Below are 56,318 nucleotides of genomic sequence, written 5' to 3' on the forward strand. Positions count from 1 at the left end.
CGACCCGCGCCTGGTCCGAACGCATCGCCGCCTGCGACGGGTTCGTCATCGTGACCCCCGAGTACAACGGCGGATACCCCGGCGTCGTGAAGAACGCCCTGGACCACCTGTTCGCCGAATGGAACAACAAGGCGGTCGGATTCGTCTCGTACGGCGTCAACGGCGGCGCCCGCGCCGTGGTGCAACTGCGCGCCGTATGCAGCACCCTCGGCCTCGCGGATGTCGGCTACCAGGTGGGCATCTCGGTCCTCACCGACTTCGAGAACCACACCACTTTCGCCCCGACCGCCGCCCACACCGCCGCCCTCGGCAAAACCCTCGACCAGCTCATCGCCTGGACCACAGCCCTCGCCCCCCTGCGGTCCACCGAATCCACCCTCGTCACCTCCTAGGAGCGAATCATGAACGCGTCCAACAATGTTCAATCCGACCGCACCACCTCCGAAGAGGCCGCGATCCGCGCCCGAATCGACAGCGTGCTGAAGGCCCTGCACACCCGCGACCTCGAATCCATCCGCCATGCCTACACCCCCGACGTCATCTCCTTCGACGTCGAACCCCCACTCCAGCACGTCGGCATAGAAGCCAAACTCGCGAACTGGTCCAAGGTCTTCCAGTTCTTCGATTCCGTGACCTACGAACTCCGCGACCTGACCCTCACCATCGGAACCGACGTAGCCTACGGCCACGCCTTCGCCCGCCTCTCCGGCACAACCAATTCCGGCGACCGGATCCCCGGCATGTGGGTCCGAGTAACCTACGGCCTCCGCAAACTCGACAACACCTGGCTCATCGCCCACGACCAGGTCTCCGTCCCCTACGACGTCACCACCGGCACCAGCGCCATCGACCTCCAGCCCGAGTAGATCAGCCCTCGCTACTTGTCCCGGCCACCGCCTCCCGGTGCGATGATGGCCGGGATGCGAAGCGCGGCTCGACTTCTGGAGGCCGTGCTCGGCGGGGAGGGAAGAGTGTCGGTGGAGGGGACGCGGTTCGGCCGGTACCACTTGCAACAGTTGCTCGGCGAGGGCGGCATGGGGCAGGTATACCGGGCGCACGACAGCCAGACCGGTCGGATCGTCGCGGTGAAGCTGCTGCACCCGCATATGGCGGCCGATCCGGTATACCGGGAGCGATTCCAGCGCGAGGCGCGCGCCGCAGCCGGGCTGGTGCACCCGAACGTGGTGCCGATCTTCGATTTCGGCGAGGTCGAGGACCGATTGTTCATCTGCATGCAGTTCGTCACCGGTGTCGGAGTGGATTCGGTGCTGGCCGAATCCGGCCCGATGCCGGTGGAGCGGGCGGTCTCGGTGGTGGCGCAGGCGGGCGCCGCACTGGACGACGCGCACGCCGAGGGGCTCGTGCACCGGGACGTGAAGCCCTCGAACCTCCTGGTCACGGCCCGCGATTTCGTGTACCTCATCGATTTCGGCATCGCGCGGGCCGTCGGCGAGACCGCACTGACCACGACCGGCGCGACGATCGGCACCTTCGCCTACATGGCCCCGGAACGATTCAGCACCGGTGTCGCCGACGCCCGTTCCGACGTCTACGCCCTGGCCTGCGTGCTGTACCAGTGTCTGACAGGTCGTACTCCGTACCCGGCAACCGCGTTGGAGCAGCAGATCGCCGCCCACCTGACCCAGCCGCCACCGAAACCGAGCCAGGCGCGCCCGCAGATCGGGACGGTTCTCGACGACGTCGTAGCGACCGGCATGGCGAAGAACCCGGAGGAGCGGTACCGAACCGCGGGTGAGCTTGCCGCGGCGTGCATCTCGGCTGTCACGGGCGCACCCCCGCCAGCGGTCACCGAAATCAATCCGGGCTCTCCCTCAGACCCGCCGCGGCGGAGGATTCCCGTCAAGCGGGTACTCACGGCGTTCGCTCTCGTGGGCCTGACCGCGGTCGGCGTCGCGGCCGGCGTGGCGTTCATGAAGAACCAATCCGAAGGCAATGCGGCTCTTCCGACCGCCACCACAACGCCGATCCCGACGACGACAATGGCTCCCTCGTCTGCCCCGCCCACGACAACCACCACGTCGACACAAGCGGTGCTTCTGCCCGGACCCGGAACCCATTGCGGCACAGTGAACGTGGTGAGCGGCAAGCCGATCGACACCATGATCGACGCCGGCAGCATCTCCTGCGCAAGCGTGAAATCGGTGATAGCCCAGTACTACTTGGACATCAAGAGCGGCAAAGCCGAGGGCAGCGGTGCCGCGGTCCGCGGCATCTACGACGTCAGCGGCCGCTGGGACTGCATTTCCGAAACCTACGCAAAAGGCGGACACGCCCACTGCACCCTCGGCTCGATCCAGATCTCCACCACCGGTTGACCATGTTCCCCGGCAAGTCGCCTGGCCTTTTCCCGTGCGATCGCCTTGGCTGGAACCGATGAGTTTCGAGCGTGGAGGAGGTCTACTCAGCTATGAGGAAACTGATCTATGGCATCAGCGTGTCCCTGGACGGCTACATCAACGACCGCGACGGCAATATCGACTGGACCGACCCGGACGAGGAACTCCACCAGTTCCACAACGACCGATACCGCGATATCGACATCGCCCTGCACGGCCGCCGCCTCTACGAACTGATGGCGGACTTCTGGCCCCACGTCCCCGAGGACGAAGGGCCGATCATGCGCGAGTTCGGCGAGCTCTGGACCTCCAAACCCAAGTACGTGTTCTCCCGAACCCTCACCGAGGTCGAGTGGAACAGCACTCTGATCAGTGAGAACGCGGTAGAAGTGGTCCGCAAGCTCAAGTCCGAAGGCGACGGCGTCATGGAGGTCGGCGGCGCGAACCTGGCCGCCTCCCTCATCCCGCACGACCTCATCGACGAATACCAACTGTTCGTCGCACCGATAATCCTCGGCGGCGGCACCCCCATGTTCCCGCCGCTCGACAAACGCATCCCCCTCCGCTTGGTCGAGACCCGAAACTTCAACACCGTCCTGATGCAGCGCTACGTAGTCGGTGACCAGTAGGGAGTGCGATGCCGATCGATATCCGGGAGTTCATGCGCCGAAACCCGTACCCGGGGAGGGTGATCGGTTTCCGGTCCGCTGGTCGGGGGCGCCTGGAGGGGCTGGTCGTGCTGACCGGCCGCAGCCGGGCGTCCAAGGCTCGGGTGCTCGATTCCACCCGGGACGGCAATATCGCGCTGCGGGCACGCTCCACCGAGGACGGCCCGCACGACGAGTTGCGGCATTACCCGGCGGTGATCGCCGACCACCACGGGATCGTCATCGCCAACGGCGACCATTCGGTCCCGCTGCACGGCGCACTCGCCGCAGCCCAGTTCGACTCCCGAATCGCCGCAACCCGATACGAGCCGGACCCGCCGATCAACACGCCCCGGATATCGGTCGCACTCGAACTCCACACCCAGCGGATCATCGCGTCGATCAACGCGGCCGCCACCGGCGACCGTGACGCGCCGCCGGTGCATGTTCGCTTCGACGCCCAGGCGGGGGACGTGAACGACTGGATCATGTTCTCCACCTACCGGTCCGACGGCGTCACCATCGAGCCGAACCATCAGTTCACCCCGGTCGCGTTCACCACGGCCGATCCGCTCGCCGAGGCGTGGGACGCCGTCGACCCGCGCTATCGGGTCGCGGCGGCGGGGATCACCTTCGACAACGGTGCCGCGGTCGCGCGAGAGGTCAGCGGCCGCGTCGGCTGAGGACGCCGGAGAGCCAGCCGACGGCGAAGGTCACCAGGAGGACCAGCCACATGGGGGAGCGAATGGTGAGCAGCAGGAATTCGATGTCGACGCGGTGGCGGTTCTCGGCGATGAATATCAGGGCCAGGATGGCCAGGGCGATGGCGAACCATTGCTTCAGCGAAATGCGGGAAAGCATTGATGGTTTGGAGTTTTCGGCCATGACCAGGGCTCCTGGCGGGGTTGTCGCGCCTTGGGCTCGCCCTCGCGCGAGTGGTCGGTAGGGGACAGCGGTGTGCAGTGGCGATCCTGCCGCCGGCAGGATTCAGGCAACTTTCAGCTATCGATTTGTCGATTCAGGGTAACTGCTCACGTCCGATTTACGCATGTATTTTCCGGATCGATACGACGACTGATGCCCCCGACCTGCGGAGAGTTCTTCCCGGGGCTTTGTCGACGATCGCCCGCGGTGGAGTATCCACGCGGTCCGGATTGTGACATCTATCCCGTTGTGCCGAACGGCATTTCATGGCGTGCACCCGTCGAGTCGGCCTGGCCGATGCTGTGACCTGGGATATCGCGGAACGAATCCGCATCCGAGCTCATCCGTTCGTCTTTCTCGATTGCGCGAAGTGGCATTTTATGTCCTGTCCGGCACACCAATAGCGTCGAATTCATGCAGTGGAATCTTCAATCGGCCGAAGAACTCGCGGCTGCCTTGCGCGCCGGTGCGGTGACCTCGGTGGAACTGACCGACGACGCGATCGCCCGGATCGAGCGCGATGACAAGGCGATCAACGCGATCTGTGTACCCGACTTCGATAATGCGCGGGCCGCCGCGCGCCACGCCGACGAGGCGCGCGCCCGCGGCGAGGACCGGCCGTTGCTCGGCATCCCGGTCACGGTCAAGGAGTCCTACGACATGGCCGGGCTGCCCACGACCTGGGGCATTCCGCAGCACGCGAACTACGTGCCGACCGAGGACGCGGTCCAGGTGTCGCGGTTGAAGGCCGCCGGCGCGGTGGTGCTCGGCAAGACGAATGTGCCGGTGATGCTGCGAGATATCCAGACCTTCAACGACATCTACGGCACCACCAACAATCCGTGGGATCACAGCCGCACGTCGGGCGGGTCGTCCGGCGGTTCGGCGGCGGCCCTGGCGTCCGGGTTCGGCGCGCTGTCCATCGGCTCCGACCTCGCCGGTTCGCTGCGCACCCCCGCGCATTTCTGCGGCATCTACGCGCACAAGCCGTCGCTGGGGCTGGCGCCGACCCGCGGCATGGTCCCGCCGCCCACACCGGCCCTGCCGGTCGACCTCGACCTCGCTGTGGTCGGTCCGATGGCCCGCACCGCCCGCGACCTCACGCTCCTGCTCGACGTGATGGCCGGACCGGACCCGCTGACCCACGGCGTCGCCTACGACCTCGCCCTGCCGCCCGCAGGCCACCAGCGGCTGGCCGACTTCCGTGTCCTGATCATCGAGGACCATCCGCTCATCCCGACCGGATCGGCGGTACGGGCGGGCGTCAACCGGGTCGCCGACGCCCTCGCCGACGCGGGCGCCCGCGTCGAACGGCACAGCCCGCTGCTGCCCGACCCGGCCGAAGCGGCGACGGTCTACCTGCAGTTGATGCTGTCGAACGCCGCCACGAGTCTCCCCGCTGACGTGTACGAACAGCTGCGGACCCGCGCCGCCGCCCTGGGCGCGGACGACAAGAGCCTGGATGCCGCGCGGGTGCGCGGCATGGTGCTCAGCCACCGCGACTGGGTCGAGACGAACAACCGCCGCGAACTCCACCGCCAGGGCTGGCGGCGGCTCTTCACCGAGTTCGATGCCGTGGTGTGCCCGATCACGCCCACTCCCGCGTTCCCGCACGACCACAACGGCAGCCTGGAGAACCGCCATATAGACATCGACGGCGTCGAGTACCCGTACTTCGACCAGCTCGTCTGGGCCGGTATGGCCACCATGCCGGGCCTGCCCGCCACCGCCATTCCGACGGGCCGGTCCCCCGAGGGTCTGCCGGTCGGAGTGCAGCTCATCGGCCCGATGTTCGAGGACCGCACCCCGCTGCGGCTGGCCGAACTGCTCGAGGAGAAGATCGGCGGCTTCCAGGCGCCGTGCTGAGCGCCGAATCAAACCACGGCCGGAACACCGGCTGACGTCGAACGCGTTGTCGCCGAGCACGATTGTGAGGACCCCGGTCACCTCGAGGCGAGGGGCCGGGTGGAACGGGAGTCTGTGCGTTCCACCCGGCCGTCGAACCACGATGTCTGCCCGATATTGGTCGAGTGGGCATCGTGTCCGGAGCTGTGCGGTAACCAGCTCCGGCAGGCGAGGTGAAATGGTCGCGACGGAGTAACCGAACCCGAGCGGTTCCGCGCTTCCCAATCAGCCCCACCTTCGCCGAACCATAGTCATCGCCGAGATCCGAGCAGGTTGATTCCCTGATCGCTGACACGAATCGAGAGCCCGTCGGCACGAAAAGTCATAGATAGCTACAAAGAAGCTGTGCCGGGCGTGGGGAGCATCCGCCAATCCGCCGCAACGTGGTTGTCGGTACCCGCCCCACGCCGTCACCGTATGGACCGCATGGGAGATCGGCGCACCGGCCAGAATCGCCCAGCGCACAACCACTCCTGACCAGGCCGTGACGGACGCTGCTGGAGTGACCCTGGCTAAGGACGCGCTCGCGGAAGGCGAGCACCTCGGAGTTTCGGATTACCACATCGAACTCGGTGAACCGCATCATATCGATGTCACGGACACGGCCGCGTATGTCGTCGTCCCGGTGACCCTCGGTTTCAACGTTCGGGGCGCGCCGGTCCTGCAAACCGGCGCGGTCTTCACCGTGGCACCGCACAAGGTCGACGCCGAGTGGTTGTTGACGGCCTGGGCGTGGGCTAAAGGCCAAGTGCAACAACCTCACTGACACCGCCTGGCAGGGATGCCCGGTTGGCTGGTCCGTCGTTGTCGGTGCGCATCCTTATCGTTGGGCGTATGACCGACATCGGCCCTCTAGCCGCTTCCACCCGGGCCACCTTCGGCTCGCCCGGTGTGCACGCGGTTGTTCGGCGGGGGCGCACCGTGCACGCAGTCAGCCTCGGCCAATGGGTCGAGGGGGAGGAAGTGCCGGAACTGTTGTGCCACACCGGGATCTCCGGCTGGGACCCCACCGCGTTGGAGCCGACTCGCGCGGACGTCACGTGCGCGCGGTGTCTGCGCCGCCTCGGCGGGATCGCGCCGTCACGGCAGATCCCGCTGTTCGGTGAGGAGTCCTGGGGCGGGTAGATCACCGCTCACGAGATGGGTCGCGGGTGCAGCGATGAATTTCGGGAGGGCGCGGCGTCGAATCCTGTGGGTAGACCTAGAGACAGGAGATCGGGATGACGAGGCCGTTTCGGTTCGGGGTGGTGGCGCCGCTCAGGAGTGATGTCAAGGCTTGGCGGGAGCAGGCGAGGCGGGTCGCGGCGAATGGGTATTCGACGCTGCTGATGCCGGACTTTCCGCAGATGCAGCCGGCGCCCGCGCCGATGTTGGCGACGGTGGCGGCGGAGACCGAGTTGCGGGTGGGGACTTGGGTTTACGCGTCGCCGTTGCGGCCCGCGTGGTTGACGGCGTGGGAGGCGCATTCGCTGACGCTGGTCACCGAGGGGCGGTTCGAGATGGGGATCGGCGTCGGGCGGCCGGGGATCGCGGAGGAGTTGGCGGGGAAGGGGGTCGAGGGGGTGCCGTCGCCGGGGCAGCGGTTGGGGGAGATGCGGGACGCGGTCCGGATGCTGCGGGAATTGGATGGGCCCGACCTGCGTACGCCGGTGGCCATGGCCGTGTTCGGGCCGAAGGCTCGGGCATTGGCCGCGGAGATGGCGGATACCGTCACGTTCGCGTTGGGTACTCAGTCTCGAGGGGAGGCCCAGAAGCTGGCAGAGGAGTTCCGCACCGCTGACGGGCCCGAGCTGGCGCTGGCCGTGCCGGTGGTCGGGGATACGGTCGCGCCGCATATGGCGCCGCCCACCACCGACACCGCCGCGTGGCATGCGGCCGACGCGATGGCCGCGCTGCCGGATGACCCGGCCGCAGCGATCGAGGAGATCCAGCGGCGGCGCGAGGAGATCGGGTTCTCCTACTTCGTGTTCGGCGCCCACGTCGCGGACAAGTTCGCTCCGGTCGTGGCCGCGCTCGCGGGGCGTTAGACGGGGCGCGGCCGATCCCCGGCGGGCCAGATGTTCCAACCGGGGCCGCGGCCGCGCACCATCCGCTGGACGGCGGATTCATAGTGCCGTTTGGCATTGCAGTCGTCCGCGCACGCCCGGTGGCGGTCGAGCCCGGCCTTGGCCTCGACGAGGGTCGCCGGAGGGAGGTGGGGTGCGCGGTGGCGGTCACCGGTCACGCGGGACACGATTCGACTCCGTTCGGGTGGCCGGGAACTGAATGACTTTGGCGGACTGCCGCCGCTCGGACGCGACCCGGATGATCTGACTCGCCGCCATCTTCCGCTCGCACAGCGCCGTGAGGCAGTCACGATGCAGGACAATCGATTCCATGGCTTCCGCGGAGTTCATCGTCGGCTCGTCGTCGCCGACGTCGCAGTCCTCCAATCGGTCGTAGGAGTCCACGGCGAATTCACCTCCCGCCGCGCGCGCATTCCTTTCCGCCCCCGGCGGTGACGGCCGCGGGGTCTATTTCCATACCGACCGGAATTTCTCAAATCCTCGACGAGGCAGACGATGAGGACCGTCGCGCCGGTCACGGTCAGCAGCATCAAAGCCCAAGCGTCCCAAGGCATAGCGACTCCCAGAAGGTCTCGAATGAATTCTCTTGCGACGGCGCTCTTCTCGTGCTCGAGAGGTGCTGACTTCAAGTAGACACCTGGATTTACGGGATTGGAACGCACACAATAGATGTGCCACGAAGAATGGTGGAAGCTCATTTTGTGCAGGCCCAAATAGTGCTAACCCGAATAGCGAGGCTAACGAAATGAACGGAGCTACAGTCTCCCGCAGAGCATTCGGAAAGTTCCTTCGTCAGATCCGGGAACGGGCTGGCAAGACCGCCCTGGCGGCAGGCTTGGAGATCGAGGTATCGCGCCAGACGTTGCTACGGATGGAGGACGGGCTTGCCACCAAGATCGCCACGTCCCAGTTCAAGGACCTCCTGACGTTCTACGGCGCATCGGAGGAGATTCGGGAACAGGCGTTGTCTCTGTGGGAAGAGGTCCGCGAGCAGGCGAAAGCCGCGCAGCTGCAAGGAAATTCGAAAGGGTTCTGGCGACCGTACGCGGACCAGTACAACGCCCACTTCCCGCACTACCTGAGGCTGGAGACATCGGCGCGGCGGATCACGACGCATCAGATGATCCTGGTGCCAGGACTGTTGCAGACGGCGGACTACCGCAAGGGCGTGATTCGCATCGACAACCCTGATCTCTCGGCGGTCGACCTGGAACGTCGAATCGAACTGACTGCCCAACGTCAGGCGAGGATCGATGAGGATGGATTCCGCTTCGAAGCCTTACTGTCAGAAGCGGTTCTCTGCCACCGGCCGGCCAGTCCAGCCGCGATGGCAACGCAGCTGAACTGGTTGGCGGAGGTTGGGCAGCGCCCCAACGTCAGCATCCGAGTGGTCAGGTTCGCCTCCGGCGCCCATCGAGGGCTGACCGCGCAGTCGTTCACGAAGCTCGAATTCTCGAAGCTGGAGAACGGATTTGTGGATCCGCCGGTGGTCTACGCGGAAGGAACTCAGGGCGTTGGCATCTACCACGAGCAGGAGGAAGTGGTGGCTACATATGGCAGGACCATTTCGGACCTCTGCGAGGTAGCGTTGACAGAGGATGAGACCAGAGACCTGGTGACGCGTCTCGCGAAGGAGCATGCAGCGTGAAGGGACCGGTAGTCGGCGTCTGGTACAAGTCGAGCAGATCGGAGCACGGGTCGGCGTGCGTGGAAGTTCGACACGAACCGGATTCCACGCTGGTGCGCGATACGAAGGACGGCGGCCTCGGGCCGATCCTGGAGTTTCCCGCGGCCGTGTGGTCCGACTTCATCGACAGCGGCATCTGGAGTCGCTGACAATCTCGGCGAACGGCGAAGCCCCCGTGTGGATTTTCCGACGGGGGCTTCGTGGCCTCGAGCCGACCTCACACCAGGCGATCAGGCGGATTCATCGAGCAGGTGTACATCGCCCGCCGACACCTCCGGCCCCCGTCACGGCTTCTCGGCGGGTACAGTCTCGTCCTGCTCGGCTGAGGTGGCCGTGTGAAGGCGTTGACGGGGGAAGTGTGCGGACGAAGTTGATCGGCGTGATCGTGGCTGGTCTCGCGGCCGGTGTGGTCAGTGGTTGCTCGGACTCGGACAGTTCGCCGACAGGAATGTTCGACCCGTGCAAGGAAATCCGGAAGAGCGCACTTCGCGGCGCGGGATACGACCCGGAGACCAAGAAGGACGTACCGACGATCGGCGACTATTCGGTGAAGTGTCGTTTCACCTCGTTCAGCGGTCATGAGACCTTGTCTCTCGAACATCCCAGCGCAGCCGCTCCCATCCGAACCTATGAGGGATACCTGGCCTCAGCCCAGTCCGCGGTCAAGAGCCCGGGCGGGCAAGCGCCGACCGTCACCAAGATCAACGGCCGCGACGCGTTCTACGGGCCGCAAACCATACTGGGATGCACGGTCACCCTCCGCACCGCTACCGGCGTTATGAGCGTCGAGGTCTCATACGCGGACGGAAACACCTGCGTCAGCGCACAAAACGCCGCAACCATCTTCGAACCCGCCATCGGCGGCCGCTGACCTGCCGGAACGCACCGCGGTCTCGTTCGCGGTGGGCTCGGCCTCCTGCTCGGTGCCCGTCATCATCGCGGGCGACGACCAGCCCGGAATCGAGCGACGCCGTCAGTACAGCGCGGACATCCAGATGTTGTAGAGCACGTCGACGACCAGCTTCGGATCCGTTCGCGGTGGTCGACCCAACGCCTGGGTCACATAGCGTTCATCCATCCAGACCAGCGCGCGGGCTGTCTCGACGGCGTCGAGATCCGAGCGGATACGGCCTTCGGCTTGATCATCGGTGATGCGCTTGGCGGTGGCGTCGATGAAGCGCTGAACGAGTCCGTGGTAGGCGGCCTGGACCTTCTCGTCGCTGCCGGCGGCATCGGACAGCGCACTCAATACCGCGCCGTGCTCGAGGTAGACCTCGGTCAGTCCCTCGAACGCGGACCGGGCATCGTTGGCCAGGTCGGTCCCCGTGAGCCAGCGGTCGAGCACCCGGGAGATTTCCTGTCCGAGCTCGTCGGCGATGTGCAGCGCCAGATCGTGCCGGTCGCGAAAGTGCACGTAGAACGCGGGACGCTTGAGTCCGGTCAGACTCATCACCGAGTCGACGGTCATCTCGCGAAACGGCCGCTCGCTCAAGAACTTCTTCGCGGCCTCGAGGATCTCGCGTTCCGACTCTTTGGGATCGTGCTTCGGGCGTCTGCTCATCGTGTTTCCACTACATCATGAGCCCTGATGACTTCGCGAGGCTGCCCTCGACCGTGTCGGCCCGGTGCAGGGCTCGGTAGGCGTAGTAGTACATGGTCATCTGGAATCCCCAGGTGGCGAGCGCGCCGATATAGAACAGCGTGTGGTTCTCGTCGTCGCCGGGGAGGTGATAGAAGTCGCAGATCGCGGCGATGAGGAAACCCGCGGCGGTAGCGGCGATTACGCCGATCGCCTGTCCTTGCTCGCCGATGTCCCACAGCCGCCGTGCGAAGTACAGCAGGAAAACGGACGTGGCCACATTCACCACCACGTAGAACGTCGCGCCCGCGATGCCGAGGCGGTCGGCGAATATCGACAGGTACAGACCCGCGACAGTCGCGAGCGCGAAGACTCCGACATCGGTCGGCAGCGAAGGCTTGTAGCGATGGGTCACCCTCATCAACCCCAGGACGAGGATCAGCGTGATTCCGACCGACCGGGAGAAGGCATCGAAGAAGAGTGCGATGTGGTACATCGGGCTGGTCCGATGAGCGCCGGTCAACGCGAAGACGAAGAAGTTCGTGCCGGACGTCGCGACGATGACCCATTCGAGGCCCAGCAGATAGTTCTGGTAATTCCGAATGAACTTCCAGCCGAAGGTGAATCCGGCGGCGACCATCCAGAGGTCGGCGAGTAGGAGCAGTGAGTTCTTGATATCCATGGTGATCTCTTGTGTGTGAGGGACTGTGGGCCGCCGGATTCAGTGGCGTGCCAGTCGATCGGCCAGGCGGTCTCCGAGCCACCCCAGTTCCAGCGCCGGTCCGCTGACGAAGCTGGGCCAGAATCCGCCTCGGCCGTGCCAGATGGTTTCGAGATCCTCGGGCATGGAACCGCCGCGCAGGTGACCCGCCAACAGGTGGCCGACGTACTGGGCCTGTGCGAACCCGTGCCCGTTGCACGCCAGCGAATACAGCACATTGGGTGAAGCCGCCCCGGCCACCGGCAGCCAGCTGGAGCTCATGCCGATCCAGCCGCCCCAAGCCCGTTGCGGCGCAATATCGTGCAGTCCGGGAAAGCGTTCACGGAAACCACGGACCAGATCGTCGACGACGCGCGCCGAGGGGGTCCGGGTGGGCAATGAACCGCTGGTCGTCTCCAACCGCCGGGTCCCGAAGACGATCGAATTCCGAGGCGTGACGCGGTAGCTCTCCAGAATCATGTGCGCGGTCACCAGGGGAGCGCGGCTGGTCCAGCCGATCTCGTCCAGGCGCTCCGGGGCGATCGGCTCGGTCTCGACCAGCGACGTCCACACGGGGGAGACCAACCGGCGCGGCGTGATCGCGAGGTCCTGACCATAGGCATTGGTCGTGAGCAGCGCTCGTTCGGCGATCACCCGGCCGTGCGCGGATTCGATGGTGACCCGTTCGCCGCTGTCGGCGACGCTCCGCACGCGGGTGTGCTCGAAAACCCTTGCCCCCGAAGTGATGACCGCACCGCGCAGGCCGCCCGCATACTTGGCCGGATTCAAGGTTCCGCCGACGCCTTCCCGCATGCCGCCGAGGAAGCCCTCCGGCAGACCCGCGTCCGGCCCGTCGACGAACTCGGCAGACGACCCGGCCTCGGCCATGATCTTCGCGTTCCGGCGAGCTTTGCGCAGCTGGCTCCTGGAGACCGCGGCCTGCACGATTCCCGCCTTCTCGAAATCGCAGTCGATGGCACGGTGCGCGATGGCGTCCTGCGTGAATTCGACCGCGGCTTCGGCGAACTGGAACAGTGCGCGGACCTTGCTGCGGCGGAACAACAAGGCCAGCAGCGCCGGGTCGGCGGCGATCGAATTGGTGATATAGCCGGCATTGCGCGAACTGGGGCCCCAGCCGCAGGTCTCGGCCTCGAGCAGCACGACATCGGCGCCGGACTCGGCGAGCCGCAGTGCCGCGGTCATCCCGCCGACACCACCTCCGATGACGGCGACATCGCAGGTGATGTGGTCGGCGAGCGCGGGCAGGGCGGTGATCGACGGTGCGGCCCAGCCGGTTTCGGTCAGCAGTTCCATATCGCTCACCGCCCGCTCTGCGCGGCCGGCTCGGCCTTCCGCGACGTCACCGCTGTGCTCGGCGAGACCAGTGCTTCGACGACCTCGTGGGCCAGTGAACCGCCGGTCCGGGCGAGCATCCGGTAGAAGCGCTCCGGATCGGCCCAGTCCTCGGGCGCCAGCACGCCGGACAGGCCGTCCAGCTCCTCGACGGCCAGCACCATGAAGGCCGCTGTCGCCGAACCGGTCGCGGAGGCCATGTCGGTCCAGGCGGTCCCAGGTCCGCTGACCGGTACCCGGCGGATCGACACCACCGGTTCGCCGTCCCGAGTGCCGGTCACGCGCACGTAGTTCGTCCCGCGGAACTCGGGGTGTTTGCCTGCCGCCGCGGTCGCCAGGTACTTCAGCACCTCGGTCGCACCGATCTCGCCGCGGCGAATCGTGCCCCACAGCCCCGACAGCGCGTGCCGCCACACCCGCGGCGAGCCCGTCTTGTCCGTCATCACATCGTTGACGAAGTCGATGGCCTGGTCCATCGAGATCTTGCCCTGCTGCACCGCCACGGCGATGCCGCGCATGATGCCGTTCACCGGCGGCGGATCGAGCGCTCCGAGCACGCGAATCCGATCGGCGCCGGGCCACCGCCGCGGCATCGTCACCGACTCCGGATGCGCGCATTCGTAGAGCCGGTAGGAATCGCCGAGCGAATTGCCCAACGAGAACACATCCGTTTCGAGGAAGGTCTGATGCGTCACCGAGCGTCCCTGCTCCCAGGTGTGACAGGGCCCGGCATAGCCGCGAATCGCATGATCGAGCACCGCGCGGCCGTAGGGGACCGGTCCCTCGTCGCCGGTCACCCAGCACACGTCGATGCGTTCGACGGCGTCCATATCGCGTGCCGCGTCGGCGGCCATCACATTGGTCAGACCCGGCGACGCACCGCAGCCGACGAAGATCGCCACGCCCGCCTGCTTCGCCCGGGCATCGAGTTCCATTGCGGTGAGGGTGCTTTCCTCGTCGTCGTCGAGGTCGAGATAGGGCACTTTCTCCTCGATGCAGGCCCGCATCACCGGCTCGGCGGTCCGGTTGTACGGTCCCGCGCCGAGCACCACGAGGGTGGCTCCCGATATGGCCGCCCGAAGAGCGGCTCCGTCGAAGAGGTCGAACGAGCCGACCCGCACATCGGCGAACGGCAAGGTGGCGGCGAACTCCTCGAGTACGTCCGGCCGGATGTCGTACAGCTCCAATTTCCAGTCGTCGTTCCCGGCCGTCCTGGCGAAGCGATCGATCGCCACGCGACACATGTCACCGGCTGCGCCGATGAAGACGATTCTCTTTGCTGTGGTCATGGTCACAGGCTAGAACTGTAGTTACATGATGTCAATGACACCGCGTAATTTAACCTCGCATTGACATTTGGCCGGCGTTTCCGCTGTTCGAAGCGTTGGTCAGGGCTTTCCGCGCAGGCTCGTCAGGACGGCTCTGCCTGCCTGCTCGCCGGATTCGGCCGCGTCGGCGAGCGAGGGGAGTTCGAGTTGGTAGTCGCCGGCGAGGTAGATGTTGCCGAGCGGGGCGCGCAGGGCGGGCAGCGATGATTTCCGGCCGGCAGCCCAGAACGGCACGACCCGGTGGTGGCGGCGCACGATGCCCTCGCCGAGCTTTCCCTCGAGCTCGGGAAACACCGTGATCAGGTCCTTGGTGAAGCGCGCTACGACTTCCTGATCGGAGAGCGCGAACAAGGCGTCGGCGTGCGCGCCGCCGGCGAAACACGCCAGTGCGCCACCGGGTTTGCGGTCGTCGCCGGTGCGCATGGCCGCGGCGTGATTGAACATCGCCTGGAACGAGAGCTGTGGTGTCGAGACGCCGAAGTGCTTGTCCCAGCGTTGCGGGCCGACCTCGTCGGTGAAGAATCCGACGACCAGGTAGCGGCCGTAGGCGATGTCGCCGAAGGCGTTTCGGTAGGTGCGGGGGAGATCCGGGATGATCCGGTCGGCGATGTCGGCGGGTGTGGTCACGATGGCGCGCCGGGCTCGGAGTCGCGCCGGACGATCGCCGTCGAGGTAGTCCACGATGACGTCGTCGCCGTCCTGCCGGACCGATCGCACCGTCGTGTTCAACCGGATCCGGTCGCCGAGCTCCTCGGCCAGCACGTCGGTCAAAGTCTGGTTGCCGCCCACCGGCAGTGAGAAGTTCGGAACCTTCTCCGGGTCGGTCAAGGCGATGCCCACCGAGGTGACGAACTGGGTCGCGGCGGTCTCTCCCACCTCACAACCCATCCACTGCGCCGACCACGATCGGACGATCTCGGCGGCCAGCTCGGACCGGACGCCCTTCAGTAGATACGACGCGGGCTTGGCGTCCAGCTCGGCGCGCACCCGACGTGCGATGCGGCTCTGCGACTCCAGGAACGGGGTGACCGCCAGGATGCGCGCGCCGACGACCGCCAGGCCTATCCGGTCGGTCCAGGACATCCGGGTCCGGAACATGAGGGCGATCGGGTTCGAGGTGTCGACCATTCCGCCGTTGAGATACAGCGCGACGCTCTTGCCCGCGAGCGATCCCCGTTCGATGCCGTGCCGGTCGAGGGCGTCGATCAGCGCGCCCGTGCCCTCGGTGAACTGGGTGCCGACATTGATCCAGTAGTCGCCCTGCCGGGCGGTTTCGACCCGGCCGCCGGTGCGATCGCTGGATTCGAGCACCACCACGCCGGTGTCGCGCGCCAGCGTGGTCGCGGCCGTCAACCCTGCGATTCCGGCGCCGACGACTACGACCTCGACGGTTTCCTCCGGTGTTTCGTGCGTGGTCATGGGAACTCCTGAATGGGAAAGTCAAACTCGATTCGAATTCGACTTTACGACCCGGTGAGATCCCCGTCAATCGCCGGTGCCGAATCAGGCCAGGACGTCGGCCAGGAAGGCGACCTGGTCGGCGGCTGCCCGGCGCTGCCACGGACCGTCATAGACGTCGAAATGGTCCACCGGGTATTCGCGGACCCTTGCCCGTCGCCCGACCTTCGCCGCGACGCGGCGGGCGGCCGCGGGCGGCGCGACGCTGTCGTTCGTGCCGATCTGGATCAAGATGGGGCACGTGATCCGTCCCGCGAAGCCGATGGGCCGGTTCAGCCCGACCTCCAGCGCCGCGCGGGCGCACACCTCGTTGCGCCAGGTCGGCCCCGCCACGGGGACGACCGCCTCCACCGCGCCCGGACTGGTCATGACGGCCGCCGATCCGGGCGCACCCAGGATCGGCAGATGATGCGGTGACCGGCCGATGGCGGCACGGCCGAGGTCGAGCAGCCCGTGCCCGGTCAAACGGGCGAGCGGGCCGACACCGCCGCGGTGCGCCAGGTGAGCGAGGGTCGCGGCTCCGTCCATGGCCGGCGTGATCGCGGTGATCGCGGCGATGCGCCGATCCTGTGCCGCGACCACGACGGCGTGCCCGCCGGAGTACGAGGTCCCCCACAGGACGATCCGGTCGGGATCGACGCCGGGCAACCGCCGGGCGGCGGAGATGGCGGCGTGATAGTCCTCGCGCTGCCGCCGGTACGAAACTGCCTGCCGCGGACTGCCTTCGGAGTCCCCGAAGCCGCGATAGTCGAAGACCAGGACGTCGTATCCGGCGGCGGCGAGTGGTTCCGCGTACCCCAGCAGCCCGGTGTCGCGGGTGCCGCCGAAGCCGTGCGCCATGACCACGCAGGCCCGTCCGTGCAGTGCCCCCTTCCCGGTGAGATGCCATGCCGCGCAGCGGGTTCCGTGGCTGTAGAAGGTGATGTTCTTCATCGCCGACCACCCGTCGCCATCGCGAGCTCGGAGGTCCCGGACGCGGATGGGTTCGCGGGCGTGAAGCGCAGGGCGGCGTCCTGGACCGGTCCTTCGCGCAGACGCTCGGCGTCGAGTTCGTAGGCCATCGCCGCCGACCACGGGCCGCTCGTCCCCGCCCGCGGGAAGGCGTCGATTCCCCGCCGCACATATCCGGAGTTCAGGTCGTCCACCAGCGGCACGCGCGGCATGTCCGGATCGGCGGCCGATGGCGTCACGGTGTGAAAACCGTTGGCGTCCATGTGGTCGAGCAGGCGGCAGAAGTGTTCGCTGACCAGATCGGCCTTCAGTGTCCAGGAGATATTGGTGTAGCCGATCACGAACGCCAGGTTCGGCACCTCGGACAGCATCATGGACTTGTAGACCGTCGCGGCGGGCAGATCGACCGTGCGCCCGTCGACCTCGAGGTGGATCCGTCCCAGCGGCGACATGGTGAAACCCGTTGCGGTGACGATGACGTCGGCGTCCAGATGCTGCCCGGATTCCAGGTCGATCCCGGTCCGGGTGAAGCGTGTGATCCGATCGGTGACCACCGAGGCGCGTCCGCTCGCGATCGCCTTGAAGAGGTCGCCGTCGGGCACCATGCACAAGCGCTGGTCCCACGGGTTGTAGCGGGGCGTGAAGTGGGTGTCCACATCGAAATGCGCGGGCAACTGCCGCCGCACCAGACCGATCAGCAGCCGGCGGGCCGTTCGCGGAGCCCGCTTGCACGCCTTGTGGATGCCGCGCGTCATCGCGATGTTCTTGCGCCGGATCAGTGTCGCGGCGCGCTCGTGGCCGAACAACCTGTTCAGCACATTGGCGATGACGTCCTCGGCGGGCATCGAGAACACGTAGCTCGGCGAGCGCTGCAACATGGTCACGTGGGCGGTGCGGCCCGCGAGGGCGGGGATGAGGGTGACCGCGGTCGCGCCGCTGCCGATCACGACGACCCGCTTACCGGTGCAGTCCAGTTGCTGCGGCCAGTGCTGCGGGTGCACGATCGGGCCCTCGAAGTCCTCGGCCCCGGCGAAATCGGGGGTGTAACCGGCCCGGTGGTCGTAGATGCCGGTGCCGAGGAAGAGGAATCGCGCGACGAAGCGCACCTGCCGGCCGTCTCCCTGTTCGGCGAGCACGGTCCAGCGCCCGGTCGCGGAGTCGAATCGCGCCTCGATCACCCGATGGCCCAGTCGAATGTGTTCGGACAGGCCGTTTTCGGTGACGGTGTCGCGCAGGTAGTCCAGGATCAGGTGCCCGTCCGCGATCGACTGGCGATGGGTCCACGGCTTGAAACCGAAGCCGTAGGTGGGCATATCCGAATCCGAGCGAATGCCGGGGTAGCGGAACAGGCTCCAGGTGCCGCCGACCGAATCGCGCGCCTCGAGTATCGCGAAGGTGGTTCCGGGGCGTCGCGTGGCGAGGTGACAGGCGGCGCTGATGCCGGATACACCGGCGCCGATGATCAGGACATCGACAGCGGTGGCGCTGGTGTTGCGGGATCTTCTGGTCACGTGAGGTCTCCTGATCGAGGGGTGTGATCTGGTTCACGTTAGGGCGGTGATCCCGGCATGGGTATGTCCGTGCAACCGCACTTTGACCACGAATATGTGCTGCGGCACACTTACCGGTATGAGCAGTCCGACCCCGGCGCCCGAACTGGTCGAACTCATAGGCCGAGTCGCCGAACTGATGCTGGACGACCTCGACGCGGTGGTCGCCGAGATGGACGCCGCGGAGATCGAACTGACGCCCATGGTCGGCGCGGACGCGGCGCTGGTGGCCGACATGTCCGCCAGCAATCGGGCCAATGCCGCCCGGCTGCTGACCATCTTCACCCGCCGGGAGGCTCAGCTCTCCGACATCGACGTCCCGCCCGAAGCGCTCGACGTGGCCCGGACGGTCGCCCGGCGCGGCCTGGATCTCGACGTCATCTTCCAGTCCTATCGGCGCGGCCAGAACATCGCCTGGCGGCACTATCTGACCCACGCCACCCGCATCGCCGGAACGGGCCCGCTGCTGGTGCCGCTGCTCGAACTGTCCGCGCAACGCATGTTCGCCTATGTCGATCAGGTTGTCGCACGGGTCATCTCGGTCGCGCAGCGGGAGCGGGAGGAGATCCTCGGCGGGGCGCTGGCGCGGCGCGCGGAGGTCATCCGCCTGCTGCTCGACGGCGCGCCGATCGACAGCCGCCGCGCCGGCGAACGGCTCGGCTACGACCTGTCCCGATCCCATATCGCGCTGGTGCTGTGGTCCGCTCCGGCCGGTGAGGTGCAGGGGGCGCTGGAGTCGGCGGCCACGCTCCTGGCGCGAGCGGCCGGGCGGAGGCCGCTGCTCACCCTCGCGGCGGGCAGCTCCGCGCTGTGGGCGTGGATGAGCGGCGACACCCTGCCCGCGATCGACGAGCTGCGGGGGTCGCTGACCGCGGCTCATCCCGGGATCCGGGTGGCGGTCGGTCCACCGCGTCCGGGCATCGAGGGATTCCGGCGCTCGCACGAGGCCGCGCTGGGGATGCACAATCTGCTCGCCGGTCAGCCCGACGCCGCCCGCATCACCCTCTACCGCGATCTGGAGGTCACCGCGCTGGCCGCGCAGAACCCTTCCCGCGCTGCCGAATTCGTCGCCGATACGCTCGGTCCGCTGGCGCAGGACACGCCCGCGGCCGCGCGGTTGCGCGAGACGCTGCGGGTGTTCCTGGAGGAAGCCGAGAACGCCCCGCGGGCCGCGGCGCGGCTGCACACCCATCGCAACACGGTGTTGCAGCGGGTCGCCCGCGCCACGGAACTGCTCGGTCATCGGCCCGGCGAACGGAGGCTGGCCGTCGAACTCGCCCTGGAGATCGCCCATCGGCTCGGCGCTCGCGCACTGTCCGGCGGTGCCGCCTAGCGGCACGGGACGCAGGGGAGGCGAGCCGGACTTTGTTACGATCTCGAATCGTGTTCGACAATCGCCCGACGTCACGAACGTCCACCCGCCCGGCTCCGGTGCAACGCCGGGGCGTGGAGCGCGTGCAGGCGATTCTCGACGCCGCTGAGGCCTTGCTCGCCGAGCAGGGCTACCAGGCCGCCACCCTCAAGGCGATGGGTGAGCGGGCCGGCATCCCGATCGCCTCGGTCTACCACTACTTCGCCGACCGCGGTCAGGTCGAAGCCGAACTCGCGCAACGACATCTGCGTGAGCTCGACGCCCGGGTCGGCGCGATGCTGGAGGCCGCGCCCGCCACGTTGGCCGAGATCTGCGACGCGATCGTCGACGTGTATCTCGGCTACTTCCGCGAGCATCCGAGTTTCGCCGTGCTCTGGTACGCGGGGCGCAGTTCGCCGCTCGGTGAGCTGGCGAGCAGCTTCGACGTGTCGCAGGCGACGCGGCTGTGGCGGTACCTGGTGGACCGGGGGCTGATCCGGTCCGACACACCGGCATTCGTCGTGGAGCTCGCGTTCGAGGCCGGTGACCGGATCTTCGATGTCGCCTTCCGTAAGGCTCCGACCGGCGACGATGTCACCCTCGAACAGGCGCGGCGATTGGTCTCCGTCTATCTGGGATCGTTCGCCCCCGAGAACTGACGCGGCCGGGCGGCCGGGATCCGGTAATCGCTGTTCTGCAGCGCGCGATAGCCGAAGTAGTACACGACCATCTGACAGGACCACGTGGTGAGAGCCAGGATGTAGAAGATCGTGTGGTGCTCGTCGTCGCCGGGGATGCGATAGAAGTCGTACATTCCGGCGATCGTGGCCGCCGCGATCGACACCGCCGCCACGGCCACCGCATGACCGCGCTCTCCGGTATTCCACAGGCGCCAGGCGAAATAGAACAGGAACAGCGTGGTCAGGGCGTTCATCACGACGTAGAAAACGGCTCCGGCCAGGCCGAGGTCCTCGGCGAAGGCCGACATGACCAGTCCGCCCACGATGGCCAGCCCGAAGACGCTGACGTCCACCGCGAGCGAGGGCTTGAACCCGTGGGTCACCTTCATCAAGCCCAGCACGAGAATCAGTGTGATTCCGATCGATCGGGAGAACGCGTCGAAGAAGAAGGCGAGGTGGAACATGGGACTGGTCTCGTTCGCGCCGACCAGCCCGTAGACGAGGAAATTGGTGCCCGAACTCGCGACGATGATCCATTCGAGGCCGAGCAGGTAATTGCCGTAGTTCCGAATGAACTTCCACCCCAGGGTGAATCCGGCGACGATCATGAACAGATCGGCGAGTGCGTACAGTGCGGTTTTGAGATCCATGATCAAACCTTGTGTCGGGGTCGATATCTGACGTTCGGGGAACGGGCGATCAGTGCGAGACGACGAAGATCTCGTCGCGGGGCGTGCCGACCCGTTCGAGGGCCTTGTAGAACCGCTCCGGCTCCGCCCACTCCTCGGGCGTGAATACGCCCGCGCGGCTGTCGTTCTGGTCGTCGAGCGCCACCACCATGAAGGCCGCGCAGGCGGTTCCGGTCGCGGCAGCCATATTGGTGAACAGGTAGGTGCCGTCGCCGCTGACCGAGGTACGGCGGCCGATCACCGCGGGCAGGCCGTCGCGCAGGCCGGTCACCTCGACCTTCAGGGCGGTCTTGTGCGGGAAGGTGTGGCCGATCGCTGACAGGGCAAGGAATTTGATCAGCTCGGTGCGTGTCGCCTCCCCGGTGCGCACCAGGTTCCGCATTCCGGACAGGGCGTTGCGCCAGCCCGTCAGGCTGCCGAACCTGTTGGTCATCAGGGCTTCCAGGAAGTCGATGGCCTTCGACATGGGCATCCGCCCCCGCTGCACCGCCAGGCCGACGCCGCGGACCAGGCCGTTGTAGGGCGTCGGGTCCAGCCCGCCGAAACAGCGAATGTTCTTGGCGTCCGGGTACTTTCGTGGCAGGGTCACCGGTTCGGGGTGTGCCGTCTCGTGCACCAGGGTCAGCCCCAGACCGGCGCCCAGCTCGGTCCAGCGGGTCTCCACCCAGGACTGGTGCAGCACCGGGCCGCCGTGCTCCCAGGTGACGCAGGGGCCCGCGGCGACGCGCAGCATGTGGTCGAGCACCGCGCGGCCGATCGATCCGCGTTCGTCGCCGACCACCCAGTACACGTCGATGTTGTCGACCCGGTCGAGTTCGGCGGCCGCGTCGGCGACCAGCACATTGGTGATCCCGGGGGATGCGCCGCAGCCGATGTACATCGGCACCCCGGCGGCTCGGGCGTCGTCGTGCAGGGACAGCGCGTGCAGGGTGCTCTCGATGTCGTCGTCGAAATCGAGGTAGGGCACCCTGGCCCGCAGGCACGCCTCCATCACGGGTCCGGCGGTGCGGTTGTACGGACCCGCGCCGAGCACCACGAGCGCGGCTCCCTCGATCGCGTCTCGAAGTCCTCGCTGGTCGTAGAGGTCGAGCCGCCCGGCGGTCGCCAGGCCGGGCGGCAGCCGCCGGACCAGCTCGTCGAGCAGGTCGGGACGGATGTCGTACAGGGCCAGCGTCCAGTCCCCATCGGCGACGGCGAAGCGTTCGATGGCGAGCCGGCACATCTCCCCGGCTGCCCCGATGAAGACGATTCGTTTGGTTCCCATGGATATCTCCTGCGGGTAGGGGGCCACACGCGGGCCAGATTCTCGTACTCGATTCGAGTTCGAGTTAGAACAGGATAGTGCCGGATGTGATCCAGGCGCTACCCGTTCCTCGAGACTGTGCTGCCGCACAGGATTCATCGCAACCCATGAGCCGCTGCACATGGTGCCCGCCGCGTCGGACCCGCAGTATCGACTTCGACAGTGACCGGGGTCATAGCGCCCCGATGTCAGGGATGAATCGAGAGAGGTGCCGATCGTGTACGACTACGTCGTCGTGGGCGCGGGGTCCGCCGGATCCGTGCTGGCCAGCAGATTGTCCGAGGATCCGACGGTGACCGTCGCCCTGATCGAGGCCGGGCCGACCGACACCGCCGAGGAGATCCATCTGCCGATCGCCTTCCCGTCCCTGTTCAAGGGCGCCTTGGACTGGGACTTCGACTCCGAACCCGAAGCGGGACTGCACTTCCGCCGGGCCTACCTGCCGCGCGGGCGCGTGCTCGGCGGGTCCAGCTCCATGAACGCGATGATCTACATTCGCGGGGCGCGCGCCGATTTCGACGGCTGGGCCGCCGGCGGCGCGGACGGCTGGAGCTACGACGAGGTGCTGCCGTACTTTCTGAAGGCCGAGGACAACGAGCGCGGCAAGGACACCTATCACGGCGCCGGCGGCCCGCTCTCGGTCAGCGACAGCCGCTCGGAACATCCACTGGCGGAAGCGTTTCTGCTCGCCGCCGAACAGGCCGGGCATCGGCGCAACGACGATTTCAACGGCGCCACCCAGCTGGGCGTCGGGCGCTATCAGCTGACGCAGCGCAATGGCATGCGCTGTAGTGCGGCGGTCGCCTACCTGCATCCGGCCGCGGACCGTCCCAACCTGACCGTGCTCACCGATGCGCTCGTGCATCGGGTCGTGGTCGAGGACGGCCGCGCCACCGGCGTGGTGGTCGGGCGTGGCGGCGGCACGGAGGTCATCGCGGCGCGCCGGGAAGTCGTGCTGAGCGCCGGTGCGTACGGATCGGCCCAGCTGCTGCTGCTGTCGGGCATCGGCCCGGCCGAGCAGTCGGCGGCGTTCGGATTCGATGTGGTCCGAGACCTTCCGGTCGGCCAGGGCATGCAGGACCACCTGTCGGTGTTCCTCAACTACCGCACCGATCGCGAATCCCTGATGACCGCCCTCACGCCGGAGAATCTCGGCCTGTTGCAGTCGGCGGGCCGCGGGCCGCTGACCTCCAATATCGGTGAGGCCGGCGGATTCGTGCAGACCCGAACCGGATTGACGGGCCCCGACATCCAGTTCCACATGGCCCCGGTGCTCTTCCACGGCGAAGGCATGGGCGTCGCGTCCGAGCACGGCTTCGCCTTCGGCCCGTGCCTGGTCGGCCCCCAGAGCCGCGGCACGCTCACCCTGCGCTCCGCGTCCCCGACGACCGCGCCCCGCATCCACCACAACTACCTCGCCACCGAGGCGGATCGCGCCGCGCTGATCGCGGGGCTGCGCGCGGCCCTCGACATCGCCGCACAGCCCGCCCTGCGCGAGCTCACCACGGGTGAATTCTCCACCCCGGCAGGCGATTCCGACGCCGCGCTGCTCGATTTCGCGGCGCGCACCGCGCAGACCCTCTACCACCCGACCTCGACCTGCGCCATCGGCGCCGTCGTGGACCCGCGGCTGCGGGTGCTCGGTGTGGACGGTCTGCGGGTGGCCGACGCGTCGGTGATGCCGTCGGTGGTCCGGGGCAATACCAACGCCGCCACCATCATGATCGCCGAGAAGGCCGCGGCCATGATCGGCGAGGACTCCGCCTCCGAGGGAGGCCACGCGTGAACCCCGCGGTGACCGGCACAGCCGACACGATCGTCACCGCCCTGCGGAACGGCGAGATCCAGTGGGCGCGTACCGCATTGTCCGCCCGGCGCGTGCTGCTCGAACAGATCCACGCCAATACCGCCAGGTTCGCGCAGGAATGGGTCGACGCCGCGGCCCGCATCAAACAGCTGCCCGAGGATTCCCCACTGCTCGGCGAGGAGTGGGTCAGCGGCCCCTACTCGCTGCTCACCGCGACCACCGCGCTGGCGGAATCACTACTGGCGCTGGAGCAGGGCCACAGTCCGATCGACGGCTACCCCACGCATGCGGCGCCCGGTGATCGCACGGCCGTCGCGGTGTTCCCGCACGGCCTGTTCGACGCTTTGCTGCTCAACGGTTTTCACGCCGAGGTCTGGACCCGACCGGGCGTCGACGCCGAAACGGTGCGGGCCCGTGCGGGTCTGGGGCAGCGCACCCCGACCGCCACCGGCGGCATCGGCGTCGTGCTCGGTGCGGGCAATATCTTCTCCATCGCCCCGCTCGACGTGCTGTACCAGCTCTACGCCTACAACCGGGTGGTGGCGCTGAAGCTCAACCCGCTCACCGATCCGCTGCTGCCGGTCTTCCAGAAGATCTTCGCCCCGCTGGTCGAGCGCGGCTTCCTGCGAATCGTCACCGGCGGACCGGAGATCGGGTCGGCGCTGGTACACCATCCGGGCGTGAGCGCGGTGCACATGACCGGCAGCGCGGTCACCCACGACGCCATCGTGTTCGGCTCCGGGGCCGAGGGCGCGCGCAATCGCCTGGCCGGCACCCCGATGCTGGACAAACCCATCACCAGCGAATTGGGCGGCGTCTCACCGGCGATCGTGGTGCCGGGCCGCTGGTCGGACGCCGACCTGCGCTACCAGGCCGAGCACGTCGCGACCCAGCGGTTGCACAACAACGGCTACAACTGCGTCGCCGCGCAGGTGGTGGTGATCCCCGCCGACTGGCCGCAGAAGGACCGATTCCTCGACGAACTGCGGGCCGCGATCGAACGCGCGCCGCAGCGGCCCGCCTACTATCCGGGCTCGCCGGAACGGGTGGCGGACGCGTGCGCCACGTATCCCTGGGCGCAGCGGATCGGTGCGCGAGTCCTCATCGAGGGCATCACGCCCGATCGTGGTGAACCGCTGCTGCACACCGAGTACTTCGCACCGGTGCTCGGCGTGCTCGAACTGCCCGGCGCCGCGGCGGAATTCCTGGATCACGCGGTCCAGGTCTGCAACGAGGAGATCGAGGGCACGCTCGGGGTGAATCTCATCGCCCACCCCGCGACCATCCGCGCGCTGGGAGACCGATTCGACGCCGCGGTCGCCGCGCTCCGGTACGGGACCGTCGCGATCAATGCCTGGACCGGCCTGGGCTACCTCACCGCCCGCGCCACCTGGGGGGCGTTCCCGGGGCACACCCTCGCCGATATCCAGAGCGGAATCGGCGTGGTGCACAACGGATTGCTCATCGAGGACCCGGAACGCACCGTCGTGCGCGGTCCCTTCCGTCCGGCCCCGAGGTCGCTGCTCCACGGTGAGTTCACGTTGTCCCCGAAGCCGCCCTGGTTCGTCACCAACCGCACCGGCGCCACGACGCTGCGACGCCTGACCGGCTTCGCGCACAGACCCGGATTCGCCGCCCTGCCGGGCATTTTCGCCTCCGCCTTGCGTGGCTGACCACCGGCACGCCGACCACGAAGCAAGAGAGAACCTCACCATGAGCCCTTCCCGTCGCCCCCGCGAGGTCCGCGCATGACCCGCACCCCTATCCGTATCGCGCGCTCGCGCAACCCCTTCGAAGAATCCGGCGTGGCCCTGGACGCGGCGGGCGTCCGGCGCTACACCGATCTGCCCGCGACACTGGTGGATGTCCTACGGACGCACGTCGACGCCCGCCCCGATGCCGAGGCGGTCGTCGAAGTCGGCGGCAGGCGACTGACCTACGCCGAACTGTGGGACGGCGCGGTGCGAGTGGCCGGTGGGCTGTACACCGACGGCGTGCGGCGCGGGGACCGGGTCGCCATCCGCTATCCGGCGGGCGTGAACTGGGTGCTCGCGTTCTGGGGCACCGTGCTGGCCGGCGGCATCGCGGTGCCGGTCAACACCCGGTCGGCGGAGCCGGAGGTCCGCTACGTCCTCGACGACGCGGGCGCGACCGTGGACCTCACCGCCGAATCCCCACTGCCCGACGGCGACCCGTACTTCGCGCACGATCTCGAACCGGACGACGTGGCGGCCATGTTCTACACCTCCGGCACCACCGGGCATCCGAAGGGCGTCCCGACCACACACGAGGCGTTCATCACCAACGCCGAGAACATGATTCGCTGCTTCGGGGTCCCCCGCGACAGCGGATCCGAATTGCGCACCCTGATCTCGGTCCCGCTGTTCCACGTCACGGCCTGCAATTCGCAGCTGCTGGTCGCCGCCTACGCGGGCGGGGCCTCCGTGATCCTGCCCGCGCTGGACCTGCCCACCCTGATCGAGGTGCTCGAGACCGAGCGGATCTCGTTCATCGTGACCGTGCCCGCCGTGTACTCGCTGCTGCTCCGGCATCCGGACTTCGCGGGCACCGAGCTGTCCGCCGTCCGCATCGTCGGATACGGCGGAGCGCCCATCGCACCCACGCTGGTGCGCGCGCTGAAAGCCGCCTTCCCCCGAGCGTCGCTGCTGAACGGCTACGGGATGACGGAGACGGCGGCACTGATCACCGTGCTGCCCGACCACGACGCCGCCGCGCACGCTGACTCCGTCGGGTACCCCGTCCCGTCGGTCGACCTCGGCATCGTCCCGATCGACACCGACCCGGCCGTCGGCGAACTGGTGGTCCGGGGCGCGAACGTCACCTCCGGATACTGGAACAAGCCCGCCGCCACCGCCGACGCGCTCGTCGACGGCTGGCTGCACACCGGCGACATCGTGCGGGTCGACGAGGCCGGACGGGTGCACATCGTCGACCGGGTCAAGGACATCATCATCCGCGGCGGTGAGAACGTCTCCAGCGTCGAGGTGGAGGCCGTGCTGCTGTCGGCCCCCGGCGTCGCCGACGCCGCGGTGCTCGCGGTACCGGACGAGGTGATGGGGGAGAAGGTCGGCGCCGTCCTGTTCGGCGGCGAGGCGGCCATCGACCTCGACGCCGTGCTCGGGCACTGCCGAAACCATCTGGCCGACTTCAAGATTCCGCAATTCGCCGCCATCCGCACCGAACCGCTGCCGCGCAACCCCGGCGGCAAACTCCTCAAGAACCAGCTGCGCGGGCAGGTGCGCTGGGGCGCCCCGCTGCGCTAGCCGTCCGAGCATCCACGAAGGAACACACATGACCCGACTCGATCTCACCGGTCGCACCGCGATCGTCACCGGAGGCTCGCGCGGCATCGGACTGGCCGCGGCCAAAGCGATCGCCGCGGCCGGCGGCAATGTCATCCTGACCTCGCGCAGCCAGGAGTCCGCGGATGCCGCCGCCGCCGAAGTCGGCGGCACCACGCTCGGCATCGTCGCACACGCCGTCGACGAGCAGGGCGCGCGGCGCTGCATGGACCTGGCCCTCGAATGGTTCGGCAGCATAGACATTCTCGTCAACAATGCCGGAACCAACCCGGCCTACGGCCCGGTCATCGATCACGACCACGCCCGCTTCGCCAAGACCTTCGACGTCAACCTGTGGGCGCCGGTCCTGTGGACCGGGCTCGCGACCCGGGCGTGGATGGGCGAGCACGGCGGCGCCGTCGTCAATATGGCCTCGATCGGCGGCCTGGGCTTCGAACCGGATCTCGGCCTCTACAACGCGTCCAAGGCCGCGCTGATCCACCTCACCAAACAACTGGCGCTGGAACTGTCACCACGAGTGCGGGTCAACTCGCTCGCGCCGGGCGTCGTCCGCACCAAGCTGGCCGAGCAGTTGTGGAAACAGTATGAGGGACAGCTGAATTCGAGCACCGCGCTGGGCAGGATCGGCGAACCCGGCGACATCGGGTCCGCGGTCGCCTTCCTGGTGTCCGACGCCGCGAGCTGGGTCACCGGGGAGACCTTCGTGATCGACGGCGGACAGCGCCTGGGCGATGCCGCGCTGTTCCGGGCCGAGGCGCTGGCCGATGCCTGACACCCGCGCTTCGGTCGCCGTCGATGCCCCGGTCGCCGTCGATCTCGAGGCGGCCGCCCGCTGGCTGGCGGCGCTCGGCATCGAGTGCGTGCTGCCGCTGGGGCTGCGGCGAATCGGCCAGGGCTATTCGAACCTGACCTACCGCCTCACCGACGCCGAAGGCCGGGCCTGGGTGCTGCGCCGCCCGCCGCTCGGTCACCTCCTGAGCACCGCGCACGACGTGGTGCGGGAGGCCCGAATCATGGCGGCGCTGGCGGGCACCGGCGTCCCGGCGCCCCGAATCCTCGGCGTCGCAGTCGATTCGGACGTCGCGGACGTGCCGGTCGTCCTGATGGAATTCGTCGACGGCCTCATCGTCGACACGATGGCGGCGGCCGAAGCGCTGTCCCCGGAACGCCGCCTCGGCATCGCCCGGTCGATGCCCGCCACGCTCGCCCGGATCCACTCCGTCGACCTCGCCGCCACCGGACTGACGGATCTCGCCGGCCACCGGCCCTACGCCCAGCGGCAGCTCGAACGCTGGGCCGCGCAATGGGAATCGTCCAAGACCCGCGAGTCGCCCGCACTGGACGCGCTCACCCGGCGATTGGCGTCGGCCGTCCCCGAACAACGCGAGATCAGCCTGGTGCACGGCGACTTCCACCTGCGCAATCTGATCACCGCGCCCGCGACCGGACAGGTCACCGCGGTACTGGACTGGGAACTGTCCACCCTGGGCGATCCCTTGGCCGACATGGGCAGCCTGCTCACCTACTGGCCGGAACCCGGCGAGCCGTCGTGCGGCATCCTCGAAGCCTCGACCCTGGCGGGATTCCCCGACCGCGCGGAGATGGCGCGCCTGTATCTCGACGAGACCGGTCGTGACCCGGCGGCGCTGCGCTACTGGCACGCACTCGGCCTCTGGAAGCTGGCCATCATCGCCGAGGGGGTGCGGCGCCGGGCGCTCGACGAGGCGCACAACGAATCCGCGGCGGGCACACCGACTCTCGCCCAGATCGACGCCCTGGTCCAGCAGGCGGGCGAGATCGCCGACACCGCGGGAATATGAACCCTGTGCGCCCGTTCGAGATCGAGATGCTGGAGTTCGCCGCCGAGTGGGCTCCCTACGGCGGCAACGACGACGCGGCGTTCGTGCGCTTCGGGCTCACCCCCGAGGAGTTCCACCGCCGCCTCGCCCGTCTGCTCGTCACCCCGACCGCGCGGACGCTCGACAATGCGACGATCGCCCGGCTCCGGGCGCAATGCGCCGATCGCTCCGGCGGCCCGGCGCGGCGCTGACGAACGACGAAGGCCCGCCTGACATCTCAGGCGGGCCTTCCTCGTACTCGGCTCAGTTGTAGGACTTGGCGACCCCGTCGAGGAGGTGTTCGAGGGTGTCGTAGTCGGGCGGGCTGACCTGGTTCACCAGGTTCGGGTCGACCGGGACCTGGTGGGCGGCCGTGGCTTTCGTGAACAGGCTCACGTCGGTCGGCCGGAAGCCGTGGTCGGCGGCCAGGCGCTGCAGGTCGGGGTCGGTGGTGAGGAGCTTGCCGAGCCGGTCGCCCTTGTCGTTGAACGGGACGACGGTGTGCTGGGACATCACCGTGGGCTTCGGGTACATCAGCACCATGTCGGGCTTGAGCTGGTTGTGCACCGCGGCGTCGACGTACTGGGCCTCGTAGATCCAGGCCATCGGGACGGTGCCCATGCCATTGGCCAGGTAGTCCTTGAACGGGCCGTCGCTGGAGGACTCGGTGTAGCCCTGACGGGTGAACAGCCGCGAAACCCGGGACACCGCATAGTCTTCGGCCTTCGCGCCGCGCACGATGGTGTTGTCATTGGCCACGTAGGCGGTCACGGCCAGGTACATGGCGGCCGAGTTGGAGGTGCGCGGGTCGGTCGTGGAGACCAGCACGTTCTTGGGCACCGAATAGGCCGTGTTGCCGTCCAGCTGCGTCCACTGCACCCCCTTCTCGGCCAGCGACAGGTACTTCTCGACGTCGAAAGTCGTTGTCGCGCCGGGCTGCACGATCCCGGCCTGGGTCAGCAGGTCCGCGATCGGCTTGAAGGTGGCGATGGCCATGGGGGAGGAGAACGGCACGTACTTGCCGCTCACCCCGCGCTGGCGCTGGATCCGCTCCGCCGCCGCCGAACTGGACGGAAACGCGAAGTCGTACTTGCCGAGATCCACCGAGGTCGCGATCTGCCGCGACCCCGCGGGCTCGACGTCGACCTTGAATCCGTGCTTGCCCAGCGCGTCGACCACCTTCGGATCGTCGAAGAACGCCGACTTCTCCGACCCGACGACCCCGCGCACCGTGGTCAGAGCCGGCGCGGCCGTACCGCCCTCCGGCGGCGAATCCGATTGCTGCACAGCCAGAATCACACCCAGTGCGGTGACCGCGGCCACACCGGCTGCCGCGACCCCCAGCACCCGCTTGTTCTCGACCAGCCGCGCCGGGACGAACCGGCCGGCGACGGCCGCGAACACACTCGTGGTCTCCGCGCCGTGGCCGTCGGCCGAATTGCTCTCGCCATTCGCCGCGACCGGCTCGGACTTGCTCGAGTCGACCTGGCCCGCGCTGTTCTTGGAACGTTTCGGATCCAACTCCCGACGCGCAATCCGTTCGACGAGAATCGGAACGAAATCCCGCACCGCATGCCCCTCGAACCGCTTGCGCACCGCACCCACCACGGCCTCGACCCGCTCCGGCGGATGCGCCTCGCCATAGTCGTCGACCAGGCGATTCGTCATCTCGCGTAGGGCCTTCTCCTCCCGCGCAGCTTTCTCTCCCCGCGCAGCACCGACCGCCACGGTATCTCCCTCCGAACTCGCATCGAATTTCGTTGCACGGCAGGAAAAATGCGAAAAGAGCCGCGCCGCACAGACCCTATCGATCCAGGGTTGTGCCCGGTGATCGAGAACGGAAACGGAAAGTGCGGACGCGGCGAATTCCCGGTAACCCTGCGGACCGGTTTCCCGGTATCCGATCAGGCCTTACCGGGGAAGGGTGTGGTCACCGGGCTCGTACCCAGGATGGACTCCCAAGTGGCAAGGCGCACAGCGCATTCGGTGAGCGCGTCGATTCCGGTGCGGCGCACGCCGGGATCGGTGGCGCGTTCCACCACCGCCCGCCAGGAGGCCGCGGCGTCGGATTCCACGGTCACCGCCAGGTGCGCCGCCGGGATCGGATCGTTCACCGGGAACGGCGCGGTGTAGGCGGCGGCCGGTTCGGGAACCGTCGCGCCGTCGGCCCGCAACGCGTCGATGGTGGCGTCGCGCCGGGCCCGGTGCGCGGCGGTGTACTCGGCCACCAGCTTGTCCCGGTCGTGGTTGGCGTAGGCGGCGATCACGCCGTAGGCGTAGACCGCCGCGTACTCGGCGCTCAGGGCATCGATGAGCGCCTGCTGATCGAGGGTGGTCATGCGAGAAGGACTCCTGCGTGGGTGCCGCAGCAGGCGCTGATCGAGGCCAGCAGCCCGGCGCGGAATCCGGAGAGGGAGATGGACAGGTCGGCGGCCGAACGCTGCGAGGCGCTCAGCTGGGTGCGCAGCGACGCCACCGACGTCGGGCTGATGACGGCGATCGCGGTGGGCGGCGGGGTGCGGCGGCTGGGGGTGGTGCCGTCGCCGTAAACGCCGATGGCGCGGTCGATTTCGGTGCGCAGCGCCTGCGCGTGCGCGGTGCGCTGATCGGCGATGGTCTTCAGTGCGCCCGCCCGATCGGGGGTGGTCGCGATGGCCTCGGTGGCGGCGGCGGCATCGGTGAGTGCCGCGGTCTCCTGCGCCAGCAGCGGATCCGGCGCGGCCGGCTGCTCGTTCTTCGTGCACGCGGCCGACGCACCCGCGGCGGCCGCCACCAGCAGGCCGCCCCCGGCCAGCCGCAGCGCGGAGCGCCGATTCACCGCGGCATCGGACCGGGGTGAGGAAATCGGGGTGGGGGCGGAGCCGGTTCGGTCCGGCTGGACCGTGAGACCGACGACATCGGCCATGAGGCCGCTCTGACTGCTGGGCACGGGGTACATGGTGCCAGCCGTCGCGGACAGCTTGCTGCGCGAGGGCGGTCGGATAGGCTGTGATCAGCGACGACGGGCAACCGTCTTGGGCGCGTCGCTCTCGACGCGCCAGCGGTACCGCACGGCCGACCATGCCGAACTCAGGCGGGTCGGCTGGTCCTTTACACTCTTTCAGCGCGTTACGCTAGACCTTCGGCCCGGTATTTCGCCGAAGCAGACAACTCAACCCGTGACAACTGAACCAGGAGCCGCCCCATATGCCGATGCCGACCGAGGAAAGGGTGAGCCAGCTAGTTGCTGAGCTCGTCGAACGCCGAGGATTCGACCTCGAAGGCGTCGCGATCTCGGCTGCCGGTCCAGCGAGCAAGGTCAAGGTGACCGTCGACAGCGACGGATCCCCGGACCTGGACGCGGTCGCGGAACTGAGCTCGGAGATCTCGCAGACCCTCGACGACGCCGGTGACTTCGGCGAGACCCCGTATCTGCTGGAGATCACCACCCCCGGCATCGACCGGCCCCTCACCAGCCCGCGGCACTGGCAGCGCGCGCAGGGGCGCAAGGTCAAGATCACCCTGACTCCCGGCGCCGAATCACCGGAGGAGAAGGGCAAATCCACGTTCGAGGCCAGGGTCGGCGTCCTCACCGACACCGACATCGCCCTGGTCCTCGGCGGCAAGCGGAAGCCACACCGGGTGACGGTGCCGCTCGCCGACATCCACTCGGCCGTCGTGCAGGTGGAATTCACTCCGCCCGGCGTGGCCGAGCTGGACCTCGCGGGGGGAGTAGCGCCGGGCCGACCCCAGCCGGGCGCCCCGGAGGACAACGAAACCGAAACAACAGAATCCGATTCACTGACCGAAGGGATCGTGGAATGAACATCGAAATCGAAGCCCTGCGCGCGATTGTCGCCGACAAGGGGATCTCGATGGAGACGGTGATCTCCGCGATCGAGTCCGCGCTGCTCACCGCCTACCGGCACACCGAGGGCCACCAGCCCAACGCCCGCATCGACATCAACCAGAAGACCGGTGTCGTGCGCGTGATGGCCCGCGAGGTCGACGCCGACGGCAATGTCATCTCCGAGTGGGACGACACCCCCGAGGGCTTCGGCCGCATCGCCGCCACCACCGCCCGCCAGGTGGTGCTGCAGCGGCTGCGCGACGCCGAGAACGAGAAATCCTTCGGCGAGTTCTCCACCCACGAGGGCGACATCGTCGGCGGCGTGGTGCAGCGCGACGCGCGCATGAACGCCCGCGGCACCGTCGTGGTCCGCATCGGCTCGGAAGCCCATGGCGCCGAGGGTGTCATCCCGCCCGCCGAGCAGGTGCCGGGCGAGACCTACGAGCACGGCGACCGCATCAAGTGCTACGTGGTCGGCGTCTCGCGTGGCCCGCGTGGCCCGCAGATCACCCTCTCGCGCACCCACCCGAACCTGGTGCGCCGCCTGTTCGCGCTCGAGGTCCCCGAGATCGCGGACGGCTCGGTCGAGATCGTGGCCGTGGCCCGCGAGGCCGGGCACCGCTCCAAGATCGCGGTCCGCTCGACCGTGCCGGGCGTCAACGCCAAGGGCGCGTGCATCGGCCCGATGGGTCAGCGTGTGCGCAACGTCATGAGCGAGCTGGCGGGCGAGAAGATCGACATCATCGACTACGCCGAGGACCCGGCCGCCTTCGTCGGGAATGCGCTGTCCCCGTCGAAGGTTGTGTCGGTGACGATCGTGGACCCCGACGCCCGCGCCGCGCGCGTGGTGGTCCCCGACTTCCAGCTCTCCCTCGCCATCGGCAAGGAGGGGCAGAACGCCCGCCTGGCGGCCCGGCTCACCGGCTGGCGGATCGACATCCGCTCGGACGCGGCGGCCGACCCGCAGGGCGGCGCGCGTCCCGCGGCGGCGACCGGCGGCTCCGACACGCACCGGAACTGAGGGTCGCGTACGGCCGGGATCGAGGCGCCACGGTAGCTCGATCACGGCCGCCCGGCACCGGGCTGATCTTGCTCGATGAGTCCGGCCCGGTCGGAAATGGATTTGTGAAACAGACCCCTGGGATGACAGCTTGGTAACTTCCAAGGGGTACGGATGCGGAGATCGGGACGTGAGAGCGGTAGAGTGGACGCAGGCTCAGCGCGAGTCTTCGACTTCTCCGCGCGCCGAGCGGGTGCCGGTAAGATCAGCACCCGTCCGGACCTGCATCGGATGTCGCAGACGCGAGCTGGCTGCCGATCTGATGCGGGTCGTGGCGCAAGGGTCTGCCGAGAGTGGGCAAACCCTTGTGGTCGTTCCGGATCCGCGGCGCAGACTTCCCGGAAGGGGTGCTTGGTTGCACCCCTCTTCGGTTTGTCTGAGTCAAGCAGTTCGGCGCCGAGCAATCGGCAGAGCACTACGAGTGTCCGGACATCTGGATATCTCAGCCCTGGAGCATTACGTAGAGAACAGGCACGAGCACTCATGAGCACACCGTGAAGTCCCAGAAATGATCGGCCTTCGAAATTAGTCGAGGTCGTGCGGACGCCCCGTTGTAAGCGGGCTGTCACGCTCGGCCTCTGAGTGAGGAGAGCAGTGGCAGGCAAGGCCCGCGTGCACGAGTTGGCAAAAGAACTCGGTGTCACGAGCAAAGAACTACTCGCGCGGCTCAAGGAGCAGGGCGAGTTCGTGAAGTCGGCGAGCTCGACGGTGGAAGCACCTGTCGCGCGCCGGCTGCGGGAGTCGCTCGCACCCAAGAGCGCCCCCTCCGGTGCCGCCAAGTCGGCGGCCCCCAAGCCCAGTGGTGACAGCACCCCGCGTCCGGCAAGGCCCGGAGAGGCGGCGGCCGGCAAGCCGGCCACCCCGGGTGCCGGTCCCCGTCCCGGCCCGCGTCCGACCCCGGCGGCTCCGGCCCCCGCGGCTCCGGCTCCGGCCCCCGCCGCACCGGTGGCTCCGGCCGCCCGTGCCGAATCGCCCGCGACCCCGGCCGCTCCCGCAGCGCGTCCGGCTCCGGGCCCGAAGCCCGCGGCTCGCGAAAACGCTGCTCCGGCAGCCGCTTCCGCGTCTCCGGCTCCGTCCGCTCCGGCTCCGCAGGCCCCGCGTACCGACGCTCCGCGTCCGGGCGCTCAGGCCCCGCGTCCGGCGCAGCAGGGCGGTGCCCCCGCCCCGCAGTCCGGTCCGCGTCCGGGTGGCCCGAAGCCGGGTCCGAAGCCGCCGCGTGTCGGTAACAACCCCTTCTCTTCCGCGCCCGAGCGTCCCGCGCCGCGTCCGGCCCCTCGTCCGGGTCAGGGCCAGGGTGGTCCGCGTCCGGGTCAGGGCCAGGGTGGCCCGCGTCCGGGTCAGCCGCAGGGCGGCCCGCGTCCGGGTCCGGGTCAGGGCGGTCCCCGTCCGGGTCCCGGTCAGGGCGGTCCGCGCCCCGGTCCCGGCCAGGGTGGTCCCCGTCCGGCTGCTGCCGGTCAGGGCGGTCCCCGTCCCGGCGGTCCGCGTCCCAGCCCCGGTTCGATGCCCCCGCGGCCGAACCCGGGTGCCATGCCCGCTCGCGCTCAGCGTCCGGCCGGTCCGGGTGGCGCAGGCCGTCCGGCGCGTCCGGGTGGTCCGGGTGCCGGCGGCGGCCGTCCCGGTGGCGGTGGCGGCGGTTACCGCGGTGGCGGCGCTCCCGGTGCGGGTGGCGGCGCTGGTGCCGGTGCCGGTGCCGGTGGTGGCACGGGTGCTCCCGGTGGTTTCCGGGGTCGTCCCGGTGGTGGCGGCGGTGGCCGTCCGGGTTCCGGTGGCGGTCGCGGCGGTGCCGCGGGTGCGTTCGGTCGTCCGGGTGGAGCTCCGCGTCGTGGCCGTAAGTCGAAGCGGGCGAAGCGCGCCGAGTACGAGAACCAGCAGGCGCCCATCGCCGGTGGCGTGCGGCTGCCGCGCGGCAACGGTGAGATCGTGCGTCTCGCCCGTGGCGCGTCGCTGTCGGACTTCGCCGAGAAGATCGGCGCCAACCCGGCCTCGCTGGTCCAGGCGCTGTTCAACCTCGGTGAGATGGTGACCGCGACCCAGTCGGTGAACGAGGAGACCCTCGAGCTGCTGGGTTCGGAGATGAACTACGTCGTGCACGTGGTCTCCCCGGAGGACGAGGACCGCGAGCTGCTCGCCAACTTCGACCTCACCTACGGCGAGGACGACGGCGACGAGGAAGACCTGCAGGTCCGTCCGCCGGTCGTGACCGTCATGGGTCACGTCGACCACGGTAAGACCCGACTGCTGGACACCATCCGTAAGGCCAACGTCCGTGAGGGCGAGGCCGGCGGTATCACCCAGCACATCGGTGCCTACCAGGTGCTGGCCGAGGTCAACGACGAAGACCGTCTCATCACCTTCATCGATACCCCCGGTCACGAGGCGTTCACCGCCATGCGTGCCCGTGGTGCGAAGGCCACCGATATCGCGATCCTCGTGGTCGCGGCCGACGACGGCGTCATGCCGCAGACGGTGGAGGCCATCAACCACGCGCAGGCCGCGGATGTGCCGATCGTGGTGGCGGTCAACAAGATCGATAAGGAAGGCGCGAATCCGCAGAAGATTCGCCAGCAGCTGACCGAATACGGTCTGGTGGCCGAGGAATACGGTGGCGACACCATGTTCGTCGACATCTCCGCCAAGCAGGGCACCAACATCGAGTCGCTGCTCGAGGCCGTGGTCCTGACCGCGGACGCCTCGCTGGATCTGCGGGCGAACCCGGACATGGACGCGCAGGGTGTGGCCATCGAGGCCCACCTCGACCGCGGCCGTGGCCCGGTGGCGACCGTGCTCATCCAGCGCGGCACGCTGCGGGTCGGCGACTCGATCGTGGCGGGTGACGCCTACGGTCGCGTCCGCCGCATGGTCGACGAGCACGGCGACGACGTCGTGGCGGCCATGCCGTCGCGGCCCGTCCAGGTCATCGGTTTCACCTCGGTGCCCGGCGCCGGCGACAACCTGCTCGTGGTCGAGGAAGACCGCATCGCGCGTCAGATCGCCGATCGCCGCAACGCTCGCAAGCGCAACGCCCTGGCCGCGCGCAGCCGCAAGCGGATCTCCCTGGAAGATCTGGATGCCGCTCTGAAGGAGACTTCGGAGCTGAACCTGATCCTCAAGGGCGACAACTCCGGTACCGTCGAGGCCCTCGAAGAGGCGCTGCTCGGTATCGATGTCGGCGACGAGGTGCGTCTGCGCGTCATCGACCGCGGTGTCGGTGGCGTCACCGAGACCAACGTCAACCTGGCGTCGGCGTCGAACGCGATCATCATCGGGTTCAACGTCCGCGCCGAGGGCAAGGCGACCGAGCTGGCGAACCGCGAAGGCGTGGACATCCGCTACTACTCGGTCATCTACCAGGCGATCGACGAGATCGAGAAGGCCCTCAAGGGTCTGCTCAAGCCGATCTACGAGGAGCACGAGCTGGGCCGGGCGGAGATCCGCCAGATCTTCCGCTCCTCCAAGTTCGGCAACATCGCGGGTTGCTGGGTGCTCTCGGGTTCGGTCAAGCGCAACGCCAAGGCGCGCCTGATCCGCGACAACGTCGTGGTCGCCGAGACCACCATCCAGTCGCTGCGTCGTGAGAAGGATGACGTGACCGAGGTCCGCGAAGGCTACGAATGTGGTCTGACCGTCGGGTACAACGACATCAAGGAAGGCGACATCGTCGAGGCCTACGAGCTGCGCGAGAAGCCGCGCGACTAGGCGAAAGCAGTACGCGATCCCGCCGGACCTTCGGGTCCGGCGGGGTTGTGCCCCTTTCCTTTCCGGGTAACTGTGCGCGCATTCCCCGGGGCGCGTTCATATGACTGAAAAGATGTTCTTCGGAGCGCTCGAGTTCGATATCTTGCTCGGTGATGTGCATTCACTGAAAGAGAAGCGCTCTGTCATCCGCCCCATCCTCGCGGACCTGAAACGGTTCGATGTGAGTGTCACCGAGGGCGGAGATCATGACCGTTATCGACGGTCATTGCTCGGTGTGGCAATGGTCAGCTACGGCATGAACCACCTGACCGAGGTGCTGGACAAGTGTGAACGGCACGTCGCCAATCGTCCGGAGTTAGAGTTGCTGTCGGTACGCCGCCGCATCTTCGGACCCGAAGACTGAAGAAGTGAGGAGCGCTCTCATGGCTGACCAAGCCCGAGCACGCCGACTCGCGAAGCGCATCTCGTCCATCGTCGCCACGGCGATCGAGTACGAGATCAAGGATCCGCGACTGCGGTTCGTCACCGTCACCGATTCCAAGGTGACGGGGGATCTACGCGAGGCGACAATTTTCTACACCGTCATGGGTGAAACCATCGACGCCGAACCAGATTACGCGGAAGCCGCTGCCGGTCTGAAGGCCGCCGCCGGCATTCTGCGGTCCAAGGTGGGCGCGGGCACCGGGGTGAAGTTCACCCCCACCCTCGCGTTCAAGCTCGACACCGTGCCCGACGCGGCGCGCGAGATGGAAGAGCTGCTGTCCAAGGCCCGCGCCAGCGACGCGCGGGTCGCGCAGGTCGCCGTCGGCGCGACCTACGCCGGTGACGAGGACCCGTACAAGAGCGAAGAGGACGAAGACGACGACGAAGCCTGACCTCCGGTGACCCCCGTCGACGTCACCCCGGCGGTCGAGATTCTCGACGCCGCGAAGTCGGTGACCATCCTGTGTCATATCCAGCCCGATGCCGATACCGTCGGCAGCGGGCTGGCGTTGGCGCAGGTCCTGCGTCGGCGTGGGGTCCCGGTCGTCGTCTGCTTCGCCGAACCGGACCGGTTGCCGGTGTCCATGCGGTCGCTGCCCGGCACCGAGCTGCTGGTCGGGCCCGATCAGGTCCCGGCCGAGACGGATGTGCTGGTCACGGTGGACTGCGGCAGCGCGGATCGGCTCGGTGTGCTGCGGGACCGATTGGCCGGTGCCGCAACCACTCTGGTGATCGACCATCACCGCTCCAATACCCGCTTCGGCGCGGTGAACATCGTCGACGAGTCCGCCGAGTCGACCGCGGGTGTCATCGCCCGGATCCTGGACGCCTGGTCCGAGCCGCTGGACGCGAATATCGCGCACTGCCTCTACGCCGGACTGGTCACCGACACCGGCTCGTTCAAATGGGTGCGGCCGGGCTCGCACGCTCTGGCGGAACGGCTGCTGGCCACCGGTATCGACGGCGCGGCCATCACCCGCACCCTCATGGACACCCATCCCTTCGCGTGGCTGCCGATGCTGTCGCGGGTGCTCGGGTCGGCGCAGTTGCTGCCCGACGCGGCCGGGGGAGCGGGCCTGGTCTACGCGGTGGTCCGCCGCGAGGACACCGAGGCGGTCCGGTCCGAGGAGGTGGAGAGCGTCATCGACCTCATCCGCACCGCCGCCGAGGCGCAGGTCGCGGCCGTGTTCAAGGAATCGCGGACCGAACCGGACCGGTGGACGGTGTCGCTGCGTTCGCACGCCAATGCCGACGGCACTCCCGGCGTCGATGTGGCGCGGGTGGCGGTGTCGCTGGGCGGTGGCGGGCATCGCTACGCCGCCGGGTACAGCGCGACCGGGTCGCACGACGATCTGATCGAGACGCTGAAATCCCGTTTGAGTGACTGAGCTCGAGTGACTGACCCCACCGATTTCCGGCTCGCCACCCGCGATTAAGCCTTTGTGATTACAGTGGATTCGACAACCATCCTCCGCCGACGGCTTGCCGGGGGAACAGTCCGGGGGCTTCCGCGCGAATACGCTTGATGACAAGGACGTTTCAGCATTCTCGAAGTGGGCGAAGGCATGCGCGACCGCGTTCGCGGAACTCCCGATACCGGTGAGGAATTCCCATGGCGTCTGCAGTTCTGCCCCGCATCGCCCGCCGTCTCGGCACCCAGCGCTGGGTCATGCACGCGGCCGGCACGATTCTCGCGTCCGACCGCGCGGTCCGGCGAATCACCCGGGGGCGCAACGGCGTTCTCGATATCGCTGGCCTGCCCTCCCTCGAACTGACCGTGATCGGCCGCAAGACCGGCCTCCCACGCACCACCTCGCTGCTCTACGTCCCCGACGACGGCAGCATCCTGCTCATCGGCTCCAATTGGGGCAGCCCCGACCACCCGTCCTGGTCGGCCAACCTGCGCTCCGCTGCCACCGCCACCGTCCATGTGGGCGGCCAGCGCTTCCCCGTCACCGTCACCCAGATCACCGGCGTCGAACGAAAACGCGCCTGGGACACCGCCATCGAATTCTGGCCCGGCTACGAAATGGAACACGAGCTCTCCGGCGGCCGTATCTTCCGCATCTTCGAACTACGCCCCGTCCACCCGACGCCGCAGCTCGCATCCGCCATCCGCGGCGACACCCTGTCCCGCCCGCGCTCCCCGTACACCCGCCCGGCGCTCGCGGCTGCCGCCGTCACCGTCGCGGCGCTGTGGTGGCGTGCTCGCCGCGAATGACGCGGGCCGCGGCCGAGTTCGGGGGAGAGGCCGACTTCAGTAGGCGGGTACTCCTGCCTACGGTCGGCACCCGGCGAATGCGGCTGCCTCGGTGGTCCGACCGCGAACGTCGGGCTTCGGCTCCCTCCCGGCGGCCGCGTGCGCGCTGTCATCGAGCGGTCGGCGGTAGGCTGGCATGTTCAAATGCGGACATGCGCATCTAATCTTGCCGCCGGGCGCGTCGGATGGCAGAGGCACGGAGGAGCCTTGTCGGGGACCAGGCCTCGGCAGGCAGAGCCGTCGGTCGCTCTGGCGTCGTGGGCCATTCGTGTGGTGGGTCCGGGATTGAGCGTCGGTGCCGGTACCGGGGCGGCGGCTGGAACCGGTGCCCGCGGTCCGCAGCATATATTTGCCCGTTCACGGCTCTCGGCGGGCGCTTCGGCCGGTTCCCGTGTGGAATGGTGGGCCCATGAGCGGTGCGGAGATCGTGGCGGATGGCGGGGAGGATCCGGGATCCCCGGCGGCGGGGGATGAGGCGGCCAGACGCGCGCGGGCGGAAGCTCGGGGCGCGGAGGCGGCGGCCGCGGGGCCGCGGCGGATTCTCGGGATCGCGGTGCCGACCCTCGGTGTACTGGTCGCCGAGCCGATCTACCTGCTGTTCGACATGGCCGTGGTGGGGCGGCTCGGGGCGTTGGCGCTGGCGGGGCTGGCGGTCGGGGGTTTGATTCTGGCGCAGGTCAGTTCGCAGCTGACGTTCCTGAGTTACGGGACGACGGCGCGCGCGGCCCGGCGGCACGGGTCGGGGGATGAGCGCGGGGCGGTCGTGGAGGGCGTGCAGGCCAGTTGGATCGCGGTCGCGGCCGGGTTGGCGATCGTACTGGTGGTGCAGGTGTTCGCGGGGCCGATCACGCGGGCCATCGCCGGCGGGTCCGATATCGCCGACGCGGCCGAGTCGTGGATGCGGATCGCCTTGTTCGGGGTGCCGTTGATCCTGCTGTCGATGGCCGGGAACGGATGGATGCGCGGGGTGCAGCAGACGCGGCGGCCATTGCTGTATGTGATTGCGGGGCTGGTGGTTTCGGGTGTGCTGTGCCCGACGCTGGTGCACGGGCTGCTGGGCGCGCCCCGGATGGAGCTGGAGGGGTCGGCGGTCGCGAATCTGGCCGGGCAGGCGGTGTCCGGGGTGTTGTTCGTGCGCGCGTTGTGGCGGGCGCACGTGCCGATCGCGCCGCACCTCGAGATCATGAAGGCGCAGCTGGTGCTGGGCCGGGACCTGATCGCGCGCAGCCTCGCCTTCCAGGCGTCGTTCGTGTCGGCGGCGGCCGTGGCCTCGCGGTTCGGGGCGGCGTCGGTGGCGGCGCATCAGCTGGTGCTGCAACTGTGGAATTTCCTGGCGCTGACGCTGGATTCGCTGGCCATCGCGGCGCAGACGCTGGTCGGCGCGGCGCTCGGGGCCGGAAACGCGCGCGGCGCACAGGGTTTGGCCCGGCGGGTCACGGCCTGGTCGACCGTGTTCGCGACGGTGCTGGCGGTGTTCTTCGCCGCGGGTCACTCGCTGATTCCGCGCCTGTTCACCGATGACCCCGCGGTGCTGGACCGCACCAATGTGGTCTGGTGGTTCTTCGTCGCGATCATCCCGATCGGCGGTGTGGTGTTCGCCCTCGACGGCGTCCTGCTGGGCGCGGGCGATGCCGCCTTCCTGCGCAACGCCACCCTCGGCTCGGCGCTGCTCGGGTTCCTCCCGATGATCTGGCTGTCGCTCGAATTCGATTGGGGGATCGGCGGAATCTGGACCGGCCTGGTCGCCTTCCTGGTCCTGCGCCTGATCACGGTGTCGTGGCGGGCGCTGTCGGGCCGCTGGGCCCGCGTCGGCGCCGAGGTGCCGGGACGGATGGCGTAGTCCGTCCCGGCGGCGTCGCTAGTCGCTGGAGCCGTTCGCCTGGGCGGCGGCCTGCTTCTCGAGGTTCTGCGCGACCTCGGCCTGCCAGTTCTCGTTGGCGTGGGTGGTGTCGACCTCGTACTCGAACCGGGCCGTCATTTCCGGCTTGATATCGGCGACGTCGACGTAGAACTGCTCGTACCAGCGGCGATGCTGATAGACCGGCCCGTCTTCCTGGGTGAGCAGCGGATTGTCGATGCGGGTCTTGTGTTTCCAGATCTCGACGTCCTGGAGGAATCCGACGCCGAAGCTCTTGCCGAAGGACTTGGCGAGCTTCTCGGATTTCTCCGGCGGCAGACCCTGGATGCGCTGCACGCTCACGCCCCACTGCAACATGAACGAGTTGTGGGTGACCGGGTAGTGGCAGTTGATGAGCGCCACCTCGACGGTGTTGTCGCCGAAGTCGTTGTGCAGGTAGTTGATCATGTACGACGGCCCGAAATAGGAGGCCTCCGAACGCAGCAGCGACATTTCCTGCGAATAGTTGGACTTGGCGTGAATGTCCGGTCGGCCCTTGGAGTGCAGGAACTGGGTCGCCACATGCCCTTCGAACACATTCTTGAAGTACACGGGGTACGCGAAGTGAATGTAGAAGAAGTGCGCCATGTCGACGTTGTTGTCGATGATCTCGCGGCAGTGCGCGCCCTCGATGAGCAGTGAGTTCCAGTCCCAGTCGCTCCACTGGTCGGTCTCGATGCCCTCGATGTGCGGAATGGCGACCTCGGGCGGCGGGGGATTGCCTTCCGGGTCGTTCCACACGAAGAACTGGCCGTTTTCCTCGCAGGTGGTCCAGGACCGGGTGCGCGCCAACGGCGGAACGCGCCGCGCATAGGGAATGGCGGCGCATTTGCCGTCGCCGCGCCACCGCCAATCGTGGAAGGGGCAGGCGATATTGTCGTCCTTGACGCTGCCGTAGGCGAGGTCCGCGCCCATGTGCCGGCAGTAGCCGTCGAGGGCGTGTAATTCGCCTTTGCTGTCGGACCAGATCACCAGTTTGGTGCCGAAGGCATTGACCGAATGTGGCTGTCCGTCCCGGAAGCTCTCGGCGAGCCCGAGGCAATGCCACCCCCGGGCGAACCGCGTCATCGGTTCGCCGACATCGATGCTGCGATAGTGCTGACTCATCTGCGTCCTCCGCGATCGATCAGTCCGTGCACTTCGCAGCCTACTAGAACACGTGTCAGTTCTGGTTCGGAATCAGGCCCCTCGATACCGCCGCACAACGACTTTCGCGGGCCGGATCGAGCGATCCCCTATGGTCAGGCCCGGCTGGATGACCGACTCCACGGTCTTGTCCGCCTCCCGGTCGTCGGTGCCCACGATCTCGGCGGCCTCCATGGTCTCCGGATCGAACGCCGTGCCCCGGAACGGCGTCACCAGCTCGCCGCCGCGCTCGGCCAGCATGCGTTCGACCCGGCGATTGATCGCCTCGAAGCCCTGCCGGTCCGGTTCCGAATTCGAGGTGGAGACGAAGGTCTGGGCCAGCCCGTGCAGGGCGAACAGATCGCGCAGCAGCGGCGCGTCGGCCTCGGCGCGCTCGTCGCGGATCTTCAGTTTGGCGGCGTCGGCTAGTCGCTCGATGGTGGCGGCCTGCCGGGCGATGACCCGGGCGAGGTCGTCGATGCGTTCGGTGATGCGGTCGAGAGTCGGGGCGGACTCCTCCGCGGTCGCTGGGGGCGCCTGGGGAATCGTGGCCGCCGGGGCTGGATCGGTCATGCACGAACGATAAACCCAGCTGTCGCCGGTGACTGCTACCATCGCCGCCATGGGGGTCTATGGAATCGATCTGGGCACAACGAATTCGGCAATTGCGGCAATCGACGCAGATGGCCGGCCGCAGGTCCTGGTCGGATTGAAGGGGGAACCGACCGTTCCCTCCGTTGTGCTGTTCGCCTCCGCGACCGACCATGTGGTCGGCGAGGGCGCGCGCCGGCAGGCCCGGCTCGACCCCGACAATGTGTGCACCCTCGTGAAGCGCCGCATGGGCGACGCCGAATGGCGGTTCGGCGCGCACGGGCAGCTGTGGTCCGCGCCCGCGGTGTCGGCGCTCATCCTGAAAAGTCTTGCCGCCGATGCCGAGTTCTCCGGTGGCGAACCGGTGCGGCGCGCGGTCATCACGGTGCCCGCCTACTTCGGTGACGAGGAGCGCCGCGCCACCATCCAGGCCGGAACCTACGCCGGATTCGATGTGGCGGGTGTGCTCTCGGAGCCGATCGCGGCCGCGCTGTCCTACGGTTTCGGGCGCCTGGACGGCGGCATCGAACTCGGCAAGGAACCCACGCGCGAGACCGTGCTGGTCTACGACCTCGGCGGCGGCACCTTCGACGCTACCGTCATCGAACTGGCCGATCGCCGCATCTCGGTGCTCGCGGTGGAGGGCGACCATCAGCTCGGCGGCGCGGACTGGGACGAGCGGCTGGCGCTGTATCTGTCCCAGCAGTTCTGCACGGCCAACCCGGATGCCGAAGACCCCCTGGACGATTCGGTCGGCTCCCAGCTGCTGGTGCTGGCCGCCGAACAGGCCAAACAGGAGCTCACCGCCGCCGAGGCCACCGAGGTGGTGATCGCGCACGACGGCGCGCGGGCGGTGATCCCGCTGACCCGCTCCGATCTGGAATCGCTGACCGCCTCGCTCATGCGGCGCACCCTGGACCTGACCAAGGCCGTGCTGGCCGCCGCCGAGAAGCGCGGGGTGCGGCAGGTGGACCGGCTGCTGCTGGTCGGCGGCTCCTCGCGCATGCCGATGGTGGCCGAGCAGCTACGGAAGGAATTCGGGCTCACCGGCGAACTGCGCGACCCGGACCTGTCGGTGGCCCGCGGCGCCGCGCTGTACGGCGAGAAGCTGGAGATGGAGCGGCTGGTGGCCGCGGACCTGGTGACCCGCGGGCGGCTCCGCGACGGAGCGCCGCTCGGTGACGCCGATCCCGGTGACCTGGAGGGTTCGCTGGTGCGGGTGGCCGCATCCTTCGGCCAGCCGGTGAGCCTGGTGCGCCGCATGATCGAGATCCAGGTGGACACCGTGGTGTCGCGCGGGTTCGGTGTGCTGGCGCTGGATCCGTTCAACGGGCTGGCGGCGAGCTGGCTGGTGCACCGCAACCAGACGCTGCCGATCAAGGTGCGACGCTCCTACGGCACGGTGCGCGCGCACCAGGAGCAGATCGAGCTGACCATCGTCGAGCAGCAGGGGCAGGCGGCCTCGACCCGTCCCGAGGACACGAAGGTGCTGGTGGAGGGCAGGATTCGCGATATTCCGCCGGGGTATCCGGAGGGTAGTGAAGTCCGGGTGACCTTCGAGATGGGATTCGACGGTGTGCTGCACGTGACGGCCTACCATGTGGACGCCGATCTGCCGCTGACCTTGTCGGTGCAGACCGGGGCCACCCTGTCGCAGGCGGATGTGGAGCGCGAGCTGGATCAGCTGCAGCGCACCCGCCGTCGCAATTCCTGACCGGTATACGCTGTCCGACGAAAAGCCATGCACGCCTTCGATCCCAATGACTATCGCAAACGCGTCCTCGCCGCCGTCGAACGCCGCGGCGGCCTCGCGGAGTCGGATGCCTTCGAGCTGTACGACATTCCGCTCGCCGACGCGTCCCGGCTGAGTGACGCCGACGTCGCCGCGCGCGTCGAGCAGGTGTGGGCGCTGTGGCAGAAGTTGCGCGACCACCCCAAGTTCCGGGTGCTGGCCGGGCTGCTGGTCGAGGCGCATCAGGAGCTGTCCGAGCCGCTGCTGCACACCGGTTCCCGGCTGATCGAGGCAGACCGGGTCAAGCAGTTGCGTGACCGTCGGGACGCCGAACGCTACGAGATGCTCGATGCCGCCATCGAGCGGCTGATCCAGCGGCACAACGGCATTCCCGCCGGGAAGATCCCGGGACTCGAGGACATCGGCCGCCTGGGCGGCCTGACGGTCGCCGAGGTCGCCGTCCGGGTCCGCCGCCACCGCATCATCGACGAGGCCCCCGCCGCGCCGCCGCCCCCGGCCGCGCCCGCGCTGAGTACCGAGCGTCGCCGCCAGATCCGGTCGCTGCTGGCCGAATACGAGCGGCTCCTCGCCGGTGACCCGGTGCCCACCCTGCTGTCCCTGCTCGACATGGATTTCTCGGCGGCCCACCGCAGCAACGAGATCCGCCTGCGCGCCGAGGCCCTGCGCGCCCGCACCCGCGAGCTCCCGCCCGGCCGTCTGCGCGTGGTCCTCGACGAGCTCCTCATCCACATCGGCGATCTGCTCGAGCCCGGCGGTCCGCTGGTCGACGCCTATCTGCTGACCATCACCGAGACCGTCACCGACCAGCTGCGCCCCCAGGTCCGCGCGGCCGTGCTCGTCGAGGACCTGCTGGTGGCACCGGATTTCGACTACCTGCTGGGCGTGGCCATCGCCGGCGGTCTCGACCGCGCCAATGCCGAACGCATCCTCGTCGCCCTCGCCGACGAGCTCGGCACCACCGTCGAGGGGCGCGAACACCTCGCGGCCGGTCGGAAACCGTCGACCACTCCGGAGAAACAGTCCACCTCAGCCACGTCGACAGCTGCTCCGGTGAATCCCGCCGCGGACGAGGCGAACCCGCCGGGCGCGCCGCAGCCGGAGCACTGGCAGCGGACGCCCTACGACGGCACGACCCAGTCGGGGCGGCCGTGGGAGGCCGCGTTGCGGGCGGCGCGGGCGTCGCTGCGGGCCGGAAAGCCCAAGGAGGCGGCGGCTTTCATCGCCGACGCCCGGCGCCTGGTCGGCGATGACGCGGCGGCCGCGCGCTCGGTGCGCGCGGTGGGGGAGGACGTCGAGCGGGTGCTCGCCGAGGCGGTCGTGCACTGGCGGGCCGCCGTGTCCTGCTGCGCGGGGCGACGATTCGTGGAGGCGCTGGCCGAGCACCTGGACTTCCTGGATCGGAGAGCCGCCGATGTCGCGAATCCCGATCCGCGCGGCGCGAGCCGGGAACTGCTGATCGGCCGTGCGCGGGCCGCCGTGATCGAGGCGGGCCGCCTGTTCGAGGCCCTCCCCGCCGATCCCGGCCTGCGCATGCAGGCGGTGCGCGAAGTCCTCGAGGTCTGCGCCGACCACGCCGAGGCCCGCGCGGCCCTGGCCGAACTCCGCGTCGCCGCGCCCGAACACGTCACCGTCAGCCGCAAACCGGACGGCACGGTCGTGATCACCTGGACCCCGTCGACCACCGACCAGGCCGAGTACCGCATCACCCGGCTGCTCGCGGACGGTTCCTGGCGCGTGGTCGGCCGCACCCGCGGCGTGGCCATGGAGGACGGCGGCGCGCCCGCCGGACCGGTGCCGGTGTACGGCGTGGTCGCCTCGATCTCGGGCCGCGCCTCGGACATGACCCGCTCGGACCGGACCGCCGCCACCACGGGGTCCGCGGCGACAGCGCAACACGGCGATCCCGCCGCCCGTCGAAACACCCCTGGACCCGCCGAGAATTCGGCCACCGGTTCCACCGGGGCTGCCGCCGACACCGCCCGCGAGCCCAGCGGCCTGCCGACCGTGCGCGGCCTCGCCGAGCGCAATGGCCTGCTGGTCTTCCAATGGCCGACCGGCATCACCGAGGTCATGGTCGTGGCCCGCGCCGACGCCCCGCCCGTCGACCCCGACGACCCGCAGGCGCAGCGCTGGAAGGTCACCAATATGCGCTACGAGATCGAGGGTGGCGTCCGTATCCCCGCCGAGATCGCGCGCCCCTGTCATGTGGCGGTGGCGTCGTGTCGCCGGGAGCCGTCCGGAACCCTCACCGTCGCGGCCGGATTCGGCGCCGCGGCTCGCCTTCGCTGGGTGCGGTGACGTCGGTTTCTCCCGCGCATGGGAATCTGGTGGAGGCCGGGATGGTTGCTGCCAGGACGGTCGTGAACAGGAAGGCGGAACCGGGTGATTCCGAAGTTGATGGCGGTGAGCGACATCCATGTCGGTCATCAGGGCAACAAGCCGGTGGTGGAGGCGATCCACGCGGATTCCCCCGAGGACTGGCTGATCCTGGCCGGTGACGTCGGCGAGAAGACCGATGACATCCGCTGGGCCCTGCAGACGCTGCGCGGCCGCTTCGCCAAGGTCATCTGGGTGCCCGGTAATCACGAATTGTGGACCACCGCAAAGGATCCCGTGCAGATGCACGGCGCGGCCCGCTACGACTACCTGGTGTCGCTGTGCCGCGATCTGGACGTCGTCACCCCGGAGGACCCGTTCCCGGTGTGGGAGGGCGCGGGCGCGGAGGAGTTCGGCGGCGCGGTCACCCTGGCCCCGCTGTTCATGCTCTATGACTACTCGTGGCTGCCGGAGGGCGCGAAGACCAAGGCCGAGGGCCTGGCCATCGCCCGGGACCGCAATGTGGTGGCGACCGACGAGTTCCTGCTGTCGGCCGAGCCGTACCTGACCCGCGACGCCTGGTGTCACGCCCGCGTCCAGTACACCCAGCGCCGCCTCGACGCACTGCCCGCCGACACTCCGCTGGTTCTGATCAACCACTTCCCGTTGCTGCGCAAGCCGGTCGACATGATGTGGTACCCGGAGTTCTCCCTGTGGTGCGGCACCGACCTGACCGCGGACTGGCACACCAGTTACAACGTGGTCTGCGCCGTCTACGGCCACCTCCATATTCCGCGCACCACCTGGTACGACGGCGTCCGCTTCGAGGAGGTGTCGCTCGGCTATCCGCGCGAGTGGCAGCGTCGCGGCCTGCCCGACAAGCTGCTGCGTCAGATCCTGCCGGTCCCCGACTACGGCGACACCCTCAACGAGTGGGGCGGCCACTTCAAGATCACCCCGGAGATGCAGGCGGCCGCGGTGAAGATGAAGGAGCAGGCCGAACGCCGTCGCGGCCTGGTCTGATCCGTCGCGGCCTGCCGGGCCGGGCCGTGCACGTCCGCGCGAATCGGCCGGTGACCGGCCTGCCCGGTAGGCTCGATTCGGCAGTTGGTGGAAGCGAGCAGGAGGCGGGTCATCGAGGAGCGGGCAGTCGCGGCGACGGAGTCGGCGCGCATACTCGGCAGAATTCTCCCGAGCGGGGTCGCGGCGGCCGAGCTGACGGCCTACCCGGAGGATCTGAAACCGCATCCCGGCGAGGAGCATCTGATCGCCCGCGCGGTCGAGAAGCGTCGCCGTGATTTCATCGGCGCCCGCTACTGCGCCCGGCAGGCCCTGACCCAGTTGGGTGAGCCCGCCGTCGCCATCGGCAAGGGCGGCACCGGCGAACCGGTGTTCCCGCGCGGCATCGTCGGCAGCCTCACCCATTGCGACGGCTATCGCGCCGCGGCCCTGGGCCACAAGCTCCGCTTCCGCTCGATCGGCATCGACGCCGAACCGCACGGTCAGCTGCCCGACGGCGTCCTGGATTCGGTCAGCCTCGCGCCCGAACGCGAGTGGCTCTCCGCCGTGCTGCCCGGCACCGGCCTGCACCTGGACCGGCTGCTGTTCTGCGCCAAGGAGGCCACCTACAAGGCGTGGTTCCCCCTCACCGGCCTGTGGCTCGGCTTCGAGGACGCCCACATCACCTTCACCGTGGACGAGGAGTCCGCCGCCGGCGGCGCGGGCACCTTCCACAGCGACCTTCTGATCCCCGGCCCCGTCACCGACGGCGGCACCCCGCTGACGGCCTTCGACGGCCGCTGGGTCGTCAGCGACGGCCTCATCCTCACCGCGATCGTGACGGCCTGATGGGCGACGAATCGATGGTGGTCGGCGCGTCGGACGCCGCGGTCCCCGCGGAATCCGGTGCGGTGGAGAACTCCGAGGCGGCGCCGGCTCGTGGCGGTGCGAAGCGTCGCGGCCGGCCCGGTCTCAAGCGGGAGAAGCTGCCGCCCTTGGTCGATGCGTTCGGCGGCCTGCTGATCGTCGACAAGGAGGGTGGCTGGACCAGCCACGACGTGGTAGCCAAGAGCCGAAGGCTGTTGCGCACCAAGAAGGTCGGCCACGCGGGCACCCTCGACCCGATGGCCACCGGCGTGCTGGTCCTGGGCGTGGAGCGCGCCACCAAGCTGCTCGGCCAGCTCATCCTGACCACCAAGTCGTACACGGCCACCATCCGCCTGGGTCAGTCCACCATCACCGACGACGCCGAGGGCGAGGTCACCGCGACCACGGCGGCCGCACACCTCACCGACGCCGAGATCGCCGCGCGCGTAGCCGAATTGACCGGCGACATCCAGCAGGTCCCCGCCACCGTCAGCGCCATCAAGGTCAACGGCGAGCGCGCCTACGCCCGCGCCCGCGCCGGTGAGGACGTGGAACTGGCGGCCCGCCCCGTCACCGTCAGCCGCTTCGACATCCTGGCCCGCCGCGACATCGACACCGGCGACAGCCATTTCGTCGATCTCGACGTCGCCGTGGACTGCTCCTCGGGCACCTACATTCGTGCCCTGGCCCGCGACCTCGGTGAAAAGCTGGGCGTCGGAGGCCATCTCACGGCCCTGCGCCGTACCGCGGTCGGCCCCTTCACCCTCGACCACGCCCGCACGCTGGCCCAGGTCGAGGCCGCCGCCGAGGCCGGAGACCCGGTTCTCAACCTGGATATCGATGCCGCGGTCCGCACCGCTTTCCCGGTTCGCGACATCACCGACGCCCAGGCGAACGACCTCCGCAACGGCCGCTGGCTCGAACCGGTCGGTATCCCAGGCGTTTACGCGGCCCTGGACCCCGCCGGCCACGCCATCGCCCTGCTCCAGGAGTCCGGCAAACGCGCTTCCTCCGTCATGGTCGTCCGACCGGCCAACCTCTGACACTGCCCAACCTCTGACCTGTTGCCGCCCAATCGCTTACCGGCGTGAGCGATCGGGCGGCACCATGGATAGGTCGTCCGGCCGTGCAGAGGAGGCGAAGATGCCCACCGACCTCTCCCTCGATTCCATGAAGCAGTTCGTGGCGGACCATTTCGAGCAGTTCGTCAATCGGCGTAACGCTGCGGTGATCCACCGCAATATGACCCCCGACTTCCTCGATCACGACGGTCCCGGCGGGAAACCGACCGACCTGATCGGTGACGAGAAGATGATGCTCGGCATGTACGAGTCGCTGCCGGGCCTGCATGTCACCGTGGTCGACATGCTCGCCGAGGGCGACAAGGTCATGTGCCGCAATATCTGGCGCTGGACCGACCGCGCCACCGGTGAGCCGATGACCTCCCAGGGCTTCGTCCTGTGGCGTTTCCAGGGCCGCCGCATCGCCGAACGCTGGGCCACCGTCGCCCAACGCGCGCCCGGCACCGGCTGGGACTGACGACCTGCCGAGCGCCACCGGGCAATTCACTCACTGGTGGCCGCGCGGCGGATGCGGACGCCTACCCTTCAGGGGTGGAATTGCGGCAGTTGCGGTACTTCGTGGCGGTGGCCGAGGAGCTGCATTTTCGGCGGGCGGCCGAGCGTTTGTTCATCTCCACTCCGACCCTGAGTCAGCAGGTCCGGGCCATCGAGCGGGAGGTGGGCGGCCCGCTGCTGATCCGGGGCAATCACGGGGTCGAGTTGACCGCGGCGGGGGAGGTGCTGCTGAAGACGGCGCGAACCGTGCTGGAGGCGGCCGAGATCGCGGTGCGGGAGACGCGGGCCGTGGCGCAGCCGGGCAACGTCGTGTTCCGGCTGGGCGTGGTGAACGGGGCGCCGTCCTGGCTGCCGGGACGGATCGAGGCGCTGGTGAAGGCCCGCCAGCCCGGCGTGCGGGTCGCGCTGACCACGGGGACCAGCGGGGATCAGGCGCGGCTGCTCGATTGCGGCGACGTGGACCTGGCGGTGTTGCGGCTGCCGGTGGGGCTGGCCGACCACTTCACCTGCACCCCGGTCGCCGACGAGGAGCTCGGCATCGTCATGTCGCGCAAAAACCCGCTCGCTGCCGCGGTTTCGGTGGAAGCGGCGTGCATCGGCGAGCAGGAACTCATCATGTTCGCGCGCGACGCGGCCCCGGAGGTCCACGATTCGGTGCTGGCCCAGCTGCGTGAGCGGGGCGCGTCGGTGGTGTTGAGCGACAGCGCCATGAGCCACGCCCAGATGCTGCAATTGCTGCCCTTGCGTCCGCAGTCGATCGGGGTCGGTTCGTCCCGCACGGCCTCGGTCCCCGGCCTGGTGTGGCGTCCCCTCCACCCACGCCCGCTGGTCATCACCTACGCCGCCGCCTGGCGCACAGCCACCCGGAACCCCCTGTTGCACACCATGGCGGACGCCCTCTCCGGCGGCCTGCGCCTCACCTCGGAGCGCTCGGAGGGTTGCCCGCCGGTCTGAATCCGGCCGATCTCGTTACCGCTACCGGCGATCATGTCGTTCGGCTATTGACTTCTGCCGTGACCCGGCTCACACTCCTAACTGTGTTAGGAGAAACTACGCGCGATAGGAAAGCCGAACGTCGTGAGGCGACTCGGCGGGAGATTCTCGATGTCGCGTGGTCCGTGGCCCGCGAGCACGGGCTGGCGCAGCTCACGCTGCGGGCCGTGGCCGATCGGGTCGGGATGCGCGCGCCCTCGCTGTACACCCATTTCGCCTCCAAGCACGCCATCTACGACGCCATGTTCGGTGCGGCCTGGCTGGAGTACGAGCAGGTGTCCGGGCGGGAGCTTCGGGACCTGCCGGACTCCCCGCGGGTCCGAGTCCGGGCCATGGCCCGATCGTTCTTCGAGTTCTCGGTGGCGGACCTGGCCCGCTACCAGTTGATGAATCAGCGCACGATCCCCGGCTTCGTTCCCTCCGAGGAGGCGTTCGCGCCCTCGGTGCGGACCGTCCAGCAGGCGATCGACCTGCTCGGCTCGGCCGGGGTCGCGGACCGCGACGACGTGGAGATCCTCTTCGCCATCATCGGTGGCCTGGTGGATCAGCAGCTGGCCAATGATCCCGGCGGCGACACCCGTCGCCGCCTGCTGGATCGGGCCGTGGAGATGTGGGCCGACGGCGTGGGCCTGCCGCCGGACTCCGAAACATCGGGGCCCGAACCGCATTAGGGGAAGCCATGCGTGACAACCAGACCACAGTGCGCGGCGCCATCGAGACGCCGCTCCAGCCCGGAATCGCCCGCCCCGACGCCCTGCGCCTGGCGGCCGACGAATACGCCCGCGTCGCCGACGCGGTCGCCGCCCTCGCCCCCGGCGACTGGGAACGACCCACCGAATGCACGGAATGGACCGTGCACCAACTCGTCTCGCACGTGGTGGGCATGGCCACGATGGCCTCCTCACCCTTCGAGAGCCGCCGCCAGATGCGCATCGCGGAGAAGCGGCCCGGAGGGGAGGCCGAGATGGTCGACGCGCTCACCGCCCTCCAGGTCCGCGAATTCGGCAGGCACACACCGGCCGAACTGGTGGCCGACCTCTACCGGATCGGCCCGAAGGCCGCCAAGGGCCGCCGCCGCACCCCCGGATTCCTGCGCCGCCGCGCCATGGCGGGCTCGGAACTGGTCAACGGCCAGCGCGAACAGTGGACCCTCGGCTACCTCATCGACGTCGTCCTCACCCGCGACCCGTGGATGCACCGCATCGACCTCAGCCGCGCCACCGGCCGCCCCCTCGCCCTCACCGCCGACCACGACGGCCGCATCATCGACGATGTGGTCCGCGAATGGGCCGCCCGCCACGACAAGCCCTACCGCCTCACCCTCACCGGCCCTGCCGGCGGCACCTGGACCTCCCCGGACCCCGACGGCGAAGCCTTCGAACTCGACGCCATCGAATTCTGCCGCGCCCTCTCCGGCCGAGGCTCCACGCCCGCCCCGTTCGACACCCAGGTTCCGTTCTGACCGTTCGGCAGTGGGATTCAGCCTCGCCGGACTCCACTGTCGAGGAACCGATCCCACTGCTCCCCGGAGAACACCGCCCGTATCGAGCGGGAACGCGACCAGCTCCGTCGCCAATCCTCACTGGTTCGCCCGGCCTGACCGCCGCGTCGTCGGCGACTCCGCGGTGTCAGCGGCCGTGTCAGTCCGCCATCAGCACCTTGTCAGCAGCCCCGGACAAAGTACTCCCATCGAACAAAACGGCCCCGAACCGCCGACCGGCTCAGGGCCACAACAACTTCCGAAGGAGCACCTCATGTCCGCCACCACCGCCACCCTCGCCCTGACCGACCAGTCCAAGGCCACCGTCCGCACCGCCGCCTACGGTGCGGTCTCCCTCCTCGCCGCCGCCTCGGACAAGCCCGGCAAGGCCGCCGGCGCCGGCACCACCGCCCTGCTGTCGGCGACCGGCGAGATCGGCCACGTCCTGAACGCCAAGTCCAAGGACATCCACCTGACCGGCAAGACGGTCGCCGCCCTGGCCGACCACGTCCTGCCCGCCCTGACCGCCGCCGCGACCCTCCTCGACGCCCAGAACCCCGCCGAGGCGACCAACTTCCGCACCACCATCCTGATCGCCGCCGAAGCCGCCGCCGCCACGAGCCGCCCCGGCCAGCCGGTCGTCGCCGAGATGACCCGCAAGATCGCCGCCGCCCTGCACACCGGCAATTGACAACGGCCATTGATGAATTGCCCCTGAATAGCTGTTTCCCTTCCACCCGCCCGATCTCTACCGTTTCCCCTGCGAGTGAACCCCCCAACTCCCGCTCGCACCGCCTCACCCCGAATGAGGCACCCGGGCGCCGCCGACCAACGGGCCCGACCCCCACGGTCGGCGGCACCCACCTGCAGACCCCCACTGCCGCAAGCTGATTGAGCTCGGCGCGCGGACAGCGGCAGTGAGGTAACCGGATCGGCTGGTAATCACCCCGGGCACTGGCCGATTCCCACCTCATTCCCGCCCGTCTGTATGGTTCGGATGATCAACCCGGGAGGACCGACGGCATGGCGCAGCTTCACCATCAGATCGACGAAATGACCGATGACTCAGGATTTCTCGGCCTCGTCGACCCTCACGCCTACACCTCGTTCGTCGGCGAGGACTGGACGCTGGAGAGCCTGTTCGAACACATCGAATCAGAGCTTCCCCAACAGTCCATCCTGCTCTGGGGAACCGGCGGCGAGGAGCAATGGCGAATCGACCTCTCCGACTCCCCGGTGGACCCCCACCTCCCGATCATCAGGCAAACCACCGGCCCCATCACCGTGACCGGCGGCGAACTGATCGTCGTCAACCTCGACACCGTCACCATGGCCGCCCAGTACGCCGACTCCTCCGTAGCCGACGACAAGGAAATCTACGGCTCCAGCATCGAACTCCCCAACGGCGACTACACCTGCACCATCACCCAACTCACCGACCCCGAAGAAGACCGCACCCACGACGGCCCCGACTTCCACCTCCACCTACACGCCGGCCGAACCTCCCCCTGGTCAGAGATCGCCTGGTCCGAACTCTGACCCCCTGACCCGGCGCACCGGAATCGATTGCCCGACTAGGTGGTCGGCGTTCCGGCAGGTGCCCTGAGGTCCGGGAGCTCTGCGTAGTCGGGCAGTTCGATGCCGTTGATCGCGCGGTCGATCAGCTCGAGGTCCCACTCGGGCTCGGCGCTCGGCTCGGAGTCGGGCGCGGGGGTTGCGAGGCTGTGCGCGTGCAGTCGCCCGATTTCCTGGTTGGCCTCGACGAACGAACGCATGCGGGCCTCGTACGCGGTGAACCCGGCCTCGGGATCCCATCCGGCGGCGGCCAGCTCGCCGGCCAGCAGGTAGGCGCCGACCAGGGCCAGGCCGGTGCCCTGCCCGGACATTGGCGAGGAG

58 protein-coding genes (2 of these 58 running past the window's edge) are annotated in these 56,318 nt (G+C 68.5%); 40 read left to right on the plus strand and 18 right to left on the minus strand.

Annotation, left to right across the window (positions count from 1 at the left end; all coding sequences use genetic code 11):
- The 5 genes from ACWEOI_RS26750 to ACWEOI_RS26770 form a co-directional block, all read left to right on the plus strand.
- On the plus strand, positions 1-392 hold the 3' portion of the coding sequence (locus tag ACWEOI_RS26750; RefSeq protein ID WP_452361372.1) for an NADPH-dependent FMN reductase. The gene continues 190 nt to the left of window position 1, outside the view; the window shows 392 of its 582 coding nt (coding positions 191-582); its start codon lies beyond the left edge, outside the window; it ends in the stop codon at positions 390-392.
- Between the two features lie 9 nt (positions 393-401).
- On the plus strand, positions 402-866 hold the full coding sequence (locus tag ACWEOI_RS26755) for a YybH family protein (RefSeq protein WP_452361373.1): 465 nt from the start codon (positions 402-404) through the stop codon (positions 864-866).
- Positions 867-920: 54 nt separating this feature from the next.
- Positions 921-2,336 carry a serine/threonine-protein kinase gene (locus tag ACWEOI_RS26760; RefSeq protein WP_452361374.1) on the plus strand — a complete coding sequence of 472 codons (1,416 nt, stop codon included), beginning with the start codon at positions 921-923 and terminating at the stop codon, positions 2,334-2,336.
- A gap of 92 nt (positions 2,337-2,428) precedes the next feature.
- A complete protein-coding gene (locus tag ACWEOI_RS26765; protein ID WP_452361375.1) occupies positions 2,429-2,986 on the plus strand; it encodes a dihydrofolate reductase family protein in 558 nt (185 codons plus the stop codon).
- A gap of 8 nt (positions 2,987-2,994) precedes the next feature.
- Positions 2,995-3,687, plus strand: a complete 693-nt coding sequence (locus tag ACWEOI_RS26770; protein ID WP_452361376.1) for an IMP cyclohydrolase — start codon at positions 2,995-2,997, stop codon at positions 3,685-3,687.
- Here the strand turns inward: ACWEOI_RS26770 and ACWEOI_RS26775 are convergent.
- Positions 3,668-3,889: a hypothetical protein gene (locus ACWEOI_RS26775; protein ID WP_433672116.1), complete on the minus strand. Its 222-nt coding sequence runs from the start codon at positions 3,887-3,889 to the stop codon at positions 3,668-3,670. The genes ACWEOI_RS26770 and ACWEOI_RS26775 overlap by 20 nt on opposite strands.
- Before the next feature lie 453 nt (positions 3,890-4,342).
- Between ACWEOI_RS26775 and ACWEOI_RS26780 the strand changes: the two genes are divergently transcribed.
- From ACWEOI_RS26780 to ACWEOI_RS26795, 4 genes are all read left to right on the plus strand, one after another.
- Positions 4,343-5,794: an amidase gene (locus ACWEOI_RS26780; protein ID WP_452361377.1), complete on the plus strand. Its 1,452-nt coding sequence runs from the start codon at positions 4,343-4,345 to the stop codon at positions 5,792-5,794.
- Positions 5,795-6,335: 541 nt separating this feature from the next.
- Positions 6,336-6,599: a hypothetical protein gene (locus ACWEOI_RS26785; RefSeq protein ID WP_452361378.1), complete on the plus strand. Its 264-nt coding sequence runs from the start codon at positions 6,336-6,338 to the stop codon at positions 6,597-6,599.
- A gap of 68 nt (positions 6,600-6,667) precedes the next feature.
- Positions 6,668-6,958: a hypothetical protein gene (locus tag ACWEOI_RS26790; protein WP_433672119.1), complete on the plus strand. Its 291-nt coding sequence runs from the start codon at positions 6,668-6,670 to the stop codon at positions 6,956-6,958.
- A gap of 95 nt (positions 6,959-7,053) precedes the next feature.
- Complete coding sequence (locus ACWEOI_RS26795; RefSeq protein ID WP_452361379.1) at positions 7,054-7,860, plus strand: LLM class flavin-dependent oxidoreductase; 807 nt, start codon at positions 7,054-7,056, stop codon at positions 7,858-7,860.
- On the opposite strand, the gene ACWEOI_RS26800 is transcribed toward ACWEOI_RS26795, so the two are convergent.
- Entirely contained in the window at positions 7,857-8,057 is a 201-nt protein-coding gene (locus tag ACWEOI_RS26800; RefSeq protein WP_452361380.1) for a hypothetical protein, read from the minus strand. The genes ACWEOI_RS26795 and ACWEOI_RS26800 overlap by 4 nt on opposite strands.
- On the minus strand, positions 8,047-8,283 hold the full coding sequence (locus ACWEOI_RS26805; protein ID WP_379278371.1) for a hypothetical protein: 237 nt from the start codon (positions 8,281-8,283) through the stop codon (positions 8,047-8,049). The genes ACWEOI_RS26800 and ACWEOI_RS26805 overlap by 11 nt, the downstream gene beginning before the upstream one ends.
- A 361-nt stretch (positions 8,284-8,644) precedes the next feature.
- Here ACWEOI_RS26805 and ACWEOI_RS26810 point away from each other — a divergent pair, with 361 nt between their 5' ends.
- From ACWEOI_RS26810 to ACWEOI_RS26820, 3 genes are all read left to right on the plus strand, one after another.
- On the plus strand, positions 8,645-9,547 hold the full coding sequence (locus tag ACWEOI_RS26810; RefSeq protein ID WP_452361381.1) for a helix-turn-helix domain-containing protein: 903 nt from the start codon (positions 8,645-8,647) through the stop codon (positions 9,545-9,547).
- On the plus strand, positions 9,544-9,735 hold the full coding sequence (locus tag ACWEOI_RS26815) for a DUF397 domain-containing protein (protein ID WP_452361382.1): 192 nt from the start codon (positions 9,544-9,546) through the stop codon (positions 9,733-9,735). Before ACWEOI_RS26810 ends, ACWEOI_RS26815 begins: the two co-directional genes overlap by 4 nt.
- A gap of 209 nt (positions 9,736-9,944) precedes the next feature.
- Positions 9,945-10,457, plus strand: a complete 513-nt coding sequence (locus tag ACWEOI_RS26820; RefSeq protein ID WP_452361383.1) for a hypothetical protein — start codon at positions 9,945-9,947, stop codon at positions 10,455-10,457.
- 102 nt (positions 10,458-10,559) lie between these two features.
- On the opposite strand, the gene ACWEOI_RS26825 is transcribed toward ACWEOI_RS26820, so the two are convergent.
- From ACWEOI_RS26825 to ACWEOI_RS26855, 7 genes are all read right to left on the minus strand, one after another.
- Positions 10,560-11,147: a TetR/AcrR family transcriptional regulator gene (locus ACWEOI_RS26825; protein ID WP_452361384.1), complete on the minus strand. Its 588-nt coding sequence runs from the start codon at positions 11,145-11,147 to the stop codon at positions 10,560-10,562.
- 10 nt (positions 11,148-11,157) lie between these two features.
- Entirely contained in the window at positions 11,158-11,847 is a 690-nt protein-coding gene (locus ACWEOI_RS26830; RefSeq protein ID WP_452361385.1) for a transporter, read from the minus strand.
- A gap of 39 nt (positions 11,848-11,886) precedes the next feature.
- The gene (locus tag ACWEOI_RS26835) at positions 11,887-13,179 is read right to left on the minus strand and encodes an NAD(P)/FAD-dependent oxidoreductase (protein WP_452361427.1); all 1,293 of its coding nucleotides are present in this window, start codon (positions 13,177-13,179) and stop codon (positions 11,887-11,889) included.
- A 5-nt stretch (positions 13,180-13,184) separates the two neighbouring features.
- On the minus strand, positions 13,185-14,507 hold the full coding sequence (locus ACWEOI_RS26840) for a saccharopine dehydrogenase family protein (RefSeq protein WP_452361386.1): 1,323 nt from the start codon (positions 14,505-14,507) through the stop codon (positions 13,185-13,187).
- Between the two features lie 99 nt (positions 14,508-14,606).
- Positions 14,607-15,965: a flavin monoamine oxidase family protein gene (locus ACWEOI_RS26845; RefSeq protein ID WP_452361387.1), complete on the minus strand. Its 1,359-nt coding sequence runs from the start codon at positions 15,963-15,965 to the stop codon at positions 14,607-14,609.
- Between the two features lie 84 nt (positions 15,966-16,049).
- Positions 16,050-16,937 carry an alpha/beta hydrolase gene (locus ACWEOI_RS26850; protein ID WP_452361388.1) on the minus strand — a complete coding sequence of 296 codons (888 nt, stop codon included), beginning with the start codon at positions 16,935-16,937 and terminating at the stop codon, positions 16,050-16,052.
- Positions 16,934-18,466, minus strand: a complete 1,533-nt coding sequence (locus ACWEOI_RS26855) for a flavin-containing monooxygenase (RefSeq protein WP_452361389.1) — start codon at positions 18,464-18,466, stop codon at positions 16,934-16,936. The genes ACWEOI_RS26850 and ACWEOI_RS26855 overlap by 4 nt, the downstream gene beginning before the upstream one ends.
- A 118-nt stretch (positions 18,467-18,584) precedes the next feature.
- Here ACWEOI_RS26855 and ACWEOI_RS26860 point away from each other — a divergent pair, with 118 nt between their 5' ends.
- A complete protein-coding gene (locus tag ACWEOI_RS26860; RefSeq protein WP_452361390.1) occupies positions 18,585-19,838 on the plus strand; it encodes a PucR family transcriptional regulator in 1,254 nt (417 codons plus the stop codon).
- A gap of 50 nt (positions 19,839-19,888) precedes the next feature.
- Positions 19,889-20,515, plus strand: a complete 627-nt coding sequence (locus ACWEOI_RS26865; RefSeq protein ID WP_452361391.1) for a TetR/AcrR family transcriptional regulator — start codon at positions 19,889-19,891, stop codon at positions 20,513-20,515.
- Here the strand turns inward: ACWEOI_RS26865 and ACWEOI_RS26870 are convergent.
- Together ACWEOI_RS26870 and ACWEOI_RS26875 are read right to left on the minus strand one after the other, a co-directional pair.
- Positions 20,485-21,186 (minus strand): transporter, encoded by a 702-nt coding sequence (locus ACWEOI_RS26870; RefSeq protein ID WP_452361392.1) that lies wholly within the window; start codon positions 21,184-21,186, stop codon positions 20,485-20,487. The two genes, ACWEOI_RS26865 and ACWEOI_RS26870, sit on opposite strands and share 31 nt — an antisense overlap.
- 49 nt (positions 21,187-21,235) lie before the next feature.
- Positions 21,236-22,489 (minus strand): saccharopine dehydrogenase family protein, encoded by a 1,254-nt coding sequence (locus tag ACWEOI_RS26875; protein ID WP_452361393.1) that lies wholly within the window; start codon positions 22,487-22,489, stop codon positions 21,236-21,238.
- A 256-nt stretch (positions 22,490-22,745) separates the two neighbouring features.
- On the opposite strand from ACWEOI_RS26875, the gene ACWEOI_RS26880 reads away from it, so the two are divergent.
- The 6 genes from ACWEOI_RS26880 (at position 22,746) to ACWEOI_RS26905 (ending at position 29,708) form a co-directional block, all read left to right on the plus strand.
- Positions 22,746-24,314, plus strand: coding sequence for a GMC family oxidoreductase (locus ACWEOI_RS26880; protein WP_452361394.1), 1,569 nt, complete (start codon positions 22,746-22,748; stop codon positions 24,312-24,314).
- Positions 24,311-26,008, plus strand: a complete 1,698-nt coding sequence (locus ACWEOI_RS26885) for an aldehyde dehydrogenase family protein (protein WP_452361395.1) — start codon at positions 24,311-24,313, stop codon at positions 26,006-26,008. Before ACWEOI_RS26880 ends, ACWEOI_RS26885 begins: the two co-directional genes overlap by 4 nt.
- Positions 26,009-26,083: 75 nt before the next feature.
- Positions 26,084-27,619: a class I adenylate-forming enzyme family protein gene (locus ACWEOI_RS26890; protein WP_452361396.1), complete on the plus strand. Its 1,536-nt coding sequence runs from the start codon at positions 26,084-26,086 to the stop codon at positions 27,617-27,619.
- A gap of 28 nt (positions 27,620-27,647) precedes the next feature.
- Positions 27,648-28,430 carry an SDR family oxidoreductase gene (locus ACWEOI_RS26895; protein WP_452361397.1) on the plus strand — a complete coding sequence of 261 codons (783 nt, stop codon included), beginning with the start codon at positions 27,648-27,650 and terminating at the stop codon, positions 28,428-28,430.
- Complete coding sequence (locus ACWEOI_RS26900; protein WP_452361398.1) at positions 28,423-29,478, plus strand: phosphotransferase family protein; 1,056 nt, start codon at positions 28,423-28,425, stop codon at positions 29,476-29,478. Before ACWEOI_RS26895 ends, ACWEOI_RS26900 begins: the two co-directional genes overlap by 8 nt.
- Positions 29,475-29,708, plus strand: a complete 234-nt coding sequence (locus tag ACWEOI_RS26905; protein ID WP_452361399.1) for a DUF3263 domain-containing protein — start codon at positions 29,475-29,477, stop codon at positions 29,706-29,708. The genes ACWEOI_RS26900 and ACWEOI_RS26905 overlap by 4 nt, the downstream gene beginning before the upstream one ends.
- Before the next feature lie 52 nt (positions 29,709-29,760).
- Here ACWEOI_RS26905 and ACWEOI_RS26910 read toward each other — a convergent pair whose 3' ends face one another.
- From ACWEOI_RS26910 to ACWEOI_RS26920, 3 genes are all read right to left on the minus strand, one after another.
- Positions 29,761-31,224, minus strand: a complete 1,464-nt coding sequence (locus tag ACWEOI_RS26910) for a three-helix bundle dimerization domain-containing protein (RefSeq protein ID WP_452361400.1) — start codon at positions 31,222-31,224, stop codon at positions 29,761-29,763.
- A 176-nt stretch (positions 31,225-31,400) separates the two neighbouring features.
- Positions 31,401-31,835, minus strand: coding sequence for a DUF4439 domain-containing protein (locus tag ACWEOI_RS26915; protein WP_433672141.1), 435 nt, complete (start codon positions 31,833-31,835; stop codon positions 31,401-31,403).
- Positions 31,832-32,425 (minus strand): hypothetical protein, encoded by a 594-nt coding sequence (locus ACWEOI_RS26920; RefSeq protein ID WP_452361401.1) that lies wholly within the window; start codon positions 32,423-32,425, stop codon positions 31,832-31,834. Before ACWEOI_RS26920 ends, ACWEOI_RS26915 begins: the two co-directional genes overlap by 4 nt.
- A 257-nt stretch (positions 32,426-32,682) precedes the next feature.
- On the opposite strand from ACWEOI_RS26920, the gene rimP reads away from it, so the two are divergent.
- The 9 genes from rimP to ACWEOI_RS26965 all read left to right on the plus strand — a co-directional run bounded on the left by rimP (position 32,683) and on the right by ACWEOI_RS26965 (position 42,664).
- On the plus strand, positions 32,683-33,300 hold the full coding sequence (rimP, locus tag ACWEOI_RS26925) for a ribosome maturation factor RimP (protein WP_452361402.1): 618 nt from the start codon (positions 32,683-32,685) through the stop codon (positions 33,298-33,300).
- Complete coding sequence (gene nusA / locus ACWEOI_RS26930; protein WP_357093062.1) at positions 33,297-34,346, plus strand: transcription termination factor NusA; 1,050 nt, start codon at positions 33,297-33,299, stop codon at positions 34,344-34,346. The genes rimP and nusA overlap by 4 nt, the downstream gene beginning before the upstream one ends.
- A gap of 232 nt (positions 34,347-34,578) precedes the next feature.
- Positions 34,579-34,872 (plus strand): DUF448 domain-containing protein, encoded by a 294-nt coding sequence (locus tag ACWEOI_RS26935; protein WP_433673291.1) that lies wholly within the window; start codon positions 34,579-34,581, stop codon positions 34,870-34,872.
- A 107-nt stretch (positions 34,873-34,979) separates the two neighbouring features.
- Positions 34,980-38,081 (plus strand): translation initiation factor IF-2, encoded by a 3,102-nt coding sequence (gene infB, locus ACWEOI_RS26940; RefSeq protein ID WP_433672144.1) that lies wholly within the window; start codon positions 34,980-34,982, stop codon positions 38,079-38,081.
- A 112-nt stretch (positions 38,082-38,193) separates the two neighbouring features.
- Positions 38,194-38,484: a DUF503 domain-containing protein gene (locus ACWEOI_RS26945; protein ID WP_357093398.1), complete on the plus strand. Its 291-nt coding sequence runs from the start codon at positions 38,194-38,196 to the stop codon at positions 38,482-38,484.
- Positions 38,485-38,503: 19 nt separating this feature from the next.
- Positions 38,504-38,956, plus strand: coding sequence for a 30S ribosome-binding factor RbfA (gene rbfA / locus ACWEOI_RS26950; RefSeq protein WP_433672145.1), 453 nt, complete (start codon positions 38,504-38,506; stop codon positions 38,954-38,956).
- A gap of 6 nt (positions 38,957-38,962) precedes the next feature.
- Positions 38,963-39,952, plus strand: coding sequence for a DHH family phosphoesterase (locus ACWEOI_RS26955; RefSeq protein ID WP_433672146.1), 990 nt, complete (start codon positions 38,963-38,965; stop codon positions 39,950-39,952).
- A 224-nt stretch (positions 39,953-40,176) separates the two neighbouring features.
- Positions 40,177-40,785, plus strand: coding sequence for a nitroreductase family deazaflavin-dependent oxidoreductase (locus ACWEOI_RS26960; RefSeq protein WP_452361403.1), 609 nt, complete (start codon positions 40,177-40,179; stop codon positions 40,783-40,785).
- Between the two features lie 448 nt (positions 40,786-41,233).
- Entirely contained in the window at positions 41,234-42,664 is a 1,431-nt protein-coding gene (locus ACWEOI_RS26965) for an MATE family efflux transporter (RefSeq protein ID WP_452361404.1), read from the plus strand.
- Positions 42,665-42,682: 18 nt separating this feature from the next.
- Here ACWEOI_RS26965 and ACWEOI_RS26970 read toward each other — a convergent pair whose 3' ends face one another.
- Positions 42,683-43,828, minus strand: a complete 1,146-nt coding sequence (locus ACWEOI_RS26970) for a Rieske 2Fe-2S domain-containing protein (protein ID WP_379271318.1) — start codon at positions 43,826-43,828, stop codon at positions 42,683-42,685.
- A 72-nt stretch (positions 43,829-43,900) separates the two neighbouring features.
- Positions 43,901-44,419: a nucleotide exchange factor GrpE gene (locus ACWEOI_RS26975; RefSeq protein ID WP_452361405.1), complete on the minus strand. Its 519-nt coding sequence runs from the start codon at positions 44,417-44,419 to the stop codon at positions 43,901-43,903.
- A gap of 49 nt (positions 44,420-44,468) precedes the next feature.
- On the opposite strand from ACWEOI_RS26975, the gene ACWEOI_RS26980 reads away from it, so the two are divergent.
- From ACWEOI_RS26980 to ACWEOI_RS27030, 11 genes are all read left to right on the plus strand, one after another.
- Positions 44,469-46,151, plus strand: coding sequence for an Hsp70 family protein (locus tag ACWEOI_RS26980; RefSeq protein ID WP_452361406.1), 1,683 nt, complete (start codon positions 44,469-44,471; stop codon positions 46,149-46,151).
- 27 nt (positions 46,152-46,178) lie between these two features.
- Positions 46,179-48,488 carry an Ig-like domain repeat protein gene (locus tag ACWEOI_RS26985; protein ID WP_452361407.1) on the plus strand — a complete coding sequence of 770 codons (2,310 nt, stop codon included), beginning with the start codon at positions 46,179-46,181 and terminating at the stop codon, positions 48,486-48,488.
- Between the two features lie 84 nt (positions 48,489-48,572).
- The gene (locus ACWEOI_RS26990; RefSeq protein WP_357281277.1) at positions 48,573-49,529 is read left to right on the plus strand and encodes a metallophosphoesterase family protein; all 957 of its coding nucleotides are present in this window, start codon (positions 48,573-48,575) and stop codon (positions 49,527-49,529) included.
- 150 nt (positions 49,530-49,679) lie between these two features.
- Positions 49,680-50,354, plus strand: coding sequence for a 4'-phosphopantetheinyl transferase Npt (npt, locus tag ACWEOI_RS26995; RefSeq protein ID WP_433673292.1), 675 nt, complete (start codon positions 49,680-49,682; stop codon positions 50,352-50,354).
- Entirely contained in the window at positions 50,354-51,415 is a 1,062-nt protein-coding gene (truB, locus tag ACWEOI_RS27000) for a tRNA pseudouridine(55) synthase TruB (RefSeq protein ID WP_452361408.1), read from the plus strand. The genes npt and truB overlap by 1 nt, the downstream gene beginning before the upstream one ends.
- A 100-nt stretch (positions 51,416-51,515) precedes the next feature.
- Complete coding sequence (locus ACWEOI_RS27005; RefSeq protein ID WP_379271330.1) at positions 51,516-51,911, plus strand: ester cyclase; 396 nt, start codon at positions 51,516-51,518, stop codon at positions 51,909-51,911.
- A 74-nt stretch (positions 51,912-51,985) separates the two neighbouring features.
- The gene (locus tag ACWEOI_RS27010; protein WP_452361409.1) at positions 51,986-52,903 is read left to right on the plus strand and encodes a LysR family transcriptional regulator; all 918 of its coding nucleotides are present in this window, start codon (positions 51,986-51,988) and stop codon (positions 52,901-52,903) included.
- A gap of 83 nt (positions 52,904-52,986) precedes the next feature.
- Positions 52,987-53,613, plus strand: a complete 627-nt coding sequence (locus tag ACWEOI_RS27015; protein WP_452361410.1) for a TetR/AcrR family transcriptional regulator — start codon at positions 52,987-52,989, stop codon at positions 53,611-53,613.
- 8 nt (positions 53,614-53,621) lie between these two features.
- Positions 53,622-54,404, plus strand: a complete 783-nt coding sequence (locus ACWEOI_RS27020) for a maleylpyruvate isomerase family mycothiol-dependent enzyme (protein ID WP_452361411.1) — start codon at positions 53,622-53,624, stop codon at positions 54,402-54,404.
- A gap of 292 nt (positions 54,405-54,696) precedes the next feature.
- The gene (locus tag ACWEOI_RS27025) at positions 54,697-55,113 is read left to right on the plus strand and encodes a hypothetical protein (RefSeq protein WP_452361412.1); all 417 of its coding nucleotides are present in this window, start codon (positions 54,697-54,699) and stop codon (positions 55,111-55,113) included.
- Between the two features lie 362 nt (positions 55,114-55,475).
- Positions 55,476-55,961, plus strand: coding sequence for a hypothetical protein (locus tag ACWEOI_RS27030; protein ID WP_452361413.1), 486 nt, complete (start codon positions 55,476-55,478; stop codon positions 55,959-55,961).
- Between the two features lie 35 nt (positions 55,962-55,996).
- On the opposite strand, the gene ACWEOI_RS27035 is transcribed toward ACWEOI_RS27030, so the two are convergent.
- A protein-coding gene (locus tag ACWEOI_RS27035) for an FAD-dependent monooxygenase (RefSeq protein WP_452361414.1) crosses the window boundary here: on the minus strand, positions 55,997-56,318 show its 3' portion. It continues 881 nt past the right edge of the window; the window shows 322 of its 1,203 coding nt (coding positions 882-1,203); its start codon lies off the right edge, out of view — the gene reads right to left on this strand; its stop codon occupies positions 55,997-55,999.

Source organism: Nocardia sp. NPDC004340 (assembly GCF_053602575.1).

Bases quoted from the DNA above. Each gene is read 5' to 3' on its own strand.
- ACWEOI_RS26810 (WP_452361381.1), top strand. From the start codon at position 8,645: ATGAACGGAGCTACAGTCTCCCGCAGAGCATTCGGAAAGTTCCTTCGT.
- ACWEOI_RS26825 (WP_452361384.1), bottom strand. From the start codon at position 11,147: ATGAGCAGACGCCCGAAGCACGATCCCAAAGAGTCGGAACGCGAGATC.
- ACWEOI_RS26755 (WP_452361373.1), top strand. From the start codon at position 402: ATGAACGCGTCCAACAATGTTCAATCCGACCGCACCACCTCCGAAGAG.
- ACWEOI_RS26830 (WP_452361385.1), bottom strand. From the start codon at position 11,847: ATGGATATCAAGAACTCACTGCTCCTACTCGCCGACCTCTGGATGGTC.
- ACWEOI_RS26890 (WP_452361396.1), top strand. From the start codon at position 26,084: ATGACCCGCACCCCTATCCGTATCGCGCGCTCGCGCAACCCCTTCGAA.
- ACWEOI_RS26795 (WP_452361379.1), top strand. From the start codon at position 7,054: ATGACGAGGCCGTTTCGGTTCGGGGTGGTGGCGCCGCTCAGGAGTGAT.
- truB (WP_452361408.1), top strand. From the start codon at position 50,354: ATGGGCGACGAATCGATGGTGGTCGGCGCGTCGGACGCCGCGGTCCCC.
- ACWEOI_RS26845 (WP_452361387.1), bottom strand. From the start codon at position 15,965: ATGACCACGCACGAAACACCGGAGGAAACCGTCGAGGTCGTAGTCGTC.
- rbfA (WP_433672145.1), top strand. From the start codon at position 38,504: ATGGCTGACCAAGCCCGAGCACGCCGACTCGCGAAGCGCATCTCGTCC.
- ACWEOI_RS26840 (WP_452361386.1), bottom strand. From the start codon at position 14,507: ATGACCACAGCAAAGAGAATCGTCTTCATCGGCGCAGCCGGTGACATG.
- ACWEOI_RS26895 (WP_452361397.1), top strand. From the start codon at position 27,648: ATGACCCGACTCGATCTCACCGGTCGCACCGCGATCGTCACCGGAGGC.
- ACWEOI_RS26975 (WP_452361405.1), bottom strand. From the start codon at position 44,419: ATGACCGATCCAGCCCCGGCGGCCACGATTCCCCAGGCGCCCCCAGCG.
- ACWEOI_RS26835 (WP_452361427.1), bottom strand. From the start codon at position 13,179: ATGGAACTGCTGACCGAAACCGGCTGGGCCGCACCGTCGATCACCGCC.
- ACWEOI_RS26970 (WP_379271318.1), bottom strand. From the start codon at position 43,828: ATGAGTCAGCACTATCGCAGCATCGATGTCGGCGAACCGATGACGCGG.
- ACWEOI_RS26760 (WP_452361374.1), top strand. From the start codon at position 921: ATGCGAAGCGCGGCTCGACTTCTGGAGGCCGTGCTCGGCGGGGAGGGA.
- ACWEOI_RS26780 (WP_452361377.1), top strand. From the start codon at position 4,343: ATGCAGTGGAATCTTCAATCGGCCGAAGAACTCGCGGCTGCCTTGCGC.
- ACWEOI_RS27025 (WP_452361412.1), top strand. From the start codon at position 54,697: ATGTCCGCCACCACCGCCACCCTCGCCCTGACCGACCAGTCCAAGGCC.
- ACWEOI_RS26765 (WP_452361375.1), top strand. From the start codon at position 2,429: ATGAGGAAACTGATCTATGGCATCAGCGTGTCCCTGGACGGCTACATC.
- ACWEOI_RS26980 (WP_452361406.1), top strand. From the start codon at position 44,469: ATGGGGGTCTATGGAATCGATCTGGGCACAACGAATTCGGCAATTGCG.
- ACWEOI_RS26965 (WP_452361404.1), top strand. From the start codon at position 41,234: ATGAGCGGTGCGGAGATCGTGGCGGATGGCGGGGAGGATCCGGGATCC.
- ACWEOI_RS27030 (WP_452361413.1), top strand. From the start codon at position 55,476: ATGACCGATGACTCAGGATTTCTCGGCCTCGTCGACCCTCACGCCTAC.
- ACWEOI_RS26905 (WP_452361399.1), top strand. From the start codon at position 29,475: ATGAACCCTGTGCGCCCGTTCGAGATCGAGATGCTGGAGTTCGCCGCC.
- ACWEOI_RS26775 (WP_433672116.1), bottom strand. From the start codon at position 3,889: ATGGCCGAAAACTCCAAACCATCAATGCTTTCCCGCATTTCGCTGAAG.
- ACWEOI_RS27005 (WP_379271330.1), top strand. From the start codon at position 51,516: ATGCCCACCGACCTCTCCCTCGATTCCATGAAGCAGTTCGTGGCGGAC.
- ACWEOI_RS26945 (WP_357093398.1), top strand. From the start codon at position 38,194: ATGTTCTTCGGAGCGCTCGAGTTCGATATCTTGCTCGGTGATGTGCAT.
- ACWEOI_RS26985 (WP_452361407.1), top strand. From the start codon at position 46,179: ATGCACGCCTTCGATCCCAATGACTATCGCAAACGCGTCCTCGCCGCC.
- ACWEOI_RS26770 (WP_452361376.1), top strand. From the start codon at position 2,995: ATGCCGATCGATATCCGGGAGTTCATGCGCCGAAACCCGTACCCGGGG.
- ACWEOI_RS26790 (WP_433672119.1), top strand. From the start codon at position 6,668: ATGACCGACATCGGCCCTCTAGCCGCTTCCACCCGGGCCACCTTCGGC.
- nusA (WP_357093062.1), top strand. From the start codon at position 33,297: ATGAACATCGAAATCGAAGCCCTGCGCGCGATTGTCGCCGACAAGGGG.
- ACWEOI_RS26860 (WP_452361390.1), top strand. From the start codon at position 18,585: ATGAGCAGTCCGACCCCGGCGCCCGAACTGGTCGAACTCATAGGCCGA.
- ACWEOI_RS26875 (WP_452361393.1), bottom strand. From the start codon at position 22,489: ATGGGAACCAAACGAATCGTCTTCATCGGGGCAGCCGGGGAGATGTGC.
- ACWEOI_RS26915 (WP_433672141.1), bottom strand. From the start codon at position 31,835: ATGACCACCCTCGATCAGCAGGCGCTCATCGATGCCCTGAGCGCCGAG.
- ACWEOI_RS27020 (WP_452361411.1), top strand. From the start codon at position 53,622: ATGCGTGACAACCAGACCACAGTGCGCGGCGCCATCGAGACGCCGCTC.
- rimP (WP_452361402.1), top strand. From the start codon at position 32,683: ATGCCGATGCCGACCGAGGAAAGGGTGAGCCAGCTAGTTGCTGAGCTC.
- ACWEOI_RS26870 (WP_452361392.1), bottom strand. From the start codon at position 21,186: ATGGATCTCAAAACCGCACTGTACGCACTCGCCGATCTGTTCATGATC.
- ACWEOI_RS26850 (WP_452361388.1), bottom strand. From the start codon at position 16,937: ATGAAGAACATCACCTTCTACAGCCACGGAACCCGCTGCGCGGCATGG.
- ACWEOI_RS26900 (WP_452361398.1), top strand. From the start codon at position 28,423: ATGCCTGACACCCGCGCTTCGGTCGCCGTCGATGCCCCGGTCGCCGTC.
- ACWEOI_RS26960 (WP_452361403.1), top strand. From the start codon at position 40,177: ATGGCGTCTGCAGTTCTGCCCCGCATCGCCCGCCGTCTCGGCACCCAG.